This window comes from Paenibacillus sp. FSL E2-0177 (genome assembly GCF_037992975.1).
GTDB classification, from domain to species: Bacteria; Bacillota; Bacilli; order Paenibacillales; family Paenibacillaceae; genus Paenibacillus_AQ; species Paenibacillus_AQ odorifer.
This window is the reverse complement of the sequence record NZ_CP150307.1, coordinates 1614803-1672473: the sequence shown is the minus strand read 5'-3', so window position 1 is coordinate 1672473 and position 57671 is coordinate 1614803. Positions and strand designations below refer to the sequence as shown.

Here is a 57671-nt window from a genome sequence, read left to right as displayed (position 1 = left end):
CTTCAATAAGCTCAGGCGTATACGATGATCCCGCTCCGATGACAACCAGCTTCAATGTTTCCTCCATGATAGACCCTTCCTTCATCTTTTTCATTTTGGTCTTATAAAAACTAGCCTATTGTGTTCAGTACTTTCCCCTGTGATAGATTATCTAGAACCTTCTGATCTACACGCATACCGCTGCTTTCCATAGCCAGAACGACCGATCCTACAACCGGCTCCCGGGTCAAAATCCTTAAAGTGCCATTCGGAGCCGACAACTTCACTCTTCTCTCAATGGCCCGCCGGATGATGCCTGAGCGGTCTCCCTTTGTCAGCAGGCTGCCTGCAAGTACGATGTCGAAGAAGTCCTCCTCCATGCCCAAGCGCTGGATGGCCGATGCCGCGGCCAAACCCAGCTCATCCCCTTGCTTGACCAGCAGCTCGGTGGCAACCTGGTCCCCTTCCTCTGCCGCTTGAAACAATAGTTCAGCAATATGGGGAGGCAGGTCTCTGAAATGATCCAGGTAATCCTCTCTTAGCTCCGAAACATTGGAATAGCCCAACAATTCCGTTAAGCGTTCGGTTAGGACCGTCTCCTTCTCTCTTCCCTCATCCGCCCGAAGGACGCTACGGAATACCTCAATACTTAAATCATAGCCACCGCCATAATCCCCGAACCGGTAGCCGAATCCACCACATTGGTATGTAGCACCCAACGGATTTTTACCACTACAGTTCACGCCTGATCCGCAAATCAGCACGATCCCGTAGTTCTTCTCTGTACCTGACCGCAAGGCAATCCAGGTATCGCAGGAAATCTCAGTTTGGGGAAGATCAAAGCTGCTGATGATCGGTCGCAAAATCCGGAAATCAGCCTCTCTGTCCGCTCCCGCTAAGCCGAACCAGGAGTAATCCAGCTGATCCTTGGTCAGCCCTGACGCCATAATTGCTTCCGATATGGCCTGCTGCAAACTGTTCACCGCCTGCTCACGGTTTATTTGATGATTTCCGATCCCACCCTTGCCAACTCCGATGACCTTCCCTTGTTCATCTGCAATCATTGCGTGGGTTTTACTGCCTCCTGCATCAACTCCCAAAAAATACTTCACGGATGATTTCACTCCTAAAATTCAAGGTAATCTAACAGATGCGGTGGATTCACGAATGAGTAGCTGCGGAGCGAGCTTCGTTACAGCGGGCGGCATCACCTCCCCATTGATCATTTTTAGTAGTAAATCAACGCCTATATTGCCCATTTGTGCCTCAGGTTGTCTGACCGTCGTTAACCGCGGGTAAAATTCACCTACGAACTGCTGATCATCAAATCCAACAATTGAGATATCGTGGGGTACTCGAATTCCCTCTTCCCGGAGAGCCTGAACCATTCCAAGAGCAATAAAATCGTCCCCGGAAAAAAAAGCTGTCGGCAGCTTATCTTCGCGGATCCATCTCTTGGCCACCTCATAGCCGCCGCTTACTGTAAAACTGCAGTATTCCGTTCCGAATGGCGTTAACCCGGCATCCTCGAGCGCTTGGACATAACCGCGCTTACGCTCCGCTACACTTAGAAATACCGAAGGGCCGCCAATATAGGCGATTTGAGTGTGCCCAAGATCGAGCAAGTGCTTTGTAGCCTCATACCCGCCTTGATAGTTATCGACCACGACGCTAGGCACATCCTCATGCTGAAACTGGTTATCCAGCAATACAAACGGAATATTTTTTCTTTTCAGTTCCTCTACATATGCCTTTTCTTCAAGTGGGGACAACAGGATAATTCCATCAACGCGATCCTTCTGAAACAGGAAATTATCGCCTTCATCCTCATTCTCGGCGATCGATAGGGCTAAAAAATACCCTTGCGCCGCCAGCTTCCGGTTCACCACGCGAATAACCCGGTCATAGAAAGAGTCGTTAAAGTTGGTAATCGACATCCCGATGACTCCCGTTTTGCCTCTCACAAGACTCCGCGCTGCTGAATTGGGCTGATAATTTAATTCCTCCATAGCTTTCAGCACTTTCTGTCTATTAGCTTCCCGTACAGATGGTAAATTGTTAAGCACCCTGGATACGGTCACTACAGAGAGTCCCGACTTTTTGGCTACATCATGTATATTCATCTTAGCTTCCATACCTCCGTCACCCGAAAGTTTAAACGATTAAACTTTTTAGGTAAATAAAAAAACCTTACCTTTCGTGATATTTCTATGTCCTGATTGAAAATTGCACACTGAATGTCAGCTTTGCCTTTATCAAGAACACCAAAATTCTTTACAAAAGTTTTAAGGTTTTAACTAATTTACATTCTACTTACATTTCCAATATCCGTCAATACATAAAATGCAGCCAAAACAAAAAGCAACTCATCCGCAGACAAGTTGCTTTTTAGACACGCTATTCCCCCTTCCATTGCTTCTATCATCCTCAGGTTAATTGGTAATTACCCATTTTTGTCGATCAAGAGTAGGATCAAGCTCGCTAAGGGACAGTGTCGACCCATCCGCTGATACTTCCAACGCTTTCTTATGATGAGCAGAAATAATACTTACGGTACCATCATCATTTTTGTGAAAAATCCAACGCTGATTGTTATATCCGAGATAAGGGTATAACTGGATTTTATTTTGCCCTGTGTCTAGATCAAGCGCCTGACCGGCTGTTGTACGAATAGAATAGGAGCCTGCATCGTCCCCCGTCGGCACGAATACCCACTTCTGATCCGTAAAATCATTCGCAGCCTTCAGTGTAACAGCTTCACCATTTGCGAGATTTGCTGTATAAAGGGATTTCTGTAGTTCTGCATTTACTAGACTGGAAGTGTATAGATCGGCAGGTGTTTCTCCGCTCACGTTAACGTTTTGATATGAAGCATATCCGCCAAATACATGTAGTCCAAAGCGGCCTTCTGCAAATGTGCCGTCCTGCAGGTCGATCACTTTCTGCCCATCCACATAAACCACGATATGCGGGCCCTTCGCTTCGATTTTCACTTTGTAGGTTTGACCCGGCTGAATGAACGTCGGAACTTTTGCTAGAATCTGACGTTCTTCAAAACGGCCGTCGATTTTATAAAACAGACGGATGGACTTCATATTCGGATCCAGATTTAAGTAGTATCCGCTGCGTCCATCTTCGCTGGCACGGAACAACATAGAGCCTGCTCCTCCGGATTTCCCTAACATCATCTCTGCTTCATAAGTAAAATCTCCTGCCTGCTTCTCTGCGATATAATTCGCGTCACTCCAGTAATTTCCACGAATCCCATTTTCACCAATGACCCAGGAGGCTGCAGATAGATCTTTAGTCCACCCACTTAAGTTCGTATGAAATTCGCCCCCAGATACCTTAACTAATAAGCTAGCGGATGTCTTCCCATTTGGAGTAGAGACGGTAATGATAGACTCGCCTTCTTTTTTAGCTACAAGGGTTGCCTGGGATTTATCCACCACGTTTAGTTCAACAACATCCTTGTTACTGGAATTCCATTTAAGCGGCTGTGCCCCATTACCGGTACCATTCTCTACCATCGCCAAAAGTATGTCGCTTTGCCCCTTGCTCAGTTCGCGATCACTTGTATCCATCATTATCTTGGTAGCTGAGCCCGTCTCCTGATTCCATACAGAGCCTAACTGATTCACCTTCAGAGATACGACTTTTACGTTGCCTCCTTTGGTGTAAAAACTCAAAGCTCTGCTGGCTGGATCCGGAAAAATGACGTCAGAGAAAACAACTTTACCGTTGTTGCCAAAAACCTCAATAGAAGACTCATCTACAAGGATACGCATCTTAACTCGCTTGTTCTCCGTTTGCATTGCCGCTTCATGTCTTGTATTAAATAGACTCGAAAAATCCGTCAAACCAGATGCAGACCGATCCACGAAAATCCGACCCTCACCAGGTTTATATCCAACAACCGTTTTTTGACTTCCCCCTACACGAACGTTAAAGCCAAATTCACTAACCTGACTACCTGCTGGAATTTCTACTTCAGCTTCAATTTCGTATGCACCAGAGGTAACCCCTTTCAATAGATTCTGAGAAGAAGGACTCACCTCTTTGTTAGCAGTAGAATACAGCTGACTACGTAGCGTTTCCAACTCCTTGATCGGGCTTTGAGCGAGCTGAATCCCATCTTTTGTCGTTACTAATGAGACTTCTCTTGGGATTGACAGTACGCCTTTCCAATGGGTTGTTGGAAAAGCAAACGGATAGTCCCAGTTTGTCATCCACGCCATCATTACACTGCGATGATCTGGCATGTTCGAAAAAGACATTGAAGCGTAGAATTCTTTTCCAAAATCTGTTCGCAAAACTTTCCCTGCCGGATTATCATTAACGAATTTACCTTCCGCTGTTAAATGACCCACAAAATATTCAGCATCTGATCCGCGTGTTTTTGAATTCGCTCCTGTACTAATCATCAGAACCCATTTCTTCTGTGATGTTCCGTCTACCGAAAGCTGAAGCAAATCCGGACATTCCCATACACCGCCGCGAACATATTCCCCGTATCCCCAACTATCTGTTAGGGTCCAATCAAGTAGATTCATTGAAGTAAAGAAACGAATATGGTCTCCACCGGATACAACCATTACCCACCTGTTATTGTCATTATCACGAATCACTTTCGGATCACGGAAATCCCAGCCTCCCGGCTCCCCTCCATTATCGCCTGGATTTCCGATAACCATTGGACGCGTCTTGGAATATTCCCAAGTACGACCTTGGTCCTTGCTGTATGCAAGACCGATACGCTGATTCCCATTCGGGCCATCGGGATTATAGGAAGTGTAGTAGGCAATCAGCCCCTTACCTCCTGAATCCCCGAACAAACCTGATGCATTCGTCAGATCTGCCACAGCTGATCCAGACCAGACATGCCCATGATCATTCCACGGCAGCGCAATCGGAAGCCGCTTCCAGTTCAGCATATCCTTACTGACAGAATGTGCCCAAGTGCCTCCGTCCTGATGGAATAGATGATATTCACCTTCGAAGTAGACAAGTCCGTTCGGATCACTGGCAGAACCACGAATTGGCGTATAGTGGTATTGAGGACGATATTTTTCACTATAATAATTGCTGGCATCCGTCACATAGGTATCCTGGAAGTAAGCTGTTCCCTGTTTAACAACGATTCCTGCATATCCATCGGTATAGGTTTTATCTGTTAGATCGATTGCGGCCGGGGTGTATCCGTCTAGAAAGACCTGAATTCTGTTTCCCTTCGCCTTTATCTCTACATGATGTTTTGCTCCGGTCTGACTTGGATAGATATGCTGTGAACTTGCAATTGTTGTTCCGTTAGCTTTCGTCAGACTTACACGAACCTGATTTCCTTCCTTTGTCAGGGCTGCTTCATATCCCTTTGTTCCATCAGCCGATGAACGAAAGGCGAGCGCTGCAACAGAATCAGGACGAAGAGATAGATTTCCTTCATATACAAAATCAGTAGCTTGTTTGTTATAAATTTGCTGTGACTTACTCTGGTTTACTACCATTCCTTTCTTGCCGTTGATATTAGGCTGCCATTGTCCTTTATTTGTAACCACAGCACCCAAATTTCCTTTCAGGTCGCTTACGATAATATTTTGGAACAAAACAGAACCATTCCATACATTGAGTCCCAGCTTACCAGTACGATACGCATCATCCTGAACCTCAATCAAAGGTTTATATTCGTTGTCCCAATATACTTTCAGTGATGAACCCTCTGCTTTCACCTTGAGATGATAGATCTCTCCTGCCTTAATAGTAACCTTCCGCTCCTCTTTTAATTTCCCTTCACCATCACTTGCGTCTCGTAAGCGGATCATACCTGCATTCGGAACAATTTGGAGCATGTAGGAACTCCAGCCATCTTCATTAGAACGGAACAATAAGGTCGCGTCCGCTTGCATATCCTTGATCATGACATCAGCTTCATAGATAAAATCCTCTGACACCGTTTCGGAAATTGCCATTACATTTTCTTGTGGATCAGAAGTCAGTAAAATCCCTTCCACAGTATCCGCCAACTTACCTTTTCCTTTTATTTGCCAACCTGTCAAGTTTGTGTTTGTTTTGGTTACGCTTTCAAAAATAGAAAGCCCCTCCTTAGCTTGTTTACTTACCTCCTGATCAGCGGGCGCAGCCCAACCCGTACCGGGATTGGCTACATAAATGCCTGCTGAAGTCATAACAAATCCTGTTGCCATGAGAAAGCATAAAACTACTTTTCCCTTATTAACCATCCTCTTCACCCTCTTTTTCTATCATCAATCATTTCTTTTATTGTAAAATAAGAAGGAGGCCAATTCATTGCACTGACCTCCTCTCTATATTCTTTTACAATTGAGCAGAACTCTGACTTTCCAGTGCTGTGAGTCCAAGAGCGAGAGCACCACATAATCCCGCCTGTTGGCCTAGTCCTGGTGGAACGATATACTCATCTATGTGTTCCAAAATAGTACTTGAGCTGACATAACCGTTCAGGTTCTGTAGCACGGCCTGCCGAATAAGTGGAAACAATTGTGACTGCTGCATAACACCACCACCCAGAATGATTTTCTGAGGAGAGTTAAGCAATATAGCACCCGTAATCGACTGCGCAATATAAAATGCTTCCATTTCCCATGCAAGGTGATCTATAGGAAGTTCATGTCCCTTCTTCCCCCACCTTGCTTCAATAGCAGGACCTGCCGCCATCCCTTCTAGGCAGTCCCCATGATAGGGACATCCCCCTGGGAATTCATCTTCAGGATGGCGTCTTGTAAGAACATGACCCCCTTCAGGATGCACAAGACCATGAATAAGTTTGCCTTCTGAATACACTCCCACACCAACACCCGTGCCAACTGTATAGTACAAACAGCTGGATAACCCTTGGGCTGCGCCCCATTTGGCTTCACCAAATGCCGCTGCATTGACGTCCGTGTCCCAGCCAAAGGGAACCGAAAAGTTTCTTTTCAAAGTGCCCAGCATATCGTAATTTCCCCAACCTGGTTTTGGTGTTGTTGTAACGTAACCATACGTCGGACTATCTGGGCTTATATCGATTGGACCAAACGATCCAATTCCGATAGCTTCTACTGGTTTGTCTTGAAAATATTGAATAACTTTGGGCAACGTCAACTCAGGATGTTCTGTCGGGAAACTGATCTGATCTTCAATGATCCCATTTTCATTCCCGATGCCACATATAAACTTCGTTCCGCCAGCTTCAATCGCTCCTATACGCATATACAAGACTCCTCTCGGTGACTAATTCTTGTCTTGCTCAGCAGAGAGAGTAAGCTCATAGATATCCAGGGAAATCAGCAAGTCATTCTCATTTTCTGCAAACACAGCAATACCTTTAGATTCTAGTCCAGGGAATATAAGATCCGTAATCACTGCCTGGCCTCCATTACTAAACGCCTCAACGGAAGAGCGATCCACATAAATACGGAGATCATTTGACTCATCAAGCGCTGCGAGTTTGGCTGAATGATGTCCTACGAAATGTTCATGGAAATCATGCTGGCCCGAAGCCTTCCTGTCTACATAAAGTTCCTCTGTCTCACCGTTGATACCGATCACTGTTTGTTCATCCGCACCAACTCTTACCTTGAAACCTACAGATTTACCCCGAGCGAACTCAGCTATAATCTCATAAGATTCCAAGTGAATCTCTTTAAGAAGAGTATTGATTTCTTGCACCGTTGCATTTTTTATAGAAAGGACTTGTACACGAGCTGATTCCAACTCTTGGACCGGCTTCTGCACAAGAAAGGTTCCCCCTTGTCTTGATTCGAGCTGAAGTTCTCTTGCAATTGTCATCGCGCCACGGAATTCTTCTGCTGGCGTCTTGTTAGCATACATCCAGTTGCTCATCCAGCCGATAAATAGCCTTCTTCCATCTTCCGCCGGTATATCGGACCAACTTACACCTGCATAGTTATCTCTTCCATAATCAAGCCAGCGGACTTTTATCGAATCTTCATCTGGCGTGAACACTTCTCCATCAAAATCCCCTGTAAAATACTGTGTTCTTGATCCTTCCACAAAAGCGGGATCCGCACCGATGCTCACTAGCATCACCCATTTCGTGTTCGAAAGATCGCCATCAATGGCCAGCGGGAACAAGTCCGGGCATTCCCATACCCCGTCATGAGAACCGATTCCTTCTCCGAATTCACTGGCAAATGTCCAGTTCATCAGATCAGGAGAATGATATAGACACACCGTTTGACCACAAGCTACAATCATCACCCATTGATTAGTATCTTTATTCCAAAATACTTTCGGGTCACGGAAATCAATGAATGTATCATGTTCAAGCACCGGGTTTCCATCATATTTCGTCCAGGTTCTTCCGTTATCCTTACTATAAGCCAAGCTTTGACGCTGAATGGCTGGCTTGCCTTCCGGCATATCCAAATGGTGTGTAAAAATCGCTACTAGACCTGGTTTATCTTCAAAAAATCCAGTCGTATTATTCCAGTCAACTACGGCACTGCCGGAAAAAATCATACCTAACTCATCTGGAGCAAGAGCGATAGGCAGCTCCTCCCATGTAACCAGATCCTTGCTGACCGCATGGCCCCAGTGCATAGCGCCCATAGTCATTCCACCTGGATGGTGCTGGAAGAACAAATGATATTCACCCTCAAAATAAACCATTCCGTTTGGATCATTCATCCACTTTTCCTTAGGGGAAAAATGATACACTCCGCGGTAATTTTGTTTCGCAATCGTAGACATTATTGTTTTCTCCTTTACTCCCGAACACGGCATTTACCGCATATTATTTATAGTTTATTATTTGCTTGCTCTGTCATAGCCGCCTTGTTTAATTTCAAGCCATTCTTGCAGGCCCAGACGGTCCAATTCTTTCAAATATTCATCCCACTGCGCTTCGACTTTACCATTTTGGTACCATTCAGTACGCATTCTAAGCACGTAGGCAAACAGATCCGTCTCAATTGTCGTAAGGCGATCAAGCTCTTGAATAGAATGGAATACACTCGGCATTACGTTTTCTGCTTTCATTTTAGGCGCCATGATGTTCTTGATAATATCCATTCTGCCTTTGGCATCATCCGGCATGGTTGTGTATTTGCCATAATAGGAATCAAGGATAGCTAAGGGTCCACCGACACTTGTTTTCTCACGTAGTTCTACAGGAGCTGCACCCTCCAGCGGCAAATGCTTCAGCATTTCTTTTTCTTTATCAAATTCGAAAATATTTTGCTGTTTATCGTCTCCATACGTTCCCCAGTTGTTCTGTACAGATTGAATCGGATCGTAGAGTTGATCAACCCATTTCGCTGTCGTTTCTAAGTTCTTATTGGCGCTAGTAACAACCATCTTACCTCTGCCCAAACCAAGCGCGTTCGTTCTTGTTACGTTAACTTCACCATCTGGTCCAGCAAGTGGAGGCATAACCTCGTAAATGTCATTTGCTCCAGTGATGTTAGCTTTATCCCATGAGAAGTAAAGTCCGTATCTCTGATCCTTTCCTTTTGCAAGGTAAGTACTCCAGTCCTGAGTATAGGCTTCAATATCAATGAGTCCTTCTTTATACAGCTCGTTAATAAAAGAAACGGCTTCTTTGTAATCATCTTTTGCCGCCGTAAATATTACCTTCCCATCATTGCTTACAACCGCGTGGTCGGGGTTCTCCCCCAATCCGAATGAAGCAAATAGGAAAACCAGATCTTCTGCTCCAGGCTTGTTAATAAAGGACAAAGGAATTTCGTCAGCCTTACCATTGCCATTTGGATCTTTTGTCTTGAAGGCAATTAATACTTCTTTTAATTCTTCTGTTGTTGTAGGCATATCAAGGCCCAGCTTCTCAAGCCATTCCACATTGATCCAAGGCATACTGTCTACCGCCTGGATTCTTTCTTTGCCATTGCCCAGCTCTTCGATCCACGGAAAGGCATAAATATTACCGTCTGGTGCCGTAATCATACTCTTGTATTCCGGTGCTTCTTCCAGCACCTTTTTGAAGTTGGGCATATTGTTCTCGATAAGCTCATTCAGCGGAATAATGGCACCATCTTTAGCAAGCTTGAGCAGCTCATAGTCGCTATAGTCCGCATTAAAAATTGCATCAGGAAGATCGCCGCTTGCCACAGCCAAGTTTCTTTTTTCAACAAATACGTCTTTCGTGAAATTCTTCCAATTAATATGAACATTCGTCTTTTCTTCAAGACGCTTATTAATCAGTTTTTCATTTGGATCAACGGGTGCAAGTGGAGAGCTTTGCGTAATAAAGTTCAAAGTTACTTTACCGCTGGCGTCCTGTTCTTTACTAGCTGCACTTCCCCCTCCTCCTCCGCCACCGCATGCAGTAAGGAACATAAACGAAGCAAGTACAGATGCAGAAGCTACTTTCGTTGATACTCTTGATTTCTTAATTCTTTTCATAGGGTATGACCTCCAAATTAGATATGAATGAATTAATCTTTATCTATGTGCAGCCTGTTTCCTACTTAAGGGAACCGACCATAACACCTTTTTCAAAGTACTTCTGGAAGAACGGATACATAACAATAAGTGGCAAACTGGAAACAACAATGGCAGCGTACTTGATGATTTCAGACAATCGTTTCATTTCCGCCATGGCGAGTTGATCGCTGATCATGCCCGGATCTACCTGATTCTGGATCAAGATGGACCGCAACACGAGCTGCAGTGGATGAAGATTCGGATTATCTAAATAGATCATGGCGTCAAAGTAGGAGTTCCACTGGCCCACAAAAGCATAAAGAGCGAGCACGAAAACAATCGGTTTGGAGAGCGGTAATACGACACTGAAGAAAATCCGCATCTCCGAAGCTCCGTCGACATTAGCGGCTTCCTTCATTTCATTCGGTACTCCTTTGAAGAAAGTTCTAGAGAGAATGATGTTCCATACATTGATTGCTCCTGGAATGATCACCGCCCAGACTGTATCAAGCAGACCAAGATTCTTAACGAGCAGGTATGTAGGTATAAGCCCACCCCCAAAGAACATGGTGATAATAAACAAGGTCATGAAGAATCCTTTTCCTTTGAGCCTGTCATCAGACAGTGCGTACCCTGCACAGATTGAGACGAGAACGGTAAGCATAGCAAATGAAACAGAGTATAAAACAGAGTTTCCAAAACCTCGGATCATGGCCGGATTAGAAAGAATTTTTATATACCCTTCTAATGACCAGTCCGAAAGGTTGAATGATAATCCTTTACTGAGCAGAACTGATGGATCCATAAAAGATGCAATCACTACATAAATCAAAGGAAGTACAATGATAAGTACGGCCAGTGTCAGGAAGATCGCGTTCAGCACGACGATAAAGCGATCTAATCCGGAATGTTTAATGGGCATAGCTTGTTGCTCCTTTCTTAGTAAAGACCTTCGCCCTCATTCAGTTTCTTCACGGTGAAGTTAACGGTGACGAGCAAGACGATGTTGATGATAGAGTTAAACAACCCTACTGCGGCTGAATAGGCATAATCGCCCGACTGCAAACCAATTTTATAAACGTAAGTCGGAATGATTTCTGAGGTTGGCAAGTTCATCGCCGTTTGCATGAGATAGGCTTTTTCGAAACCAATGGACATAATCCCACCAGCTGCAAGGATAAATACGATAGCCATAATTGGACGAATGGTTGGCAAATCGATATGGCGTATTCTTTGTAGAAGATTAGCGCCGTCAAGATTGGCTGCATTATGTAACTCAGGATCGACATTAGCAAGTGCTGCTACATAAATAATGGATGCCCAACCGGCTCCAGTCCAAATATCAGAAAGAATGTAGATCGAACGGAAGTACTCCGGACGAGACATGAACATGATTGGTTCACCTGTAAGCCACGTAAAAAACTGGTTAATCGGTCCCGTTGGGGACAAGAAGATAAACAACATCCCGACCACAACGACAACAGAAATAAAGTTAGGTGCATACAAGAACAACTGAATGTTCTTTTTGACGCCTGCACGGCGAATTTGATTTAACATCAACGCAAGCAGGATTGGAATTGGAAAACTCAGAATTAATCCGAAAAAACTTAATTTAAGCGTATTCATAAAGATAACTTCGAAGTTGGGGGATGACAGGAATTTCTCGAAGTTGTACAAGCCTACCCATTCACTCCCCATAATCCCTTTGATTGGGCTGAAATCTTTAAAGGCGATAATCGCACCATACATAGGACCGTATTTAAAAATCAGGGTCAGGATCACAGCTGGTGCGAGCAAAATATAAAGAAAGTAGTATTTCTTTAGATAGTCTAGTAAGGAGCTCTTATGTTTGGTCACCATTGTTCTGTGTTCAGCTTCTATTAGGTTTTGCAATGCCTTTACCTCCGTTCTTATCAATGTTTATATCTTGATGCAGTAAGGGCTTTCAATTGGCTTATGTCCTGCTGCTTTTACAATTTACCAAACACTTAATCGTTCGTCAATACATTTTGTAAAAATATTTATGTGCATATGACAAAATATTTTGTTCATAAATGACGCTTTCTATTTTACAAAATTACAAATACAGCCAATTTAAATAGGATTGTATACTTTAAAGTCAACATATTCTCATTAAAACGAAAACAAAACTACTTTTTTTGCACACTTATCCGCCGATAAAATGTAAGCTAAATTGTGCATTTGTAAATATAATATTGCTATTTTGAGTAAACTAATATACATTAAAGAGAGTTGGAATCATGCCAAACAGTACACTATTTGTGGCGAAGGTTAAGAACAAGAATATAGAGGTGAAATACATAGATGGCCAGGGAAAAAGTAACCATACAAGACATCGCGGATGCTTTAGGAATCTCCAGAAATACAGCTTCCAAAGCCTTAAATGGAACGAATGGTATACCTGATGAAACTAGAAACAAGGTTATAAAGAAAGCGATAGAGTTAAAATATAAACAATTTGCTTTTATGGACACCGAGAGTGTTCAACCAAGAAATTCTGGAAACATCGCTTTATTAACAGAAAACTTACCTAACACTTCCCACTTTGGATCGAAACTGATCAGTGGCATGGAGAAACGAATCAGTGCAGAAGGATATAATTTATCCATGCACATTATAAGAGACATTGATCAGGAGTCCTTGTCTCTTCCAAATAATTTTGATGTCGCCAATGTAGACGGAATTATTTGTATTGAGTTGTTCAATTCCGAATATAGTAAGCTGATTACAAGTCTAGGCATTCCAACTATTTTCATCGACTGCTCTGCCGATATCTGCTACCCTGAATTCCAAGCAGATGTACTTCTCATGGAAAATGAACACAGCACATATCAACTTACAAAAAAGTTAATTGATGGCGGTTACACATCACTGGGATTCATCGGAGACTATAATCACTGTAGGAGTTTTAATGAAAGATGGGTGGGCTTTAATCGCGCATTGATAGAATCTGGGATTCAGCTTGATCTCTCACAATGTATTCTCGATGACGATCGACTATTTTTTTCGAGTCCGGAGTGGGCAGATGCTAAGCTAAGCCAAATCAATCAGCTTCCTTCTGCTTTCGTGTGTGCTAACGATTATATTGCGGTTACCTTTATGAAGTCACTCAAAAATATGCTTTCCATTCCTAATGACCTCGTCATTTGTGGTTTTGATAATGGTCCTGAATCAAGCATTGTAGAACCCCATCTCACCACTGTTCATATTTATAGTAATCAGATGGGTGTCAAAGCAGCTGAAATGCTACTTTCCCGAATTCATGATCCGAAGCAACCCTATCAGGTTTCTCATATTTATACCAAACTCATCCTAAGAGAATCTACACCTAATATCAGTTGATGAATTTAAAAAGAACCCAAGCGATTAAAAATTCCGTCGCTGGGGTTCTTTTTTTTCGTTGAATTGTTCCAATTACAATTTCCTGTATTTATAATCCCACAATTAGTTCAAGGAAGGATTGTATTCTTCATAGGATAGAACAATATGCTCACTTTTTAGCAGACAATGCTCTATGATCGCCTTACGTTTCGCTTTCAGGACAATTTGTTCAATATCAGCAAAACTGCAACCGGAAAGACGTTCGCATGTTTCCTCCAGCAGCCCAGCTTCACTTTCAAAGTCATTAATTAACAGTTCGACATATTGACGCCTACTTGATTCATCCGGGTTAGCATAAATCATTTTTGTATCAAACCTTCTCCAAATAGCTCTATCCAGTTCATTTTCTAGGTTCGTCGCTGCTACAAAAATGCTGTTGTCACCAAAATCATCGAGACATTGCAGCAGTGTATTCACCGCACGAGCCATTTCTTTAACCTCGTCATTACTCTCCCGTGTTCTTGCAATGGCATCAAACTCATCCAGGAAAAGAACACAAGGAGATGCTTTGGCATACTCAAATATTTTCCGGATATTACTTCCAGTCTCGCCCAAATGACTGTGAATAATTGCATCAAGTCGAACTAGGATAAGTGGAAGCTCCAGCATTTGAGCCATATAAAATGCCGTCAGTGTTTTCCCTGTGCCCGGTGGACCATACATAACCACTTTATTGGGAATTGGAACTCGATGCTCTTCAAATCTTTCCCTCATACCTAAGATTGTGATGAATTCTTCGACAATCTTTCGATTCATATCGGGTAGGATCAGATGTCTAACCTTTTTGGCACATTCTTTGGGTGTATAATAGGTACCCATATCAATCCCTTTTGCTCTGGGTAGACGTTGATTGGTGCTGCTTTTATTCATTATTTATTGAAGCTCCTTTAAAATGGTTATTTTCAAGAAATCCAAAAGATCCTTTCTGAATCCAGTTCAACCTGCTCTAATTGCCGCTCGAAGTTCTCGTGAGGAACGATAGAGTCCGCTTGTGACCATTCATTATCCACAAATCAATTCAAATACACATTGTTTTTATTCGTAATTATTACGATTTAAAATATCATACTTTCTTTTTGTTTATAATGTCAACCAGTAGCACAAAAAAGAGCCTTTATAATTCCAAGGCTCTTTTAGGGTATATCTATTAAATCGGCCATCCAGGCAAAGCAGAAGTTCCAGCATCTTGCCTTCACATATTGTAAGTCCTGGCTAGCTTGGACTTAGCTCTGAGCCGGGTGAATTCCTTAGTTACCAGGATTACCGTCCACACTACAACCACAGAATCAATTACAAGCGAACCCCAATATACTCCGGAGACGCCTAACCATCTTGGCAAAACAAGCATCACTGGCACATAAAAAACAAGTTGTCTGGTGATGCCGATAACGGCTGCCGGCTTCCCTTTATTAATCGCAGGGAAAAAGGTCATGGCCATAAAAATGAGCGACAATAACGGCAGAACCGCCATGTTCAACCGGAAATATAACATTTCGCTGGTCTTAAAGATTTGATCCGGCAGCATTAGCCCCAGAATGGAAGCCGGCGAGATCATGGAAATTATCCAGAAAGGCAAAGTCAGCAGCATGGAAACGAGGGTGAATATTTTATAGGCTTTGATGGCGCGCTCATACTGTTCTGCTCCAAAATTTATGCCGATGACTGGCTGCAAGGCGCGCATTAATCCGAATATCGGCGTCAACAGGAAGGTGAATACACGAAAAACCACTCCATAAAATGCAATATCTGCTGTAGTCCCGTATCTCGACAGTGCATTAAATACTACAACAGCCTGTACCAGATTCATAAAGTTCATAATGAAAGAGGACATTCCCAGACCAATTATGGATTTGATTGTGGCAGCATCCCGATAGATTGCGAAGACATTCGTTCGGAATGAGGCAAATCCTTTGCCAAAATAAATCCATCCCAGCAAGGTGTAGACCAGCATCCCGATATTTGTAGCCCAGGCAGCTCCCTCTACTCCAAAATCCAGCCAGGCTACCAGAATATAATTGGACAATACATCAACTGCCAGTCCAATGCCCATTACCACGGCTGCCGATTTCATTTTCCCTTCGGCACGTACAATCATGTTGGCAGCCAGTCCATAAATCCAGAAAAATGAACCAATCACCGTAATTCTAAAATAGCTGTCTCCAAGAGCCAGAGTTTCCCCTTCTCCTCCCATGATTCGCACCAGCTGTGTAGAGAAAAGCAAACCCAATACCATATAGATAAGCGTTACAAGGATGGACAGATAATTAACATTCCCCATCAAACGCTTCTGCATTTCTTTGTCCTGCCTGCCGAGGGCTAAACTTAAAGCAGAACCGGCACCCACCCCAATCAAGGAGCCCAGTCCCAAGCTGATCTGGGTTAAAGGATAAGCTACCGAAACCCCAGCCAGTGCTTCCTCTCCGACAAACCTTCCCACAAATACAGCGGCGATAACCGCATTTAAGCCATAGAGGACCATTGCGATGATAGCGGGCCATGATAACTGGACCATAATATTCCATAGATTACCGTTGAGAATAAAATGCGCCTGCTTGTCTTTGCTGTTGTTTATCTGTGTTACTGTGTTCATAATATGAATTTTCTCTCCTTCTTTTGACTGAATATGCAAAGTCCTCGTTCAAAAATTATACGGGACTCCTTGCATTAACTAGTCTATAAGACATGTTGGCTAGCAACTACCGCAAAAAGGATTGTTTCTATCTCATATAGGATTTTATCTTTGAATTTATATAAATCTCCCCGGAATAGCCCCCTCTCATTTCCATTCTATTAAAAAACTGCAGCAGGAGTGGTCGCGGCTCCGCAAGTTTCCGGTACATGGTCAATTTTGAATGCTAGGCAATCATTTAGTCCCCCCTACTTAACTCAACAAAAAAAGCAACTTCCCAGTTGGCAAGTTGCTTTTAAAAAAACTCTTTTGTGATAAAGTAACGATGAAAAAAAACGATTGAAGTCAAGTCAAAAACCGACCTAATAAGCAGCGAACGGATCCGCATTATTCGAAAGGAACTGAGCCCATGTGAATTTGAATTCAGGACTGCCTACAACACTTTCTGCTATATCACCTGGAACAAAAAACACAGTGAATCCTGCATTAGTCAAGTAGAAGTTATCCAGGTATGCATTAGAATCTTTAGTTAACTTATTGAACAGGTCAATAGAGTAGATAGAAGACTCAGTACCTTTTTGGACTTGTTCTTGAAGTGATTTCTTAATAACCTGACTGTAATTGCTGTTGGATTTCAGCAAATCTCCCAGCTTCATTGTCCTACCATCCTGCAGAGAGTAAGTAAGACCTGTTTGTGAGCCGCCTCCATGAGCTCCGCCGAGGTATTGATAATTGGTAAGCAGGAAGCTAATCACTCCATTTTGATTGTAAGTCACCTTGTAGGCCAGTTCGAAATCGTATGTCGCTCCTTCCGCTGGAGCACCAGACTTAGCCAGTTGTTTTTCCGAGGCATCTAGAAACTTCTGTGCCTGAGCTTTCACCGCTTTATTAATTGCCACTTCGGCATTTTGATTCGCAAGCTGCGATACAACTGGATATACGATATTGATGGTTACATCCTTATGGGAATTAGAAGACTGGAGTTTACCGGCAGTTATAGTCAGTTCATTCATTCCTGCATTCGTGATATTGACAGTACGGGTTTGTCCGTTCCATTGGGCCAAATATCCGAAAGGTTCAACCAAGGCTTGCACTGCAACAAAAGAAGTTCCTCCGATTACCTGAGCTTCGTATCTTTGTCCCAGACCGCTTCCATTTAACTTTACAAGTGTACTGTCGATATCCAATGAATAATTTACAGTATTCTCTCCCAGGGTAAGCTCTACACTATGATTTTTGTTATCGTATTTAACAGCTGCGCCTAATGCTTGCGCTGCGTCTTTAAGCGGAATGAGTGTATTACCTAATGGGCTTAGGAAAGCCTGAGTCCCGATTGCTTTACCTTTAACCTGGACGTTCACCCTGGAGGTTATTGTTGCAGTAGTGGATGCAGCATGAACTGATCCGACAGACACGGGTAAAGCCGCCGCTGTGCCAACTGCAGCCAGTGCTGCTGACAATAAAAGTACGGACATCCGCTTTTTAGTTGTGAATTTTTTAACTTGAGTTTCCATTTTGAAGATCTCCTTTTAGTCATTTTCTTACTATCACACTATAATCCCGTCATTTCCCGGATGGTTTACAGTATTTTCAGAAAAAGATTACAATTTTTACATGGAATTCGCTAATCAATGATGCATTGAAACCATAAAGGCAAATCCAAAAAGTGTCCAGTCATTTAGCACATGCACTATAAACGATGTCCAAATGTTTTTAGTCTTAATGTATGGATAGAGCAGAACAATCCGTACAATGCCGATACCGAGAATGGCTTGTGCAATATTCCAATTATAAGTTGGTAAATGGTATGCGCCAAAAATAATGGATACTACAATCCACGCTAAGATAATCGCAGACTTTCTGTTCAGTTTAAGTTTTTTTACTCCTAAGTACAAAATGACTAAGAATGGAAGGATCGTTATTAATTCTTCTCCAAAAAGCATCGGGAGCATTGTCAGGAACGTCGTAATTGTATCGGAAAAATTACCATTGAATCCTTCACTCACTGGATTTGCACTAAAATTAAATAATTTCGTAATAATAAAACCAACACCATAGGTCACAATAAGATTTACAATGTACGTCCCAAGAATTAATATAATATCTTTAGCAACTAATTTTCTGAAAAGTAATGTCCACTGACTCCGTGCAACAAAGATAACTGCTGCTAATGGGAAAATCACATTTATAAAAGGATGTCCATAAGTACCTCCAAACCCAATAAGAAACAATGCAAAACCTGCAGCAACAGCTATCAGAAATATTAGGCTGGTTTTCAAATTTAGAGTAGGGGATTGCAGTTCACTGTAGAACGGAAAATCATCATTTTTACGCTCAAATCTAAAAAAATTACTTTTACTCATCATTAATCAAATCCTTCCTGAAAATAATGAAAAGCTATACTCTCTGAATACTAAAACCAATGATGCGGAGAATAGAAATACAGTCAGCTGTTTTTTGTACTATCACACTATACTCCCATTTTTTTCTGAAACATTTACAAAATTTTCAGAAAAAAATTACAATATTTACACAAGTTTTAAATAAACTGAAATTAATTCATCGCTTAATTTTGCAAATTCATGAAAATGTTTTTAAAAAAATGAATCTATTTCAGAAATAATTATGTTGTTTTGATAAAATAGACAGGTAATAATAGAATAAACAGTTCCCTTGTTAAAAAACTAAAAAGCGAGGTTTACCAATGTTATGGACCTGAAGCTGTTAAAAAAAATTAAAACGATAAATTTCTTCACATTCTTCTTTTTTTGGACTGTCATCTTTTTTGCTCTTGCGGATAAGCCACCACCTGCTGCTTTCTATGGGCTTATTGCCCTATTATTAGTTTATGGTATTTTACTTATTATCTATTTAAATGATTTTATTGAAAGCTTGATTAAAAAGCGAAGAGGAGTTTTTCTACTCAATTTGTTATATTTCTCCTTGGGAGGTTTTGCTTTCAGTCTCATTCTTTCAATTATTGTCATTAACCTTGTTTCAAATGTAGAAAATGAAGGATATCTAATCTCGGCATTCAGTTCAACCGTAATAGGATTCCTTAACGGGTTATGTTTTTATTTTTTCAACAAGCTGCTTGTAAAGAGGTACAACCTAATGATTGAGCAGAACCGCTCTGAATAATAAAAGAGCCGAACTAGCTAAAGAATGACGTATCGCCAAAAAGCAACTTATCCGCAGATAAGTTGCTTCTTTATCATGTTCGCCTTATAGAACTCATGATACAGCTTCGGAGCCAAGGATATCGATAAGTGCATCAGGATTTCGTTTTCAATACAATGACCAGTGTTATCTTGAAGTGGCATACAAGAAAATGATGAGGCTCTGTAATTTAACGGATGGGTGTACATTGAAACTAATTTTTCAGTCCCGTCAACGTGATTCCTTCTACGAAATATTTTTGACCAATCAGATAAAAAATGACGCCCGGCGCAAAGGACATACACGTAGCCGCCATCGTCAGCGACCAGTCCTGCTTTAGTTGGCCTCTAAAGGCGGTTAGTCCCAAGGCTATCGTATACTTATCGCTTGAGTTTATGTAAATCATCTGTTGAAGTAGATCATTCCATAAACCGATAAAGATAAATAATGCGACGACGATCATCGCAGATTTAATGGCCGGCATAATAATGCTGAACAAAATGCGGTAATATCCAGCGCCATCGATCGTTGCTGCTTGATCAAGCTCTCTCGGAATAGACATGATAAACTGCCTAATCAAAAAGATATTAAAAGCCCCGCCACCACAGAAATAAGGCAAAATCAACGGCAGATAGCTGTCATGAATTCCTAAACCTCTCGTCCACCCAATATATAGCGGAATAAGTGTAACCATGGCAGGTAGAAGCATCGAACCGACACAAAGAGCCCAAATCAATTTTTTGCCCCGAAAACGCAGTCTTGCAAAGGCATAACCGCATAAGGTCGCTGTAAAGGTTCCTGCCAAACAGGCGGGTACAATAATAATCATCGTGTTCCATAAATATTTCCAAAACTTAAAGATCTCTAGCGTTTCTGTATAGTTTGAAAACAACCAATTTCCTGGCAGCAGTGAAGGCGGATATTGGTATATCTCAGCATTCGACATGAGCGACGTGCGAAATATCCACCAGATTGGAAAGAGCACGAGTATAGTAAAAAAAATAACAACGACAAACGAGATCAGGTTCATCCATTGATTATTACGTTTTTTGCTCTTTAATCTTCCGTATGAGGCTACACTCATTTGTCATCGCCTCCTTCATTAAAGATCCATAGGTTGGAGGTTTTGAATAATACACCAGTAAAGCCTGCAAGAATAACAAAAATAACGGCTGTTGTCGCACAAGCATACCCTAATTTATAATTTACAAAAGCTTGATCATACATCAGATAAGTTAAAAAGCGTGAAGAATTACCCGGGCCGCCATTCGTTAATGAAAGAGCCGGCGTAACAATTTGGAGATTGGCAATCAAGCTCATTAGCAAATTGTAAAAGATAATGGGCGACATGCACGGTAAAGTGATATGCAAGAATCGTTTCCATCCATTCGCACCATCCATTTCAGCCGCTTCATGGTAGACGACCGGAACATTTTGCAGCCCAGCTAAGAAAATAACAATTAAGTTACCTGACAGCCAAACCGAAATCAAGGATAGGGATGGAATGACATAGCTGGAATCCGCGATAAAAGAAACTTTGTTCAAACCCATCTCAGAGAGAATAAAGTTAAAAAATCCAAAATTAGCTTCGTATAACCAGGACCATCCTACATATATTGCGGCTGCCGGCAAAACGTACGGTACATAGAACACAGCTCGGAAAAACCCTCTTGCCGGAATTTTACGATTCAGTAGCATCGCAATAAAAAGTGAATAAATCATGCCTCCAACTACCGATAAGACGGCAAAGTAGACCGTAGCTATAATAGAATCTTTAATATAAGGATCAGTGGTAAATAGATTAATATAATTCTCGAAGCCAACAAATTTGGGGTCTGAAAGTCCCGTCCAATTCGTTAAGCTGATCCCGAGCACCCCAATAAGAGGTAGATACGTTAGAAAGATCAACCCAATGAAGGCAGGGATCAATAATATATACGCGGCTCGTGCCTCACCTGCATGAATACGTGAACGACGTTTCGGAGATTTATTAATCATTTCCATCTCTATCTCCCCACCTGAAGATCATAATATGGCCGCCGCGTGTGTGAGCTTGGCAGCGGCCAGTCTTTTACGAACTTTACTAATTGCCTGAATGGGCTGCTTTCAACGCATCGAGATTTTTAGAAATAGCATCCTTAGCGGTCGTCTTTCCAGTCCATACATCCCCTAGAACCGACCCGAGCAAGGTGTTAAACTCTGTCGTATGATTCGTATAGAACCACGCTGCGGGCTTTACAGCAGGTGATTGCGCATAGTCGACTACTGCAGATTTATATTCGTCATAAACAGGGAAGTTAGGATTTTCGACCCATTTACGGGTAAGGGTCTCATCCGTGTACCACTTCTCCAGCGTCGGCATCCAGATCCCCGAGCTAATGAGGCCCCAGTTATTTTCTTCTGAGTTGTACCATTTCAGCCATTCCATCGCTTCTTTTGGATGCTTAGTCTGGGAGAAGACGACATTGGCGCCACCCGTGTTGAGGGTAACCTTTTCCTTCATGTAAGGCAATACTGCAACGCCATAGTTCAAGCCTTCATTCTTGGCCGTATTCAGACTAGTTCCCACGTTCCACGCACCGTTAGTAGCCATGGCAACAGTTCCCGCGATGATGGTTCGTTGAATGCCATCATCAGTCTGTCCGACAGACAACGGAGCAACATGATCCTTCAAGTAAAGATCTGCAACCTTCTGAATTCCCTCTATACTGGCGTCTTCTCCAATTCTCACCTCAGTCCCATCACCCGAATAGAACCCTCCACCATTACCAAGCGCCCAGGTCTCAAGCTGCCATGGTAAGTTTTCAACGGATGCGCCAAACTGTACGATACTCTGCTCATTAAAGCCACTCTCATCAGGATGTTTACCATTTTTATCAAGGGTCAGCTTCTTTGCTGTTGTTACAAATTCGTCCCATGTCCACGCTTTGTCTAAAGCGGCTGGGGGATAGGGTACATTGGCCTTGTCAAACATATCTTTGTTGTAATAGAGGAGTAAAATTTCATTGGCAGCCGCGTAGGCTACGGTTTTCCCTTGATATTTGTAGGCTAAGCTATCCAGTGGTTTGCTGTCGCTTCCTTCGTACATTGTATTTACATCATTCAGCATGCCTTGGGTAGACCACTGAACGACCCCATCTTCTCTGAGCATCCCTGTATCAGGCAATTGCTCTGCCGTAGCCATTGTATTCAGCTTAGTCATGTAGTTTTCCCAAGGAATTGCTTGTACTTCTACTTCAATTCTGTCTTGAGAAGCATTAAACTTATCCGCCACTCCCTGGGTTACATTTCCCTCTTCCGCACTTCCCCACATCGAATAGATAATCTTGACCTTCTCCTCAGGCTTGGAGGTTGTGTTCTCAGATGCTTTTGGTGCATCAGATGCCTTGGTTGCTGTGTTTGTCTCGTCTTTCGCGCAGCCAATGACACTTAACGCTAGTGCAGTTGAAAGAATACCTACCCCGAATGCTTTACCTACTTTCATTCCCTCTCCCCCTTCATAATTACATAGATATGTCTAACCGTTTGACCCCTTAAGTTATTGAGTTAAACGTTTAGTACCAACTTTTTTAATAATTTCAACCTTTGCTTGGAATCCGTAATTTCGGCCAGCAGATACGACTTTTAATATCGTAAATATTTTCAAAAAGTGGTATAGAGTCTTCATGAACTTGGGATGTTTTAATGAAGTAAGCGCTTTATTATTATTGTGTCATGATTTTCTTTTAGGGAAAATAGCATTTTTCAACCTGATTTTTAAAAATTCCAACCTTTAAAGAATCATCTTTTTCATAAAAACGGCAGAATCAGCTGAACCAAAATATTCAATTGCAGTAACGACAATAAGCAGAGCCGTCCTCCTACCCCAATGGTAGAAGCACTGCTCTGCCTATTTAGCATTTATACACATATGCTGCTGTATGCAACAACGCCTTTTTTCTCTTCTCGAAACATAACTGCGTGAGATTTCCAGCTCCTTAGCAAATTCCCGCTATGTTATCGAATTTCTTGAGGTTGTGGCCACGAACCGAGGTCAAGAATGAAGGCGTCTCTTATTCGTTCCCCATCGTGCTGATGTCGATGACAAACCGGTAACGGACATCTGAAGCAAGCACACGCTCCCAGGCTTCATCAATCCGGTCAGCAGAAATGACCTCGATTTCAGAAGCAATATTATGTTCAGCGCAGAAATTAAGCATTTCCTGCGTTTCACGGATTCCGCCAATCATCGACCCGGCAAACGAACGGCGGTGGCCGATCAGCGAGAATACGTTAACTGCCAATGGATCAGCGGGCGCACCGACATTGACTAATGTACCATCCAATGCCAGAAGTGAAAGATAGGCATCAATATTAATTTGTGCGCTTACTGTATTCACAATAAGATCGAATGAACCGGCAAGCTGCTTAAATGTCTCCGGATCGCTGGTCGCATAATAATGATCCGCTCCTAATTGCAATCCGTCTTCCTTCTTCTTCAGTGACTGTGATAACACAGTAACCTCAGCTCCCATGGCATGAGCAATCTTCACAGCCATGTGCCCAAGCCCGCCAAGACCCACTACAGCTACTTTTTTGCCGGGAGCGGCTCCCCAATGGCGCAGCGGTGAATAGGTGGTGATTCCTGCGCATAAAAGCGGTGCAGCTGCGTCAAGCGGAATAGCGTCAGGAATCCGGACTACGAAGTCTTCTGTTACAACGATGTGCGTGGAATACCCGCCCTGTGTATAGTGACCGTGCCGGTCGATAGCCCCATAGGTGCCCGTATTTCCACTCAGGCAATACTGCTCCTCACCTTTCTGGCAATTACTGCACTCTCCACAGGAGTCAACCATACAACCAACCCCTACACGATCGCCGACTACGTACTTTGTAACTTCGGAACCGACCTGGCTGACAATACCGGCGATCTCATGCCCTGGAACAAGTGGATACTTAACCGGTCCCCACTCCCCGCGGGCTGTATGAATATCCGAGTGGCAAATGCCAGCGTATTTAATCTCAATAAGAACATCGTGCGGCTGCAGATTCCGGCGTTCAATTGTAGTTAGCTTGAACGGACCTTCCTGACTGAATGTAGCACGTGCATTTACTTTTATCATAGTGAAACCTCTCTTCTAGTTAATATAAAAAGCTGTAACGTCGACTTTACAAAACCTATGTTATTACTTAAAGTTAACTCTAAGTCAAGCATAAAATATAATTAAGACTGGAGATAGATGATGAAGACATACTCCATAAGTGAAGTTGCAGAATACTTTAATATGACACCACATACCCTGCGTTACTATGACAAGGAGGGACTTTTGCCTTTTATAGAAAGAACCCCCAGCGGGAAACGCGTTTTCAAAGAAACGGATATGGATGCTTTAAAAGTAATTGAATGTTTGAAGTCATCCGGGATGCCGATTAAGGAAATAAAACATTTCATTGAGTGGTGCTCTGAAGGGGACTCCACCTTGCAGCAGAGATATGACATGTTCTTGGAACGGAAAGCTTCTGTAGAAGCACAGATGGAAGAATTGAAAAAAACGATGGAAGTCATAGACCATAAATGCTTCTACTACAAGACCGCCTTGGATAGCGGCACGGAAGATGTTCATAAAAAAAATAACATTAAGAGTGCATTTACTCATTAAAAATGGACCTTCAAATTACAGTAAAGGCGGGGCAGATTGATCTGCCCCGCCTTTCTTAATTTGGACGCTTTTTTGCCAGCAGCTTCTCCGTAAAATTCACATCAAAAAAATGAATAATGGGTCCCAAACCAAGTGCGGACACTAGAGTACCTAAGCCTATAACGCCTCCTGCCAGGAAGCAAATCAAAGCACAAAGAGCATCCGTAAACATCCGGTGCCAAAAATAAGATATTTTCGGGACGTTATCCCTCATAATCAGGGACAGGCTGTCGTAAGGAGCGACTCCCACAGCCGATGTCTGATACAGGGATACCCCAAAACTGCATACCACCACGCCAATCGCTACGACGACCACCCGCTGCCATAACAGCTGAGGTTCGCCTAACAGAGATAGCCAAGTACTATGAAAGAACGTAGCGATATACCCCAAAAAGATTGCGTTTACAAAAGTCCCTGCTCCAATATACCTTCGTCCGGTGATGAATTCGATTACAAACAATACCAGGTTCAGCAAGATCAGAAAATTTGCATATGTTATACCCACGCACTCTGCAAGAGCCATCACCATGCCGCTAAAGGGATCATTCCCCATGCCGGACAGCTTAAAAATACTAATTCCCATGCCCAGAAATACATTGCCGATAACCATAATAATCAATCTTTTTTTATCCACGTTATAAAGATAACCCTTCATATTGCCCATCCTATTTTTCATAATAAAATTGCACCTTACAACAACCACGTCATTATATCATATATTCTATTGGTTGACGGTTATCTTTATTGATAGTATTCAATGATTTGGATAAGCAGATCGGTCAGGACTATATTGTTTTGATGGGAACTGAAAAAAACAAAAGCAACCCGTCCGCAGATAAGTCGCCTTTGTAAAACTTTAGTGTTAACGGATCTAACTTATGACTTTAAGCTCAGCGCTTAGCCTTTTAAAAATCATGATAAAGCTTCATAAGAGTATATTTCATTCCACCGGGTTCTATAAGTTAATTTCAGACTTCTCTACTTCATGCCATTGAAAAAGCATTAACACAGGAGGAATATAAATTGGCTGGCCCCAGCAATAAATCAAATCAGGTGTCAAATTCGCAAGCCATAGCTCCCCATTCTCATCTAGTTGCATTCTCCACTTTCCGCTGGCAACAACTTTTTCCTGCTCCATAAGGAAACGAGCCTCATCATATGAAACTTCAATTCCTTTATTGCGCTCTATGAAATCAAGGGCAGCTTGGTAATTACGTTCTTGCTCTTCTTCTTTTTCTGCAGTAAAAGCTGAATCGTATACCTCTGAGAAATCTAAGCCCTTAAGGTCATGGAGTTCCACTAGTTGTTTAAATGCGTCCGTTACAAAAAATTGAACGATAGCTGTTTTCTCTATTTTGAACAGTCTATAATCAACACTATCAATTACATTTGTGGTGTTAAGCAAAAACAACATCAAATCAGGATGAGCCAAGGGAAGTGTTTCGTCTTCTTCCGCAATAATTGGCTATCCGTAAATATCTCGAAAAATCATTGTACTTCCCCTTATTCTTGGTGTGCATGATTCTGGGTTCTCCTCCTTTTTTTCTCTGTATGATTGTACTGACAATAAGGTACCAAAAAATCTCCATTCAAAGAGAAAATCACGCCATTGATTCCATCGGCTGGTTCGCCAATTATTGATATTATCCCAACACTACCCAAGCAATCTGTCACTTCTCATTATTTTATTTGTGTTCAAAACTCCCCGTTCTTTGCCAATGATAAGAGTAGAAGAGTCTCCATTGCCAGCCAGCTAGAGGCCGACTCTATCCACCCCTTCAGTAAATGGTTCAAACAAATGTCTGGCTATCCGCCAGGCAAGTTTCGCAGCCGCAGCAGGATGATTTAATATAGAAAACGGCGCTGCATCAGTGCAGCGCCGCTGTACCATTTTCAAGTTTGATCACAGCATCCAACCAACCTCCCTGTAGGCCCTCCAAAGCGCCTGAAAAGATTGCGACTGTGCCAGGTGTCATTTCGTACAACGTGTCTAGCAGCAGGAAACGAATCTCGATATCCATGCCATAGAGAGGCTCATCCAGCAGCAGAAACCATGGATCAGCAAGCATCGCCTGAGCAATCATAAGCCGTTGCTTGTTGCCGCCTGACAACCGCTGAATGGGCGTTTTCCACTCGGCAGTAAGCCCGAGCCGTTCACATAGCTCACGAGATCGTTCCTCAATGGTTGCCCGTGGCATCAGCTTCATCTCACCCACATAACGCATGTATGCCTCGACGTTCATATTGTCATAGTACGCTGTCTGCTGTGGCTTGTAGCCCAGATAAGACTTGAAAGCATTCCCTGACAACGTCACGCCATGAAGCTGATAGGTAATCAGGCCGCGTACAGGCTGGTATAGACCAGCTATCGCTTTGAGCAATGCTGTTTTCCCACTGCCATTGGCGCCCTCCAGACCATACCAGCCTGGCGGCAAAGCTAGATTCACATCCCCTAGCAGCAGGTGACCATTATCTGCAAGAAGTTCAACCGCGGTAAGTTTTAGCTCAGCTCCTCGCACCACTCTCCCTCCTATCCATATTGCTTGTAATAATGCCGATGGCGCAGCAAAATACTTGTTATAACACCAAGCGCTATTGCCAGACTAACAGCAACAAGCTTGCTTGCAAGCCAGTGTTCGGACCCGTATTCGCTGAACAATTGAAATACGCCAAGCCTCTCGCCAGCGGAAAACTGGATGACGCCCACTGCGAGGACAACCGCGGTACCAGGCCATGTCCCGAAACGAAGCATTGCAGCCAGCGCTGCAAAAGCGCTCAGGCAGATCGGCAGTAATAGATCTGTGATCAGTAAAGTAGTGTTAGATCCGAATTCACCGCTGGTACCCGTCATAACGAGTATTCCATAAAACAACAGCGCTAGAAGGAGGTCATATAGCAGTATGGTTCCTATTCTGGCTACCATAAGCTGTACGGGTGTAACAGGAAAGGTCGCCTCAAGCTCACTCATTGGCGTATGCATGGATCGAAGTGAATAGGCCACACTGGCTACAGGAAGCAACAGAATCGTAAATAAAAATACATCCGGCTTGGCAGAGCTACTGAACCATTCACTTGCTACCAGCCCCTCAACGACTGCTCCTATGCCAATCATAAGCGCTGATGTAAGCCAAAACAGCCAATGCATCGTCCTTACCTGAGCTGCCATGCGTTGCATAAGCCTTACTGGTAAAGATATAGCGACAGTTGCTTGCCGCCCAGGCCTGTCATGTCTTGCCACTCGCTTGGAAGAGGGTACAGCAACCGCCCACTCAGGCTGTGTGGCATATGTGGCGGCAAGCGCCAGCAGAGATTCCGTCTGCTGGCCGCTGGGACCATCGACGGTATAGCGATCCAGTTGGCTAAATACGGCTCCGATCTGGTCATGCTCCCATCGATCCGCTGCTGCTTCACCCTTTTCCTCTAGTTGCCGCTGCTCTTGCAATTCCCTGTGCAGTTGACTGTCGCGACTAGCCTTATCGGCGCTACCGGCTCCGGATATGTAACTCATCCTGATCCTCTCCTTTCTGCAATGTATGGGCCAGTCGCCTGAACGCCCGATACAGCTTGGACTTGACCGTTCCAAGCGGCAGTTCCAGCAACTCGGCTATTTCATCCAGCTTGAGCTCCTCATAAAAACGCAAAATAACAATTTGCCGCTCCTCCTCAGGCAAAGCGCCAAGGGCAGCAATGACTGCTTCACGCTCATATTGCTTGTCTAAAAAAGACGCTACCGTATCCTTACCGCCATCTGCCGCATCATACACTCCGGTATCCTTAGCCGCTACTTCATAACGATAAGCTCCGGACTTCCATACATCACGGCACAGGTTCGTCGCAATTCGATAAATCCATGGTCGAAACCGTTCAGGCAACCGACCAGCTTGCAAAGCCGTGAATACTCTGACAAAACACTCTTGCACCAAATCTTCTGCGAGCTGACGCTTGCTGGTCAGTCGGTATAAATACGCATAGATGGTCTGATGATACCGATAGACGAACAACTCCAGCACGGCTGTATTTCCTTGCTTGTATTGCTCGAGCAGTTGCTCATCCGTAACAACAGCCCTGCTGTTCACTTGACTCTCTCCTTTCTCGCTCAGCACTATTGCCTGCACACGAGCCAACCTCTGCCTTTCCCCAATAGAAGCATACAGCAGAAAAGCAGTATTCCAGCTGCTGCAAATAATGCGATAGCGTTATGCGATTTATCTGTGAACCGGCTCACCGGCCAGACGGCTTGAAATAAATAGTACCGATTGAGCGGCATACTGGACATAAAATACTCCAGCAGCCACACCGTTGCCCCCACTCCTAGCCCGACAGCCATATTGCGCCCTAGCAGACTGCCCAATGCCGCCAGACCGCCAAGGAACATATTCACACTGAGGCTATGTTTAATTATGTAAGCTAGTTGTGCCGTACTTAAAACGATCGCCCAGCGGTCAATTGCCCAGAGCAACGCTGCTTCATAGATAACTAGCAATAGCGCAGCGACCGCTCCTCGCTCGGCGAACACGAGTAATTGTGAATATGGATAGCTGAAATGATGGGCAAAAGTACCCTCACTGAAATCATCGGCGAACAAGGCAGCACTCAAGGCAATCGCAAGTAAAGGCAGCACAAATATAAAAGCCACTTTGACATGATAAAAACCAGGAGAGGGCATCATCATTGGCAGCATGAGGCAACCAGCTGCTATCAGCGCCGCAATAATAGCTATAGCTAGCAAGTAGCCGCCCCATAGGATGCGCCAAGCATATTTTGCACGGGACAAAAGAATGAGGGCAACCTTCATTGTCCTCCCTCCATTTTCCTTTGCAAATAGCCTCGCAGAAGCGCTTCCATTTGTTCATCACTGTCCTCGATTAGCTGCTCTGTGCCAATACTGTCAAAGACAAGCTTGATGACATCGTAGACACTTTCAATACCGTACTGGCTGTATATGGTATTCATAAGGTCATAAACCTGATTCGGTGTACCGTTCAAAAAATAGCTGCTAACAGGTTCGAACAGTCGATCTGGCAGTTTCCCTCCGACCAGCTTGAGCTCGTTATAAGCCTGAAAAAAGTTATTCAGTGTATATTGGGCGTTTAAATTTAACATTCTCGCATTTCTAATCTCTCTACGTTTGGCACTGTAATCAAGCCAGTACTGCCCCGTTCTCAGTTGGATATTCCCATTTTTCCCTCGATCAATTTCCGCCCCAAAATAACTTGACACAGACACCTTAGACAAAAAGTGGACATCGCGAGCTTCCGGACCTCCAACTGATGCATCTACCATGCCAAGGGTGCTCATACTCACCATATTCAAACTATAATACGGATAATCGGCAAGTGCCATAGTAACCGTCTGGGGAAAACTCGTTGCAGCTTCTCCATCCAACTTTTTCAAAGTACGCGCCGCTTGGGCGTAATGCCTGGCTGCGAACTGTGCTGCTTCTTCGACAGAACGGGCAGGCAATTGACCAGATGCCAACAGACGCAACGTCTTGCCGTCTGCCGTCGCTTCTGCAAGTTGCAGATCGCCCCCAAATAATGTAAGTCCGCTTGCTTCATCCAGCTCCAGGCGCGTGATGGTCGCTCCCTTCTCTCCAGCCATCTTACTAGTAATGACAGAGGCGTTGGAGAACAGTTTCAAGCCACTTGGCCCTGTGATAGCAACTTCAAAGCCCGCCATAGGGCGCGGCAGTTGTGTGTCCAGAATATCTGTAGCGTGACGCCCCCATTCGTAGTGATCGGTAAGCAATTCCGATAGCCGGCTATTGCCGATAACAGGGTACCAGCCATAGAAAGCTGGCAGGAAAATCCTGTTATCGTCGACAACAGCGATCTGCTCCCATCTATCCCTGCTAGGAGCGACGGAATAATAATGCCGCCAATCATTTAGGGTACCTCTATATGTCATCTCGATCTCCAGATGCTCCCCTGGCATAACATCCGTTGCAGGCTTGATCCAAAGTACATCTGTAGCCTCTTCCCACTCATAGGCAGCAGCAGCACCGTTCACCTTCAGTTCCTGTACATCAAAGATATGTCGCAGCATGATTGGGAATCGCTCTAGTGTTGCCGCTTGTCCATTGCTTGCTTGCATCGTCGCCTGTATTTCTAACCCATGCCGCGGCAGTAATTCCAACTTCAGCTTGTAGCTGTTAATGTGTAGATCCTGGAACTTCATTCCGACAAGCAGATCTTTAATATGCGATACCGAGAGCGGATTGCTGGTATTCCCGTTTGTGTTAAGGGTGATCCGAGACATTTCCTCAATATCCGCCTCCGAATATTTACCCGCTGCAATTCCAGCAACGAGCAGTTGCTCCAATTCACGCTGTTGCGTGATATCATTGGCTGAAGTAAGACGTTCGCGATAGAAACGTTCATTGGCATCCGCAATATCTGCCCGTTCCTGCAGGTATCCGTACATCGCACTACCTGCCCATAACAATGCTGCACCTAGAATCAGCATCGTGGGATAGACCAGCCATGCCTTGACCCGTTCCCGCCTGCGTCTACATACTACAAGTAGAACAGTCATGACCATTCCTGCTGCTAAAGCTGCAACGATGCCGCGATGCAGCCAAAATGCCGGATCATATATAAATCCCCACATACGTGAGTAAGACTTACCAATATATTTAACTAGTGAATAATCGAACCAAATCTGCGTATGAGGGGGTAATGAAAAAGAAGGGCGATCGGTCTTAAAAAATTCCGGTAAAATAATTGCCAAGCTAAGCAACAGGACGAAGCTGATCAAGTAACTGTATCGCTTGCGGATAAGGATACCTACTAAGTAGGCAATTACAGTTGCAAATAACATCGGGATGGCAAAGGAAGCCAATACAGCAGAGGTATACCATTCACGCATTCCCCATGAGATGCCATCATTTACGACCAACCATACATAAGCCCCCATCGGCACGAGCGCAGCTGCTAACGGAAGGGTTACAGCACAGAGCAAGCGTGCAGCCTCCATTTCCCATGTTCGATACGGAAAGGTAGCCATCATGGTTGCTGTCTTCCATTCTTCATCCCGCCGTGCTATCGCTGTTGCCAGCAAAGGCAAAATAATGAGGGCTACAAGGCAATACACCTCAGAAATATCCATCACGTATACCGCACGATCCAATTTGGCATCGGCGGTCTGAAACATCAAATACAGGATGCCGACCACAGTTGCCAGCATTAGATACAAGCCTGGGCCACGCAGCAGTAGCTTGCACTCTGTTTTGTAATAGCGAATCAGGCTCATTGGCTATTCCCCGCTCTCATGACCGCGATATATCCGTCCTCAAGTCCTGCCTTTGCCTGGACTGCTCCAGGTAATGGGGCAGAACTGGCAAGAACACGCGCCTCATAGCCGGCTCCTGAACGCTTTGCAGTCACGATGGCTGCAGTTTCTTTGAGCTCTGCAAGCTTCTCATCACCCACTTGGACCGTCCACACTTGTCCCTGCACACGCTGGAGCAATTGTTCTTGCGTACCGTGAAATACGATGCGCCCTCCGCTCATAATCGCCATACTCTTACAGTTATTATCAATATCGGCGACGACATGTGTAGACAGTAGCACAGTACGATCTTTACCCAGCTCAGTCAGCATATCACGAAATCGCATGCGTTCTTCGGGATCAAGCCCTGCCGTAGGCTCGTCCACAATAATGAACTGCGGATCACCTAGCAACGCCTGGGCAATACCGATGCGCTGCCGCATCCCGCCAGAATATTTGCCTATACGCACATGGCGCTTCTCCTCCAGATTGACTCGGCGCAACATTTCGGCTACTGCTTTCCTCCGGGCTTTTCCATTTGTAATGCCCTTCATGGACGCGACATAATCGAGATATTCTGCGCCTGTCAACTTGCGATATACGCCAAACTCTTGTGGCAGGTAGCCAAGCAAGCCACGAATTTCACGTTCATCCCGCCCTTGCAATGTCCAATTTGTACATCCCCTGATGTTTTCGGTATTACTGTTGCCAATATTTGCATCAATGTTGATTTTCCCGCCCCATTGGGACCGAGTAAGCCGAACATACCCGTACCCAATGTCAGGTTAATTCCGTTCAGTACTTGTTTACTGCCATATTTTTTGCACAATTGCTGGATAACTACATGCATCATTACCTGCCTCCATTCGTACTTGGCCAACTACCGTGCGCACGAGTAGATTGTCGAACAGTATAACGACACTCCCTTCTAAAAGTTTAAAAAACAGGTGATTTTTAAAAATAATAGTATCCTTGCGCTGCCAATATGACATTTGTTCGATGTGTCTACTACGACAAAAAAACCTCCAACCCCGTATATGCGGCTTCGGAAGTTATTCATTAACCTGCATTTCGCAGTTACTCTAAGTACAGAATCCCAAAATCACAGCTTCTATGAAATTCTGGTTTGTTCGAATGAACTTTGCTCCATGTTCCAAAGTGCGGATAAACCGTTTCATCGCCGCACTTGTAAAAGTTTCCTCTTATCCTTTTTCCCGGCACTGCCCGAAAATCCGAAAAATAAGATTGTACCCATGCCCATGAGATCGAAAAGCTTAATTCCCAATACGCTTCCCCTTTATCATTAATCTGATCCGTGGTGGATAGGACTTGGAAAAGTGCTGGATTGATAGTGATTGGGAAGCGATCATACCGATCCGCTCCTATCTGCAAGAGAATTGCGCCATTCGCATTAAATTCGAAATTCATATAGCGCTGGTCCGAATCCGGAGTAGGCTGAAAAAAGAACTCGATGCAGCTATCCTTATACACAGGATCATTCATGTTTCTATATGTTCGTATTGGATTCTGTTCGTAAACCTTAAACTGAAGCTTCAGATCCTCCTGACTGTAATTTAATCTTGCTGTAACGACCGGGTTATATCCTTTAAGCCATTGATACTGTTTAATGATCTGGAAATCTTCTGTAACTGAAACATCCGTCTGATTTATCAGGCGGGAAATCACTAAGGTTTCTAATTTTCTTTCCATGGTTCATTCCCTTCGGTTGGAAATCCCACTAGGCTAACACAGCAAAACAACCCTATTAATTAACTTGATTATTTAGACCCGCGACTTACCGGTTTTCCAATACGCAGTCTCGATCCCCGAAATTTCGCACGGCCGTCTGCCGTTACCTGTATTGGCGGATGATGGAACTGCACACTCTATATCCCCTCGGGCGCATCCCCCACTTCCCGATCGATGGTCAGATCCCCCCGTATCCGTTCTCCTGCAATGCGGCGAAATAGGCGTCGAAATCTACCTTCACCTCGCCGAATGGAACCTCCCGGAATATGGCTCCGGAGCTTACTAGCCCTGCAATCCGTTGATGATCCAGCGGGTGGTACCCGACGGCACCGTATACATCCCTCAGTTCGACTGACTGATGTCGGCTGCCGTACTTTGCATGGGTGTGGACAATTTATTCCTCAGCAGGTGTACACCATGCACCGGTTCATCCCCTGTTACCATCACCATGTTGGTCAACCCTTATTTCGCGCAAGGTAACGTAATTCCTTCATGGATCGCCCGGTCGGCTAAGAGAGCGATCTCCATCGCCCGGCAGGCTTCCTCCATTGCCGGTATAGGGGGCAAGTTGTTCTCCAGCATGGACAGGAAATAGTCCAGCTGGGCACCCGTAGGCTTTACGGAGAAGTCCATATTGATCTGCCGGACCGCTCCTTTCTGGTAGTCTTCGACCTCGATCAGATTCCCCAGATGCTGATCCTCTCGCGGTCGTTCGTTCTTGTATATGATGCGAATCCGGCCTGCCGGTCCGATAAATTCCTTCCGGTTATCAGTCGGAAGCCCCTTGCCCCACCCTGTCTCAAAGTAGCCGATGGAGCCGTCCGACAGACGGAGGGTCATGAGTCCGTAATTGTAAGTATACGGCGGGACTTCTTCGTAGAGACGCTGCCCGATCCCATTGACGCTTACTACGTCCGCCCCTGTAGCCCAACGCATCACATCGATATAATGGACGCCGCAATCCACGATCGGCGAGACGTCCCGGAGCAGGGATAAGTGGGAAGCCCAATTTTTGGAGGGCTTCAATTGGGATAGCCGGATGACCAAAGGGAAGCCGATGGCGCCCTCCCGGATCATCTTCATAACCGCCTGGTACGTAGTGTTATGGCGAAGGATGTGACCGATCAGCACCTTGGTTTTAGCTCCACGGGCCAGCTTCATGAATTCCTGTGTTTCCCGTGCATTGCCCGCCATCGGCTTCTCGCATAGGATATGCTTCCCTGCAGCGAGACAATCTTTTGCGATCCCCAGATGGGAGGACGGGTACGTGGCGATAATGACCAGATCCACATCATCACGCTCTATCAAGACCCGGTAATCCGTGCTCCAACACTCAGCTCCGTATTGGCTTGCCACTAAGGAGGCCCTGTCCCGGTTCCAATCCGCCACGCCGATCAACCGGACCCGCACCTGTCGTGATATCGCGTCCAAGTGGAGAGAGCCCATATAACCGCAGCCTATCACGACCGCCCCGTACCTTTTCATGATGCATCCATCCTATCCTTCTCACTCGCGGAGGTTATTTTATGTTGATCCAAGCTCCTTGTTGGGAGAAACCGAAGTCTCCTTACAACGTCTAGTCTTCTTGGGCATTGATGATTTACCATTCTTCATGCATATACTTCTCTTACATTTGTACAATACCGGACTACTACAGAATAACCTGCATCTTGTTATGATACCTTGTCACCTTTATTATATAAGAATGATGGATATTTTTATTTAGCAAAGAAAGCTACTTTTTGCACGATTCCGTTATTCCTTCTAATTCTATGTAGGGGAGGGGCTCGGTTCATAGGTTCTTTCTTCTATCGCTTGCCGCAAGGTCTGCCATTTTTGTACGATGTATGCGGAACTTCAACCCTATAGATCGCCAATGCTGGGCGCACATAAAAAAGCAACTCCCTTTTTGCAAGTCGCTTTTAAAACACTCTATAGTGAATCTTAAGTTATTATCTACTATCCTCACCGCTTCGCCTTATAAAACTCATGATACAGCTTCAGAGCCAAGGATATCGATAAGTGTAATTTCATTACCTTCCTTGTCCGTCCCAATTGGATCATGCAGAGATACATCTTTACGAGTTTTCTTGAGCGAACGCAGGTGCAACAGGATTTCGTTTTCAATACAACGAGCAGCAAATGTGGCTAGTTTGGTTCCTTTGTTCGGACGATAGCTCTCAATAGCTTTTATCAGGCCGATGGTGCCGATGGAGATCAGATCCTCCATGTCTTCCCCAGTGTTATCGAATTTCTTGAGGTTGTGGACACGATACGATGTCAAAATCCACTTTCTTGATAGAAAAGCGTTGATAGAAGTATGAAGGTTTTACCGGATGGATGGCTCTTTTTTTTGTTATTCATTGTCCTTTTTTTAATAGTCACTTCGTTTTCTTAAATTTTCACTTGATATCAACAACTTAACAGTTGAAAGACATGATATTTAACATAGTTTGAGCATGTTTACAGTCACATCCGGGAAAGAATTAGCTGTGTTACGATATATCTTATTACTCTAGAGGAGTATTAATAATGTCAACAACTTGCAAAAGAGGTGTGTAATTGAAACTTCCAACAATCCAATTCGGACATATTAAATCGAGAGTTCCTGTTATTCAAGGTGGAATGGGTGTAGGCATATCCTTAAGTGGACTAGCCGCTGCTGTAGCCAATGCAGGCGGGATCGGCACCATCTCTGGTACAGGGATCACTCCTGATGAGCTGAGAATGCATATTCGCAAAACAAGAGAACTCTCTAAAGGAAATGGCTACATCGGTGTGAATGTACTATTCGCAGTGAAGGACTTTGCCGAAAAAATGAAGATTGCTTTGGAGGAGAGGGTTGACTTTATTATTTCCGGAGCCGGAATTTCTAGAGATATTTATGCTTGGGGTAAAGAATATGGTACTCCTGTCGTAACTATTGTTTCATCCGCCAAATTAGCCCGAATTTCCGAAAGACTTGGTGCCTCCGCAGTCGTTGTGGAAGGGTTCGAAGCTGGAGGCCATTTAGGTACAGACAGATCCATGTTTGATATCCTTCCTGAAGTCTTAGAGGCCGTTTCGATTCCTGTTATTGCTGCGGGTGGAATTCTAACAGGGGATGATATCGTAAAAGCCCTTCGGATCGGCGCATCTGGTGTTCAAATGGGTACCCGTTTTGTGGCTAGCCTTGAGTGTGATGCTCCCTTAGCCTTCAAGCAAAAGTATGTAGATGCTCAGCAAGGAGATACTGTCCTAATCAAGTCTACTGTGGGTCTAGAAGGTAGAGCGATTCGGAATGAATTTACGGACCGGATCAGTGATGATGCCAAATTAAAGATAGTCAAATGCTATAATTGTCTAAAGGTTTGTTCACATCGCTTCTGTACAATGGAATCCCTGCTCACTTCCCTTAGAGGAGATGTTAAGAACGGATTGGTTTTTGCTGGGTCCAGAGTTCATGAGATTAAAGAGATTTTGTCCGTACAGCAGATTATCGACAATTTAATGGATGAGTATCAATGGGCATTGAACCCGACAACTTAAGGTTGTTATAAGATTCAAAAGCACGATTAACCACTTAAGCAAGCTTGGGATTTCCGAGCATAAGTGGTTTTTTTATTTCGCTTGATACTCAAATTTAGTTATATTTAATAAGCTTTTATGTTGTATTTAACTAAAGATTTCCGTACCTTTCTTTTTAATTGCAACAACAGCTAAATATCTTCACAGCCAAAATGCAATATGCCCAATCCCCAGGATAATCGCAAAAGATGACTGGATATATGTACTCTTCAGAGCACCACTTAACAATTTGCCCTCTCCCTTTCTCATGTATTTTTATGAGTTGGTTTAATACAAAAATTCGCTGAACTATATCTTCTCTAAAAAATTCTAATATGGTCCTTGAAGCTTTCTATGTATGCCGGTTAACGGATACTACCTTGTGATTATGAGTTTACCGCTTAGCCTTATAAAACTCATGATAAAGCTTCATGAGCGCCCTCTTCTCTATCCTCGAAAAATAACTCCGCGAGATCCCCAGCTCTTTGGCAATCTCCCGCTGTGTCCGCTCTTCTCCACCTGTATCCAATCCAAACCGCCCAACCACAACTTCTTTTTCCCGGTCATCCAGAATATCTAGGTTACGATATATCTTACTCTTTTCGATCTTCAGATCGACTTCTTTAATGACATCATCAGCTTCGGAGCCAAGGATATCGATAAGTGTAATTTCATTACCTTCTTTGTCCGTCCCAATTGGATCATGCAGGGATACGTCTTTACGTGTTTTCTTGAGCGAACGCAGGTGCATCAGGATGTCGTTTTCAATACAACGTGCTGCAAATGTGGCCAGTTTGATCCCTTTGTTTGGACGATAGCTCTCAATAGCTTTAATCAGGCCGATGGTGCCAATGGAGATCAGATCCTCCATGTCCTCCCCAGTGTTATCGAATTTCTTGAGGTTATGGACACGATACGATGTCAAAAAATAAACCAATTACGATCGATTCTGATTCGAATTGGTTTCCTTTTGCATATTATATTTAATTTGTAGTTTCCGATTGATTTCTTGTGTACATCCTGGTAATCCATTTAAATAACACTTTACTTGATCAATCAACTCTAAGTGAGATGTCAGAGTATTCACACTTGTTAAATTGAGTCTAATAATATCCTCGGTTTCAATATGATAGCCACCGTTTTTCACACGTAGAGCAATACATTCAATATTTAGCCGAACATCTGCTAGTTCCACATAAAACACAATAATTTCAAAGCCTTGTTCCTTTGCATCCTCATCTACCTTATGACGTTACCACCTGCTAAAGTGGTTTCCACAATGAAATCCCACTTATTCCAGATACACTACCTGGCTATTCTTATGGCTTCTTTCCCAGCAGAAACTTTACTCTTTTCAGGATGCCCATTAGTGATCTTGCGGCTATGCATCTGGAATCATCAGTGATTCTGCTTTATGCCATGCTCCGATATAGAATCTTCCACTTTCATGAAATGAAAAACATAATATTCTCCGTTAATTTTAGCTGTTCCTTTTCTTTTTGATTTCGTCAAATTCACATAGAGATAAGTGAAATTCAAGGTTTTTGGTGATGCAGCCGGATGATGATACTCAATATCCTATTAGATTCTCCAAAACCTATCATAAATTGTAATTTATTTAACGAAACAGTTTACATATACGTTACACAGAATAATTAAAAGTGCCGTTTTTCCCTTTTTTCAAACTCAAAATATATTAAATTCATAATATTCATTGACTGAAACAAATACTAGTGTTATATTTCCTAACATTAAATAATAAAATACATACAGGAAAAGGAGATTACGCACATGAATAAGTTCAAACGTCTACGTGAAACTAAAAGAGAGCATTCTGGTTCCACCCGATCTGAATATTCACCAGCAAAAAAAAATTGGAGTAAAAAGCAATTTATAGCTACTTCAATTGTGTTATCTGTTATTGCTACGAGTGTAATTCCGTTCCAAACAGCTGACGCTTTAACTAGAATTACTTCAGAAAGTGGCACAGTATGGGAGATTCACGATGTTTTTGCTCCTAGCTTAGACACAGGAAGTTTACGTACAGTTGGTGCTACACAAGTACAAGGTTTCGGCAATATCTTTGTTAAAGTGTCCTCGCCTTCAGCTCCGCTGATGAATGGTCAAATGATGCGTGGGTTTGACTTGAAATATGACGGCGTTAATAAGTTTACTTCGGCTCAATCTGTAAATCTAGGAAATGTAACTGTAACACGTGAGGTGTATGTGGATACTATTCATAATCGAACGAGATTCTTTGATACTTTCACTAATAAAAATGATGTGGCAATAAAAGTTGATGTATCATTCGGTGGCTCTTTAGGATATGGTACAACAACAAATGCTTCAGTAGTTAAGGCAACCTATTCAGGCGATCTAAAGGTAACTACAGATGATTCATGGATTGTTGTAGATAGTAGCGCCAAAAACAATAAGCCGCTAGGCGTTGCAGTGGGATCTCCAAAGCCGTTTGATAATGGATTAACCGGTCTAGGTAATCAGCAACAGGATCCATTCACAATACCCTTAGCTGAGTATGGAAATGAAGCGAATTTCTATGGGTTCATTAATTCACTAAATATTGGGCCGGGCGAATCGAAATCCCTAGTAAATTATGTACAAGTTGGAGAAGCTGGTGAAGAAGGGTTGAAAAATCTGGTTGCTATGCTAGATGGACTTAATAGTCTTCTGGATGTAACAGGATTAACAAACGCACAAATTCGGTCAATTAGCAACTGGGATATATCTGCTATAGAGGGACTTGATACTGGAGATCATCTGGTTATACCAAATGCTCCTGCGCCTAAAGAATTAGTAACTTCATCGCCGTATGATGTTAAGAATAAATCAATTGCAGAAATGCAACAGGATATGATTACTGGCAAAACTACCTCTGTACAAATTACTCAAGCCTATTTAGATAGAATCAAGGTATACGATGAGGGACAATTGGGATTCCATGCATTCCTGCATGTATCTGAAACTGCGCTTAACCAAGCAAGAGCTGCTGACGATGCCCGTGCCCAAGGTGTAAAAGGTGATTTATTGGGTATTCCAATTGCGATAAAAGATATTTATGATACAAAGGATATGCCTACTACCGGTGGCAGTAAAGCTCTTGAAGGCTGGCAGCCTGATTCTGATGCATTCCAAGTGAAAAAACTGCGGGAAGCTGGAGCTGTAATTATTGGTAAAGTAAATACTTCTGAGTTTGCTAACAGCGGAAGCTTTAGTGAAAGCGGCTGGCAGCAAACATGGAATGCACTCTATCCATCGAAAACATCTTTTGGCTCAAGCGGCGGGTCTGCAGTATCTGTTGCAGCTGATTTTGCAGCAGCAGCAATGGGATCGCAAACAGGGGTATCTCTATATGCACCAACTACAGGCGCTAGCTTAAAAAGCTTCCGGGGTACAGACGGTATGGCAAGTACTACAGGTGTACTGCCACTCACTTGGGGACAAGATTATGCAGGTCCCATTGCTAAAACAGTAACTGACCTAGCCATTATATTGAATGCTACAACGGGTACGGACCCACAGGATATTTTCACAGTCACTGCTGATGCAGATCATAAGCGTCCAGTGGATTGGAAGGAATCTCTGGATGTTAATGCATTGAAAGGAAAGAAAATTGGATACATTCCTGCATCCTTTGTATCTGCATATGCTGATGATGATACTGGACAGGCAGTGATGGATAAGTTCTCAGAGCTTCAAGCAGCGGGTGCGACTATGGTTGAAATGTCAGCTGTACCATCAGGCCCTAGTCGTCCTTCTGGTATTAATGGATCTACTGAAGGTTGGGCACGTTATATTGAGTTGCATAAGGACTTCCCTTATATTGATGGAGCAAGTGTACTAGCTTCAGATAAGGTGCTTATCTATAATCAAAGAGGATATAGTACTCCAACTCGTATGACTGAACAAGCTGTACAAGATTACATTAAGTATAGAACCGACTATAAGGAAGTTATTAAAAGCTGGATGGACGCGAATGGTGTTGATGCTGTTGTTTATGCAGGTTTTATTAGCGACGTATATAACAATGACGCAGCAGCTTCTCAATTAAGTTCAGACCGTAACACAGGCGTATTAACCTCTACTATGGGTCTACCTACGGTAGTTGTTCCTGTAGGAACGAATGACAGCGGATATTCTATCTCTATGCAACTGGTTGGTAGAGCATGGGACGATGCAAAAGTTTTAGGCATGAGCTACGCTCTTGAGCAACAAAGTCAAGCTAGACTACTTACAACATTTGCTCCAGCACTTCAATACGTTTCAAACTCTACTAATCCTGATCCAAACACAGATAATGGACCAACCCATCCAAATACTGGAGGAGGTACGGTGACACCTCCAGCAATAACAACGCCTATAGAAACACCGTCACCTGCAGAAACAATAATACCAGCAGATAAACCGAAAGTTGTTAGTTTTGTAGATACAATGAATCATTGGGCAAAAACAAGCATTGACGCACTAATTGCTAAGGGATTATTGACGGGGTATTCCGATGGAACATTCCGCCCAAATTCAGGTTTGACTCGTGCCGAAGCAATTAAAGTAATTGCAACTTATATGGGACTTGAAGGACAAGAAAGTAACTTTATAGATGTATCTCCAACTCATTGGGCGAATAAGTTTATTGGTGCAGCTGCTAGATCAGGCTTGATGAACGGATATAGCGACGGAAGCTTCCGTCCAAATGAGAAGATTAGCCGTAGTGAATTAGCGGCACTAATCACTCGAGCTTTTAAGCTAACTGGTACTGGAAACACATCATTCAAAGATGTTACAAGAAATGCATGGTATTATGATTCCGTCGATGCACTCGCATCCAATAATATTATTACAGGATACGCAGACAGTACATTTAAGCCTGAAAAAGATATTACTAGAGCAGAGTTTGCAGCAATTGTTTCCAGATTACTAGAAACTACTAATTAAAAGAAATTCAATTAAAAATGACAGAGTACTCGAGTAACCACGTTTACAGGAAAGGCCATCCCGAAAGGGATGGCCTTATAACTTGCCGTTACAGATAGTGCGATGAACCGTATCATAAGTAGGGCGAACCCTATCCACACAAAAAACGACTCATCCGTAGACAAGTCGCTTTTCAAGTTTTATTATTAATGGATTATTACTGTGTAATTGTCATCAGTCTCACCGCTTAGCCTTATAAAACTCATGATACAGCTTCATGAGCGCCCTTTTTTCTATCCTCGAAACATAACTCCGCGAAATGCCAAGCTCCTTAGCAATCTCCCGCTGCGTCCGCTCTTCCCCGCCTGTATCCAATCCAAACCGCCCAACCACAACTTCTTTTTCCCGGTCATCCAGAATATCAAGATTACGATAAATCTTACTCTTCTCGATCTTCAAATCCACTTCTTTAATAACATCATCCGCTTCCGAACCAAGGATATCGATGAGAGTAATTTCATTACCTTCTTTGTCCGTTCCAATTGGATCATGCAGGGATACGTCTTTACGTGTTTTCTTGAGCGAACGCAGGTGCAACAGGATTTCGTTTTCAATACAACGAGCAGCAAATGTGGCTAGTTTGGTTCCTTTGTTCGGACGATAGCTCTCAATAGCTTTTATCAGGCCGATGGTGCCGATGGAGATCAGATCCTCCATGTCTTCCCCAGTGTTATCGAATTTCTTGAGGTTGTGGACACGATACGATGTCAAATTATTACGCGATTCTGTGCTTAAGATTTATTTAGATATCCGCCAAGTTAGTCTCCATCTTTTCATTGCAACCTAACCAGATAAAGATGGCATCATTAATTACCATTCTTCTGTAAGGCTAAAAGTAGCAGTAACAGAATTAGTAGCGCCGCTTAAATTTGCTACAGCCAGTGAGACAAATTCATTATCAGGCAATTGGAAATCCAATAATGAAGCAGATGCTGAAATTCGAGCCATACCTCCAGCTCCAGCTGCTAACCCTTGTAATAGGACCTGACCGCCTGATATTGTCGTTAGAGTATTATTAACTAGAAGAGCGGTCTCTGAAGAGGGGATATTAGTAGTCACAGTTGGGAAGTTTGTAAAAGCTCCATCAATCGTTCCACCGAGTATGAGTTGATAGTAAATATCTTCGGAAGTTACAAGATCAATCGCTTCGAGTTTTACACTGACTGAATTTGCTCTACTTGAACCTGGCGGGAAAATCTCCTTTCTTTGAAAGGACAAAACAGGTGTAAGGGTTCCTGACGCAGTTACTGTTCTTCTTTCGGAAGTTACCCTGAAGACTGGATTATATTTGCCTAAAATACTATATTGTCTTCCTCCAACAAATAAATTGAGTTCAGCTGCTGTGCCATTATTAAATATTTCTGCACGCAGGGGAAGATTAGGATCAGCAAGACTTGTCTGCCCGCTAGGTGAGAACCGGTGAACTGTAATTACTTCTTGTGCTAAAGTCGTAGCATTGGGAAGCACTACTCTAAATTCAATGACTCCATACCCATACCAAGTAAATACCATTTGAAAAATGTTACCTTCCGATAAATTAAGCGTTATCCCGCTTGGCCCCGTTCCATCTAATTTATCTGCGTTCCAGGATGTTTGAGGAATTACAGTGTCAACACTTGCTCTTCGAATTGCTACAAATATTCCATTCGCTACACTCTGACCAAAGAATAAGCCATTTTGATCGTCAAAAGCACCCCATCTCACCACTTGGCTTCCTGTCGGCGCAACCGGTAAACGGATGCCTATACCTGCTTCGGCAGCTAGACCTGATTCATACCTTCCTCTCTCCGAACTTTGGAGGATGGCAATATCTCCGCCCGATGCTGTCGTAGTTAACTGAAACTCCGTGTTGGTATTTCCAACTGTAGCACTGCCCAGTGTGGCAACAACATCTCTTAGATTAGATAATCCATATACCGAGGTCAGTTCAATAATCGGGGTTTTTTCACTTGTTCTTAATTCGCTAAATTGAGAGCTAACATTTGGCCCTACTCCCACTATGGTTGCATTAGGATCGATAGTACTTGTTGCTTCTAGCAATTCTGAAGATACGATACGGTGAGGTGTTACAAGTTGCCCTGAAGCATTTTTCCCCCAAACGGACATTTCAATTTGATCTTCTGCTACACCGCTGGTTGTAAAGATAAACTCAAAGGCACTAAAGTTCGCATAATAATTCTTCGTTACTACCTCATTTGGGCTTATAATAATTGTTTCGAGTATATATAACGTTCTGGTCCCGTTTAGGTAGTATCCCTGGATCATGATGCTCGCATTATTGACTGAATCACGATTTTCGATTTTAACGGTCAATTGTTGTGTTGGGCTTTCACCACTGACCTGATTATTTTCAATCGGTCCGGTTGATAGGATAGCCATATCTTCGATTCTCCTTTGCCTCAAAATTTTGGATACAGTAAATCAAAATTCCAATCCATTTCACTATTTTACTGAACCTGAATTATTGAAACAGAACCATCCGTAAATGTAGTTGTTGCTGACCCATTATATAGAAAATCTAACGTAATAGCAGTTGAGGTAGTGTCCACTAAGAACGTACCAGATACGCTCACATTAGCATCTACAGTTCCAGTAACTGATCTGCCTGAAAAACGACTTTGAAATACTAGATTTAATCTTGGTGTAACAGTAACATTTCCATTTACTGAACTAGTTGCCCTGAAAGTAAAAGAAATTAAATAAATGTGTCCTATGGCCAGTACAAAGGTCGTATTTGACGGATGCAAAATATTAGCGCCATTAATGAATGAGGTCGCATACGAAATTGCCGTCCCATTTACTACAGATGCTACATTAACAGTAAATAGTCCGTTTTGTAATGTGCCACCTGTACCGGTTGCACCGGTGACACCTGTCGCTCCGGTGAAGCCGGTAGCTCCTGTGGCTCCTGTTGCACCCGTCGCTCCGGTGATCCCGGTAGCTCCCGTTGCCCCGGTTATACCTGTTGCTCCGGTGACGCCGGTAGCCCCCGTTGCCCCCGTTTCACCTGTCGCTCCGGTGACGCCAGTGGCTCCCGTTGCCCCTGTTTCACCTGTCGCTCCGGTGACGCCGGTAGCCCCCGTTGCCCCCGTTTCACCCGTCACTCCGGTGACGCCAGTAGCTCCCGTTGCCCCTGTTTCACCCGTCGCTCCGGTGATCCCGGTAGCCCCCGTGGCTCCCGTTTCACCTGTTGCTCCGGTGACGCCGGTAGCTCCCGTTGCCCCTGTTTCACCCGTCGCTCCGGTGATCCCGGTAGCCCCCGTGGCTCCCGTTTCACCTGTTGCTCCGGTGACACCGGTAGCTCCCGTTGCCCCTGTTTCACCTGTCGCTCCGGTGACGCCAGTAGCTCCCGTTGCCCCTGTTTCACCCGTCGCTCCGGTGATCCCGGTAGCCCCCGTGGCTCCCGTCTCACCTGTTGCTCCGGTGACGCCGGTAGCTCCCGTTGCCCCTGTTTCACCCGTCGCTCCGGTGACGCCAGTAGCTCCCGTTGCCCCTGTTTCACCCGTCGCTCCGGTGATCCCGGTAGCCCCCGTTGCCCCTGTTTCACCTGTCGCTCCGGTGACGCCGGTGGTCCCTGTTTCACCCGTGGCTCCCGTTTCACCTGTTGCTCCGGTGACACCGGTAGCTCCCGTTGCCCCTGTTTCACCTGTCGCTCCGGTGACGCCGGTGGTCCCTGTTTCACCCGTGGCTCCGGTTACTCCCGTGGCTCCGGTTACTCCTGTGCTTGCTCCTAACAATTCAGAAGATACGATTCGATGAGGAGTTACAAGTTGTCCCGCGGCATTTTTTCCCCAAACTGAAATTTCAATTTGTTGTTCTGCTAAACCGGTCGTTGTGAAGACAAACTCAAAAGCATCTAGGTCTGCAAAATAATCCATTGTTATTGCTTCATTTGGATTTAAACTAATTAATTCAAGTACATATAAAGCTCTCATTCCGCTTAGATAGAAACCCTGAATCAAAATACTTGCAACATTAACAGAGTCAGTATTATCAGCTTTAATGGTCAGCTGTTGTGTTGGCCTTACACCACTGACCAAATTATTTTCTATCGGTCCAGTTGATAGAATAGCCATTTACTTGGTCCCTCCTTCTCAAAGGTATGTAGAGTTCATGTTCTACATAGAGTATTCAAATTTTATCTCAAGGTGTGGACACTAGGTTCGAGTACAATTTTCTATTCCCACAAAAATATTACTACCCTGATTAAACTATATAGACTGAACTCATATAATTGAGAACCGACCAATCGGGTAAAAGACGAGAAACTTCTGAATCATGGACACAAAATGATAGTGCAAACAGGGTGACATGATCGTTATCCTTTCTAAATGCATGTTTATTAAAAGAAAAAGCAACTTATCCGCAGACAAGTCGCTTTATAAAAGCTCTATTGTTAACAAATAACGCATTGTGACTTTAAATTTATCTTTTCGCCTTATAAAACTCATGATACAGCTTCATCAGTGCCCTTTTCTCTATCCGCGATACATAGCTGCGACTGATTCCAAGCTCCTTAGCAATCTCCCGCTGTGTCCGCTCTTCTCCACCTGTATCCAATCCAAACCGCCCCACGACAACTTCTTTTTCCCGATCATCCAGAATATCAAGGTTACGATAAATCTTACTCTTTTCGATCTTCAGATCTACTTCTTTAATGACATCATCCGCTTCCGAACCAAGGATATCGATGAGAGTAATTTCATTACCTTCCTTGTCTGTCCCAATTGGATCGTGCAGAGATACATCTTTACGAGTCTTCTTCAAGGATCTTAGGTGCATCAGAATTTCGTTTTCAATACAACGTGCTGCAAATGTGGCTAGTTTGGTTCCTTTGTTTGGACGATAACTCTCAATAGCTTTGATCAGGCCGATGGTGCCGATGGAGATCAGATCCTCCATGTCTTCTCCGGTGTTATCGAATTTTTTCACTATATGGGCAACGAGCCGCAAATTATGCTCAATCAACAAATTGCGGGCCTTGGCATCTCCCTCAGCCATCATCCCTAAGTATCGGCTTTCCTCCTGCTCCGAGAGCGGTTGTGGAAATGCATTATTCCTTACGTATGATACCAGCAGCGTCAGTTCTTTGATCAGCAACGCAATCGTGCTTAAGAATCCAGGCAACTTGGCGACACCTCCCGCACTTGTACAATGAAACCGATCTGTTTGCCTTACGGGTTCATGGTCATCCTTATTGTATGTGGGCGTGCGCCTAGAAGTGCCTGTACGGGGGAAATTGTACAACCACAGAAATTTATTTTTCATACGAGAAATCAGTCATACTCTACTCAATTACTTGTCTTTTTAACACAATGTTGTTAGCGGTAATTCTCACTCTCTTTTGATAATAAATTCCGCTTCACTAGACGTAAGAACCTTTATGATGTCCTTATCAAAAGTAACCTTCAAAATAGACTCAGGTAATTGTTCTATAATACCGCCGCAAGAATCTCCCGACGGATCACCGTATACAGCCGAAGCCAGCCAATGGATTCCAGGCTCAAGGAAAGTCGTCAGTGTAGGCAAAACAGTCCGGGGATGAAGCAGGTTTGTGTTGGCATTAGGCCAAATTAGCTCAGCCTTTTCGTAGCCGATCAAACCCTTGACTCCGCTTGTTCCCCATGCTGTAGATACTGCCGCGGTTGTAAGGCCGATCTGCTGTTCCACCCCCGCTTCCTGACCAAGCGCGAAGCCGCCCTCTGCGGCGTCCAACGGTCGTCCGGTCTCGATCCGGTGTATCCGAATATGCCAGGGCAGCCCAGCAACGATCCAGGTCCGAACCTCCACATTAGTCCATGGCTTCCAGACGGAGTGCAGCACATTGTCCACAATTCTTGACTCCATATTCCGCCGTCTGACCCGATACAAGTTGTCCCCGCTCTCACTTAGAGCGAACATGGAATCAAATGCCCCTTGAGACAATCCCCATTCGGAGCGGGGTACGCTGAACCCGAAGCCTGTTGAGTATACGAATTTCTCATACTTGGCAGACGTGTGGGTATGTTCATTCGTATATAGATGACCACTGTTGAAGGCAGCGACATGGCCGGAAGCAGGTTCGCGGACAATGACAAGATGCGCAGGTTTCTGGACTATAACTGCAGGAATATCCGGCAGCGGCAGTTCCTCTTCTTTCCAGAATGGATGCTCCGCGCTGAGAGCCAATGGCAGGAATGTCTTTAACGCCCAGTAGGGCGAACCGGGAGCGTTATAATTCTCCGCCATGACCAAGTTGGGGTAGGTATAACCAATCGTCAGAACGCCTCCGGCATCAAAGATCGGTTGGCTGAACCACCATCGCAAATTGCGCAGTACTAATCCTTTGACCACACCTACAGGGAATACTTCAACGCCTGCATAGACGAGTGCGCTCCAGAAAGCAGACTGGGCAAAGCGGTAGGTTAAGCTCCTTCCATAAGGAAGGGCAGATCCGTCCGGAGCGAACCAGCCCAACAATTCGGTGGCAAAAAGCCGGGCCCGTTCTTTGAACACCTGTGAACGTTCCGGGTCCTCCTGTTCCATCAACTTCGCGTACAGTAGCGCATAATAATGGATGGCAAAAGGAACATAATAATCGCTATGCCCGTTAATTCCATCACTGTACCAGCCATCACCCAGATAGAAATCATCCATTCGCTTCAGATTGTTCTCTAGCTGCTCCGCGTCGTAGGGTCGGCCGATTCTGCGGAATCCGACATTAACTAGCACGTTGAAGAACAGCCAGTTGCAGTCATAGCAAGGATGGGAATTAATCTGATTCAGCCAGCTGTACAATTGCTCCTGTTCCTTCTGGGTAAGTGGTGACCAGATCTGTTCAGGAATGGCGGCTAAGGCGAAACCGAAGACCGCCATCTCTACCAGACGCTGGTCATAATCTTGAACTTCACCCCAGTATTCTTCATGGGCAGGATCCGTGCCGTGGCGTATGCCATCCAGCACAGTATCCCAAAGCCCGTTTTCTCCGCCTCCCATGAGCAGGGGCACTAAGCCCCACAATACCCGGGAGAAACCTTCCATTTCTGCAGTTGCTGCTGGATAGCTCGCTCCTGTTCCGCCGATTGCCAGCCGTGCGCCGCCTCTGCTGTAGAGCGGCCGAAGCGGATCTGTAAGCTGTTCAAGAGCAGAGACCAGATCCTCCCGGGTCTTCAGCGGATTCATAGCTATAGTAGTAGAAGCCTTCATGGTCTGCATCATATCCCCCCTATTCCCAGTAGAACGGTCCGGCATCTTTTAGCCGGGCTAGCGCTTCTATATAGAAGAAATCGCCATAGATAAGCGGAACATCTATATTCCGATTCTCAGGATAGTTACTCGTACCATGAAGCAGCAATCCTTCTTCTTCTGCATTGTCCCAAGTTCCATAATTCCTATAAAGGGATTCTGTAATTCTTATAGCCCCGTTCCGATACACATGAGCCTCCGAGTCGTCAACCTGGCTAGCTAACAACAGCAAGCCACTCGCTGCACAGGAACCAGCAGAGCTATCACGAATCTCGCCAACTTCACCGGGAGCACGGAAATCCCAATGTGGAACGTGATCTTCGGGCAGACGGGTCAAGAAGAAATGCGCGACCTGCTTGGCTGCATTAAGATAACTCTGCTTGCCCGTATGATGATAGGCCAATGACAGTCCGTAGAGCGCCCAGGCTGCCCCGCGCGACCAAGCCGACTCGGGCGCATAACCTTGCCCGCCAAGCTTTTCAACCACTTCGCCCGATTCCGGGTTGAATTTGACGATGTGATAAACCGAACCATCCGGCCGGATGAAATGCTCCAGCACCGTATCCATATGCGCCTCAGCGATATGCCGATAACGTGGATCCCCTGTTACTTCGGAAGCCCAAAAAAGCAGGCTGGTATTCATGCAGCAATCGATAATGGCTACCCCGCTGTTATCCTCGCCTTCACTCCATGGATTCCAGGCCCGGATGTAGCGTCCTTTCAGATTGAAGCGGGCCGCCAGATAGTTGGCTGCCTTCAACGCCCGGACTCGTGATGCTTCTCTGCCCGTGAGCTTATAGTTCGCAACACTGGTCAACAGCCACATAAAGCCTAGATCATGGTCCAGCTTCACATAACCATCCAGCACCTCGTCAAGACGTTCCTCACACTGCTCAGCAACCGCTTTCAAATCCTCATCACCACTCTCAGCATAGAGCTGCCAGAGCATTCCCGGCCAAAAGCCGGCTGTCCACCAGTTTGGTGCTTCAAGCACGTATTTGCCGCCTTGACTGGCATGGGGGAATTCTGCACCGATTCTCCGACTGTTCGTTCTAGTCTTCTCCAAGGCTTTGCCCCAAGCCTCGTCTACCCAAGCTTGCTTTACTAATCTACTCATCTAAATCCCGCCTTTATTCGAATTAGCCTCTACCCTCTGATAGAGGACTTTTTATAAGCTCAGGCCCATCTTTTATAGAAATTGAAAAGTGAATACCAGTTTGCCCACCGCGCCAAGCTGAAGCACATGAAAGTCCAGACTATACCAGAGCTTCTCCATACCAAAATGATCCCGGTACACATGCACAGTAATCTCCGGCTCAACTTTCAGTGAATCGTAAGTCACTTCAACGCCGCGAGCCGTAGTCCCCGGCAGCAGCAAGGTACCCGGATGAAGGAGCTTAGGCTCACGCCAGGTGACAAACCGCTCCGTCCAGCACGCCGGAATTCCCGCATACCGGTAAGTGTCTGTAAGCTCCAGCCGTGGACATTCCTCTTTATGCCAGACGAACGAACGGATTAAGGACTGTAGTCCTGTTACCTGATACGCCTGTGTCAGATCCAATGTCAGCTCATCATTCTCCTCCGCCGATGCATGCAGCACTGTGGAGCTGAACGCCCGACCGGCCAGCTGATACTGGCCATCAATGATCGGCAGCGAATGACCCTGCGATCCATTGCAGTCATACTGGTAACGGCCAGCCCCAAAATAATCAGCAGTATACTCTCCGCTTCCAAGATCGGATGCGTAGATCTCTCCCCGGCCGCTCAGAATGAAATGTCCCAGATCATTATGGTTATGCGGTTCAGCATTGTGCCCGCCCTTGGCGGCGAATCCGAATGAACCCGCCTCCGACACATGACGCGAGACAAGCCAAACGGCATCAGGGAGATAATAGCTGGCGGCTCGCCAAGCTTCGTCCTCCTTGCCAGCCCTGGTCCAGATCAGATTGCGGAAAGCCGGTGCAAAGCGGCCGCAATGATCTTCAGTGTAAGGAGCACGCAAAGCGGATGGGGGGCGTTCGACATCCGTACAGACTTCCGCCAGATAATGGGACAATCCCATATGTACTAGCACCTGAGGCACTGAATCAGAGAAATTGGCTACATGACTTCCGTCAATGAAACATTTTTGTTGGAAGCGCGCGATTTGCGCTACCTTCTCTTGCTTGAACCAGTCCAGTCTGCCTGCGCTTCTGGAACAGAGCAAATCGCTATAATAAGTGAAATAACCAAACCCATAATTCCAGTACCCAAGGCCTTCCAGACAGGCACCGTCCTCACCGAACCCTTCCAGGTAATACAACATGGCGCGCTCTGTCCTCAGCAGAATATCCGCAAGCATGGCTGGGTCCTCCACAGACAGCAAGGCAGCAGCCCCGATTGATCCCGCACAGACCGCTGCCCAATTATGCCGCGCTGTCTCCCAATCATAAGGACCATTTTCAAGAAATGGACGAAACAGTCTCCGCTCTACTTCATGGTGGATTCGGGATCTCAGAAGCTGCGAAAGTCGTTCCCCGAGCAAAAGTAAAACTTCACTTAAAGTAAATCCGGTCTCGGAAGAAAACAGATCAATATACCGGTTGATATCAGCTGCATTATGATCCGCTGGGAGGTGGGCCGGAAGACACCAGGTGTACTCATCGCATATAGCCCAGAGGATGTCCTCCAGCTTCTCCAGTACTTCCGGATGTTCCGGCTCCAGCAAAGCCAGAAATACATAAGTATTCAGCCTTCTTCTCCGTTCAAAATAGACCCGTTCATATTCCAGCCTCGAACCCGTACGCGAATAAATGGAAAATAACGTATACGACAGTTCAGGTATAGACTGCCCGTCCAGCCTTACCGCCTCCGCGCGGATCTCGCTGATATCTGCCTGTAGTACTCCCGATGATAACGCCCGTTTCCAAAAAGCAGCCGCATCCCCCTTTGGATAATACAAGCTCAGATCGACTGGCTTCATTTCATGCACTATTTCCAAAAGCATCTGTTTATTCATGCCTTTTTTCCTCCTTAAAGGTCAGTCAGATCCGCGAAGCATCTTATTCTTCACTAATATGGCTGAATACTTTTTATTCCAAGGCATGATCTCTCATAACATCCTCACCGGCTGCAATTTTTAGTGAAGTCCATTTCATCTCTTCCCCTGACCAGAATGGATCAGAAGGGAGCAGCCCCAGCGGGAGGAATACGGAGGCGCATAAATAAAGACTGCCTGTATTGATATAGCTCTCCGCAAGCTCCGGCTGATAACCGTATACCCCCGGACGTAGCCATCCGGACTCATCCAGCGTACCCGGATATTCCATAATTCGCGTAATCACAGCTGTCAAAGCGCAGCGTACCTGTGCAGGGGGCAATGCTTCCTCCAAAAAATGCTGCAGCGCCGCCTGCGACAGCAGTTGAAACGCCCCAAAACGGTAAACGATCGAACGCCCGATAAAGGGATAGGTTCCATCCGGTGCAATGATCCGTTCGAGAACAGTAGCGTATCGCTGTGCCCGTTCCAGAATCAGCGGTTTCAATGCGGAATATTGCTCCGACTCCTGTTCAAAAAGTGCTACCACATCCACCAGCATCGGCTGAATAACAAAGCTGTTGTAATAATCCCAGTGAAAGTCCTTGCCATCCCCGTAAACTCCGTCGCCCTTATACCAATCCATGAACATATGGACCGCATAACCAACGCGCATCCGGTCATATTCAGGATCGCCAAGTATATACAAAGCGGCTTCCACCATTGCGCTGAACAGCAGCCAGTTGCTGCCGCTTGGCGCTGTCCGGCGTGTCTGCTTCAGCGCTGTTATTACATTGCCTTTGACCCGCGCACTCAGCTTGCCGGCAAGCTGCTTTGGTGCACGCACCAGCGCATGTGCCAGGAATGCCGCATCTACCAGCGGTTGGCCTTCAGCCTTGAATTCCATATAGTCAGGTGAATTCGGATCAACAGCGGCATCAATGGCTTCCAGCATTAGCCCGGCATAACGCGCTCTAAGCTGTTCTTCCTCACCCTCAAGTCCCTCTAGCTCAAGCCAAGGGGCCATTCCACATGCCAATCTAGCAAAAGCCTCCAAATGGGCAAACTGGCTCCGGTCACTATGAAACTTTGTAGGCAACTGTTCCTTTAATTTCCGCTCAGCCAAAGCATTCAGCACAGGCCCCCCGATCAGCAGCATTGTATCCAGCCAGTATTTACGCTGTTCCTTCCCATTCATGCACAATTCCACCCTTTCAATTGCATCTAATCAGCTACAGCTACTTCTCTTGCCTAACGCCTGAATCTTGTTATATTGCGTAATCTTCTACTATAGTTTAGTGTTGTATTATTGCAATGTCTTTGCGAATAATGATGTTTTATTGCGTATATTGTGATCAATCTGAAAGGGGCAGTTCCAATGAAGCATGCCCAGTATTATGAGCCGTTCGATGGAGATATTTTGGCAGGTATCGGAAATTCGCCGATCTCACCTACCAGGGATTTCCACATCCATGACCACTATGAAATTTTCCTGTTCTTGGGCGGCAAGGTGAACGGTTTTGTAGATCAGTTCAGCTATCCCCTGCAGCGGGGCAATGTCCTGTTGTTCAACAATCACGAGATTCATAAAATCATCAATTTATCTCCGGAGCCCTATGAACGGTTGACAATCCATTTCAAAGCTCCACTTGTCTATCCCTTCTGTACCGCAACTACAAATCTGCTCGCTTGTTTCCAGAACCGCCAGCCCGGAGAGCATAATCTCGCGCAAATGGATGAACCGCTGATTGAAGAGTATACAGTCCTTGCTTCCCGCCTGATTGAGACATTAGAGAATCAGCAGTACGGGAGTGAAGTTCTGGCTCTGACCTACCTGGTTCAGATCCTCGTCCTCATCAATGAGCTGTACAGCCGCACCCGATCTACCGTGCCCAGCATCATTTCCTCACATATTCAATCAGCCATGAGCTATATCGACAACCACTTGCATCTAAATCTGTCACTGGAGCAAATCGCTGGAGAACTGAACGTCGATAAATATTATCTCAGCCATCTGTTCAAACAGCAGACAGGCGGAACCATCTACCGTTACGTCTTGCTCAAAAAAATTGCGTTATCCAAGCAGCTCTTGTCCGCCGGGAACTCCGTATCCGATACCTGCTATCTGTCCGGCTTTAACGATTATGCCAATTTCATCCGTACCTTCAAGAACATCACGGGCATTCCACCCGGAAAATATAGTAAAAGAAGCTGAGCTTTAAAACTCAAATTCAAGGATTCTTCAAAAAAGATGCAATCGCTACTGCGGTGAATAGTTGGACTTCCGGCCGCTGTTTTCCTAAGCACTCCCCCGCCTCTCCAAATCTATAAAGAACCTAGCAGCCCACTTAATGCAGCCTGCCAGGTTCTTTGAAATGCTACTTACAAATATCCCAGCAGATTGGAGATAACTTGCGCACCTTCGGCACGGGTCATCGTCTCTTGTGGCGCGAATTGCTTATTGCCGCGTCCCTTGATCAGTCCCGCCTGTTCGGCGATGTTTGCTGCGTTCTTCGCCCAGTCATGAATCCGGGAATAATCACTGAACGATCCTACAGCAGGTTCATTGGTCTCGCTTCCCTGCAAATATTCATAAGCACGAACGATCATCACAGCCATTTCCTCGCGGGTAATGCTCTGATCCGGGGCGAACGAATCCGCACTGCGTCCGAGCACGATACCCGTTCCGCTAACAGCTGCAACGGCTTCGGCATACCAGGCTTTGTAATCCACATCACCAAATGTTGAATGGCTTCCTGCCTTAAGCCCAAGCGCGCGTGCAATCATAGCAGCGAATTGTGCCCTAGTTACATCCCCTTGCGGATTAAACTCCGTACTGGAAATGCCTTCAATAATATGCTTCGCAGCCATGGTCTTAATCACATTGCTGGCCCAGCTGTCACTGCTGACATCTGTGAACAGCTTATCGTATTCCAGGACTGCATACTGGCTGAAATGCCGTATTTCAGCAGTCCATTTACCATTAGTCAACGTTCCGCCCATGAATTCAAGCGCACCATTTGCAGAAATATAGTAGCTGCCGAGCAAGCTTATATTGGCATCCGGATCTACGTTGAACGTAAGTGTCAACGGTTTATCAAAAGCAGTTACCGTTACAGCAGTGCCGTTGGCAGCAACAACCTCCAAGCTGAAGTTAATCACATCACTTGCCGCAGATAAATGTACGGAACCATTAACAGCCCGATTATTGATTAACTGTTCCACAGCATCTCTGGATACCTTCACTGCTGAGAGCTTAATTCGCGCCCCCTCCGTTTGACCTCCAGTAGCTTTTTCTTGAATGCTCTTCAGCACTTCTGGGGTCAGATCGATAGCAACCTTACTCCAAGCCAGACGTAGAGTGTTCTCTCCGATGATTCCTGATAGTCCTGCTGGAAGGAGCACGGATTCTGTAGCTTCAGTAAGCTGAACCGTTATTACTCCTCCAACCGGTGCCGTGAAATCCTTTGGATCAAGAACCTTTTCGGTCTGCGGCAGCGGTGTTGGCGTTGGGGACGGGGTGACTGCTGGTGTCGGTGCTACCGTCCACACTGGTGCTTCCGTTGGCGCCGGCGTAGATGTTGGTGCTGTTGTTGGCTCCGGTTCCGGCGTCGATGTCGGTGTTGGTGTTGGTGTTGGTGTTGGTGTTGGTGTCACTACCGGAGGTTGCTCTGCTTCGCCCACTGTCACGGTTCTAGTCACTTCGATAGCCGCGTTGCCCGCCGCATCACTCACATTATAATGATAGGTGTAGATGCCTGCCGCCTTAGTGTCCAGTGCCAGCACATTCTCCTCATTCTTCGTAATTGTTGCTACAATGTGCTCCGTAATGTCGCCGTCACGGTCATCTACCGCTGTCGCTCCGGCATCCATATAGCTTGCGCCATTTTCCAGTTGAATGGACGGTTCACCAAGCAGTGTAATCACCGGCTTCATTACATCCGGATCAAGTGCAACGACTACTTTTCTTGTCACTTCTTCAGCCTCATTGCCCGCAGTATCGCTGACATTATAATGGAAGGTATAAATATCAGCTTTCGCTGTATCGAGAGCAGTCAACCCGTATACTTCACTGCTAACTGTTGTAGTTATACGGTCTGTAATATCACCATCCTTGTCATCATAAGCAGTCGCTCCTGCATCTGTATATTCAGAACCGATGTGCAAATTCACTATTGCATCACCTAACAGAGTAATCAAAGGCTGAACAGTATCCGGTTCCGGCAGCTTGATTGTTCCGCTCACCGAACTATCCGCTGTAGCCTCTCCCTTACTAAGTGATACCGTGAAGCTGAAGCTGCCGTTAGTCTCATCGGTTGCTTCTTGGAAGGAAGACAAGGTAATCTCACCGATCGTAACTCCGGTATCATTGAAACCGGGCAGAGCGCCTATCGTCTGCAGCAGCCAAGTCTGGACAGCTTCTTCGCTGTTTGCCGCTTCCTTCTGCACGCTGTATACCGCACCTTCTATGATACTCTTAGCCTCATTTACAGCCTGCTCATTAACAACACTGGCTTTATCTCTAGCTACAGCCACATAGCTGATCAATGCAGCCTGATTGCCTGAATACGTATTGTTTATTGAGTATTTCACAGTACCGCTCACCGGAAGC

At 44.8% G+C, this 57671-nt stretch carries 45 protein-coding genes and 1 pseudogene (2 of these 46 running past the window's edge); 6 read left to right on the top strand and 40 right to left on the bottom strand.

What is annotated here, in order from left to right; all coding sequences use genetic code 11:
* The 9 genes from MHI25_RS07450 to MHI25_RS07410 all read right to left on the bottom strand — a co-directional run.
* On the bottom strand, positions 1–67 hold the start of the coding sequence (locus MHI25_RS07450; RefSeq protein WP_340395191.1) for a 6-phospho-beta-glucosidase. The gene continues 1232 nt to the left of window position 1, outside the view; the window shows 67 of its 1299 coding nt (coding positions 1–67); its start codon is at positions 65–67; its stop codon lies off the left edge, out of view.
* Positions 68–110: 43 nt separating this feature from the next.
* Positions 111–1091, bottom strand: a complete 981-nt coding sequence (locus MHI25_RS07445) for a BadF/BadG/BcrA/BcrD ATPase family protein (RefSeq protein ID WP_076185345.1) — start codon at positions 1089–1091, stop codon at positions 111–113.
* A 21-nt stretch (positions 1092–1112) separates the two neighbouring features.
* Positions 1113–2102: a LacI family DNA-binding transcriptional regulator gene (locus MHI25_RS07440; protein WP_248547745.1), complete on the bottom strand. Its 990-nt coding sequence runs from the start codon at positions 2100–2102 to the stop codon at positions 1113–1115.
* Between the two features lie 309 nt (positions 2103–2411).
* Positions 2412–6179: a GH32 C-terminal domain-containing protein gene (locus MHI25_RS07435; protein ID WP_340395190.1), complete on the bottom strand. Its 3768-nt coding sequence runs from the start codon at positions 6177–6179 to the stop codon at positions 2412–2414.
* 130 nt (positions 6180–6309) lie between these two features.
* Positions 6310–7203 carry an ROK family protein gene (locus tag MHI25_RS07430; RefSeq protein WP_076309640.1) on the bottom strand — a complete coding sequence of 298 codons (894 nt, stop codon included), beginning with the start codon at positions 7201–7203 and terminating at the stop codon, positions 6310–6312.
* A 21-nt stretch (positions 7204–7224) separates the two neighbouring features.
* Positions 7225–8706: a glycoside hydrolase family 32 protein gene (locus MHI25_RS07425; protein WP_340395189.1), complete on the bottom strand. Its 1482-nt coding sequence runs from the start codon at positions 8704–8706 to the stop codon at positions 7225–7227.
* Between the two features lie 57 nt (positions 8707–8763).
* Complete coding sequence (locus MHI25_RS07420; protein ID WP_340395188.1) at positions 8764–10377, bottom strand: ABC transporter substrate-binding protein; 1614 nt, start codon at positions 10375–10377, stop codon at positions 8764–8766.
* A gap of 61 nt (positions 10378–10438) precedes the next feature.
* Positions 10439–11320, bottom strand: coding sequence for a carbohydrate ABC transporter permease (locus MHI25_RS07415; RefSeq protein ID WP_340395187.1), 882 nt, complete (start codon positions 11318–11320; stop codon positions 10439–10441).
* Positions 11321–11337: 17 nt separating this feature from the next.
* Entirely contained in the window at positions 11338–12258 is a 921-nt protein-coding gene (locus MHI25_RS07410) for an ABC transporter permease subunit (RefSeq protein ID WP_076185370.1), read from the bottom strand.
* Between the two features lie 465 nt (positions 12259–12723).
* On the opposite strand from MHI25_RS07410, the gene MHI25_RS07405 reads away from it, so the two are divergent.
* Positions 12724–13761 carry a LacI family DNA-binding transcriptional regulator gene (locus tag MHI25_RS07405; protein WP_076185350.1) on the top strand — a complete coding sequence of 346 codons (1038 nt, stop codon included), beginning with the start codon at positions 12724–12726 and terminating at the stop codon, positions 13759–13761.
* Positions 13762–13863: 102 nt separating this feature from the next.
* On the opposite strand, the gene MHI25_RS07400 is transcribed toward MHI25_RS07405, so the two are convergent.
* The 4 genes from MHI25_RS07400 to MHI25_RS07385 all read right to left on the bottom strand — a co-directional run bounded on the left by MHI25_RS07400 (position 13864) and on the right by MHI25_RS07385 (position 18792).
* Positions 13864–14670, bottom strand: a complete 807-nt coding sequence (locus MHI25_RS07400) for an ATP-binding protein (protein WP_179086319.1) — start codon at positions 14668–14670, stop codon at positions 13864–13866.
* A gap of 322 nt (positions 14671–14992) precedes the next feature.
* Entirely contained in the window at positions 14993–16390 is a 1398-nt protein-coding gene (locus tag MHI25_RS07395; RefSeq protein WP_340395186.1) for an MATE family efflux transporter, read from the bottom strand.
* Positions 16391–16791: 401 nt separating this feature from the next.
* Positions 16792–17943 (bottom strand): DUF4163 domain-containing protein, encoded by a 1152-nt coding sequence (locus MHI25_RS07390; protein WP_340395185.1) that lies wholly within the window; start codon positions 17941–17943, stop codon positions 16792–16794.
* Positions 17944–18057: 114 nt separating this feature from the next.
* Positions 18058–18792 (bottom strand): CPBP family intramembrane glutamic endopeptidase, encoded by a 735-nt coding sequence (locus MHI25_RS07385; protein WP_248547751.1) that lies wholly within the window; start codon positions 18790–18792, stop codon positions 18058–18060.
* A gap of 346 nt (positions 18793–19138) precedes the next feature.
* Between MHI25_RS07385 and MHI25_RS07380 the strand changes: the two genes are divergently transcribed.
* On the top strand, positions 19139–19570 hold the full coding sequence (locus MHI25_RS07380) for a hypothetical protein (protein ID WP_340395184.1): 432 nt from the start codon (positions 19139–19141) through the stop codon (positions 19568–19570).
* A gap of 232 nt (positions 19571–19802) precedes the next feature.
* Here MHI25_RS07380 and MHI25_RS07375 read toward each other — a convergent pair whose 3' ends face one another.
* From MHI25_RS07375 to MHI25_RS07360, 4 genes are all read right to left on the bottom strand, one after another.
* Positions 19803–20672, bottom strand: coding sequence for a carbohydrate ABC transporter permease (locus tag MHI25_RS07375; RefSeq protein ID WP_076305652.1), 870 nt, complete (start codon positions 20670–20672; stop codon positions 19803–19805).
* Positions 20669–21592: a sugar ABC transporter permease gene (locus tag MHI25_RS07370; protein WP_076125342.1), complete on the bottom strand. Its 924-nt coding sequence runs from the start codon at positions 21590–21592 to the stop codon at positions 20669–20671. Before MHI25_RS07370 ends, MHI25_RS07375 begins: the two co-directional genes overlap by 4 nt.
* 79 nt (positions 21593–21671) lie before the next feature.
* Positions 21672–23072 (bottom strand): sugar ABC transporter substrate-binding protein, encoded by a 1401-nt coding sequence (locus MHI25_RS07365; RefSeq protein WP_340395183.1) that lies wholly within the window; start codon positions 23070–23072, stop codon positions 21672–21674.
* Positions 23073–23640: 568 nt separating this feature from the next.
* Positions 23641–24690, bottom strand: coding sequence for an NAD(P)-dependent alcohol dehydrogenase (locus MHI25_RS07360; protein ID WP_339172243.1), 1050 nt, complete (start codon positions 24688–24690; stop codon positions 23641–23643).
* A gap of 120 nt (positions 24691–24810) precedes the next feature.
* On the opposite strand from MHI25_RS07360, the gene MHI25_RS07355 reads away from it, so the two are divergent.
* Positions 24811–25227, top strand: coding sequence for a MerR family transcriptional regulator (locus MHI25_RS07355; protein WP_340395182.1), 417 nt, complete (start codon positions 24811–24813; stop codon positions 25225–25227).
* Between the two features lie 55 nt (positions 25228–25282).
* On the opposite strand, the gene MHI25_RS07350 is transcribed toward MHI25_RS07355, so the two are convergent.
* The 13 genes and pseudogenes from MHI25_RS07350 to MHI25_RS07290 form a co-directional block, all read right to left on the bottom strand.
* Entirely contained in the window at positions 25283–25942 is a 660-nt protein-coding gene (locus MHI25_RS07350) for a hypothetical protein (protein WP_248547753.1), read from the bottom strand.
* A gap of 279 nt (positions 25943–26221) precedes the next feature.
* A complete protein-coding gene (locus tag MHI25_RS07345; RefSeq protein WP_340395181.1) occupies positions 26222–26680 on the bottom strand; it encodes a hypothetical protein in 459 nt (152 codons plus the stop codon).
* Positions 26681–27134: 454 nt separating this feature from the next.
* A complete protein-coding gene (locus tag MHI25_RS07340) occupies positions 27135–27785 on the bottom strand; it encodes an ATP-binding cassette domain-containing protein (RefSeq protein WP_076302147.1) in 651 nt (216 codons plus the stop codon).
* An 11-nt stretch (positions 27786–27796) separates the two neighbouring features.
* On the bottom strand, positions 27797–28774 hold the full coding sequence (locus MHI25_RS07335) for a hypothetical protein (RefSeq protein ID WP_076137953.1): 978 nt from the start codon (positions 28772–28774) through the stop codon (positions 27797–27799).
* Positions 28749–29342, bottom strand: coding sequence for an RNA polymerase sigma factor (locus tag MHI25_RS07330; protein ID WP_076125358.1), 594 nt, complete (start codon positions 29340–29342; stop codon positions 28749–28751). The genes MHI25_RS07335 and MHI25_RS07330 overlap by 26 nt, the downstream gene beginning before the upstream one ends.
* A 26-nt stretch (positions 29343–29368) precedes the next feature.
* A complete protein-coding gene (locus MHI25_RS07325) occupies positions 29369–30061 on the bottom strand; it encodes a hypothetical protein (RefSeq protein ID WP_076302149.1) in 693 nt (230 codons plus the stop codon).
* Positions 30058–32517 (bottom strand): hypothetical protein, encoded by a 2460-nt coding sequence (locus MHI25_RS07320; RefSeq protein ID WP_339172229.1) that lies wholly within the window; start codon positions 32515–32517, stop codon positions 30058–30060. The genes MHI25_RS07325 and MHI25_RS07320 overlap by 4 nt, the downstream gene beginning before the upstream one ends.
* Entirely contained in the window at positions 32514–33167 is a 654-nt protein-coding gene (locus tag MHI25_RS07315; protein ID WP_340395659.1) for an ATP-binding cassette domain-containing protein, read from the bottom strand. The genes MHI25_RS07320 and MHI25_RS07315 overlap by 4 nt, the downstream gene beginning before the upstream one ends.
* Positions 33122–33388 carry an ATP-binding cassette domain-containing protein gene (locus tag MHI25_RS07310; RefSeq protein WP_340395180.1) on the bottom strand — a complete coding sequence of 89 codons (267 nt, stop codon included), beginning with the start codon at positions 33386–33388 and terminating at the stop codon, positions 33122–33124. Before MHI25_RS07310 ends, MHI25_RS07315 begins: the two co-directional genes overlap by 46 nt.
* A 224-nt stretch (positions 33389–33612) precedes the next feature.
* Positions 33613–34245, bottom strand: a complete 633-nt coding sequence (locus MHI25_RS07305; RefSeq protein ID WP_076098916.1) for a carbohydrate-binding family 9-like protein — start codon at positions 34243–34245, stop codon at positions 33613–33615.
* 501 nt (positions 34246–34746) lie between these two features.
* Positions 34747–35361: a Gfo/Idh/MocA family oxidoreductase gene (locus MHI25_RS07300; protein ID WP_249267684.1), complete on the bottom strand. Its 615-nt coding sequence runs from the start codon at positions 35359–35361 to the stop codon at positions 34747–34749.
* Between the two features lie 256 nt (positions 35362–35617).
* A complete protein-coding gene (locus tag MHI25_RS07295) occupies positions 35618–35776 on the bottom strand; it encodes a hypothetical protein (protein WP_248547758.1) in 159 nt (52 codons plus the stop codon).
* Between the two features lie 498 nt (positions 35777–36274).
* Positions 36275–36598 (bottom strand): annotated as a pseudogene (locus tag MHI25_RS07290) (sigma factor); the annotation flags it as partial.
* Positions 36599–36846: 248 nt separating this feature from the next.
* Here MHI25_RS07290 and MHI25_RS07285 point away from each other — a divergent pair.
* Entirely contained in the window at positions 36847–37812 is a 966-nt protein-coding gene (locus tag MHI25_RS07285) for a nitronate monooxygenase (protein WP_280752622.1), read from the top strand.
* Between the two features lie 412 nt (positions 37813–38224).
* On the opposite strand, the gene sigK (MHI25_RS07280) is transcribed toward MHI25_RS07285, so the two are convergent.
* Positions 38225–38767: an RNA polymerase sporulation sigma factor SigK gene (gene sigK / locus MHI25_RS07280; RefSeq protein WP_340395179.1), complete on the bottom strand. Its 543-nt coding sequence runs from the start codon at positions 38765–38767 to the stop codon at positions 38225–38227.
* Positions 38768–39621: 854 nt separating this feature from the next.
* Between sigK (MHI25_RS07280) and MHI25_RS07275 the strand changes: the two genes are divergently transcribed.
* Entirely contained in the window at positions 39622–42780 is a 3159-nt protein-coding gene (locus MHI25_RS07275) for an amidase family protein (RefSeq protein WP_340395178.1), read from the top strand.
* 219 nt (positions 42781–42999) lie between these two features.
* Here the strand turns inward: MHI25_RS07275 and sigK (MHI25_RS07270) are convergent, their stop codons facing one another.
* From sigK (MHI25_RS07270) to MHI25_RS07235, 8 genes are all read right to left on the bottom strand, one after another.
* Positions 43000–43557, bottom strand: a complete 558-nt coding sequence (gene sigK, locus MHI25_RS07270; RefSeq protein ID WP_248547963.1) for an RNA polymerase sporulation sigma factor SigK — start codon at positions 43555–43557, stop codon at positions 43000–43002.
* A 72-nt stretch (positions 43558–43629) separates the two neighbouring features.
* Positions 43630–45198: a hypothetical protein gene (locus MHI25_RS07265; RefSeq protein ID WP_175617412.1), complete on the bottom strand. Its 1569-nt coding sequence runs from the start codon at positions 45196–45198 to the stop codon at positions 43630–43632.
* Positions 45199–45266: 68 nt separating this feature from the next.
* Complete coding sequence (locus MHI25_RS07260; RefSeq protein WP_340395177.1) at positions 45267–46895, bottom strand: collagen-like protein; 1629 nt, start codon at positions 46893–46895, stop codon at positions 45267–45269.
* A gap of 349 nt (positions 46896–47244) precedes the next feature.
* The gene (gene sigK / locus MHI25_RS07255; protein ID WP_036675850.1) at positions 47245–47946 is read right to left on the bottom strand and encodes an RNA polymerase sporulation sigma factor SigK; all 702 of its coding nucleotides are present in this window, start codon (positions 47944–47946) and stop codon (positions 47245–47247) included.
* A 207-nt stretch (positions 47947–48153) separates the two neighbouring features.
* On the bottom strand, positions 48154–50004 hold the full coding sequence (locus MHI25_RS07250; protein ID WP_340395658.1) for a DUF2264 domain-containing protein: 1851 nt from the start codon (positions 50002–50004) through the stop codon (positions 48154–48156).
* Between the two features lie 19 nt (positions 50005–50023).
* Positions 50024–51160, bottom strand: coding sequence for a glycoside hydrolase family 88 protein (locus MHI25_RS07245; RefSeq protein ID WP_340395176.1), 1137 nt, complete (start codon positions 51158–51160; stop codon positions 50024–50026).
* A gap of 72 nt (positions 51161–51232) precedes the next feature.
* A complete protein-coding gene (locus MHI25_RS07240) occupies positions 51233–53041 on the bottom strand; it encodes a hypothetical protein (protein ID WP_340395175.1) in 1809 nt (602 codons plus the stop codon).
* 73 nt (positions 53042–53114) lie between these two features.
* Positions 53115–54257 (bottom strand): DUF2264 domain-containing protein, encoded by a 1143-nt coding sequence (locus tag MHI25_RS07235; protein ID WP_340393554.1) that lies wholly within the window; start codon positions 54255–54257, stop codon positions 53115–53117.
* 153 nt (positions 54258–54410) lie between these two features.
* Between MHI25_RS07235 and MHI25_RS07230 the strand changes: the two genes are divergently transcribed.
* The gene (locus MHI25_RS07230; RefSeq protein ID WP_143764990.1) at positions 54411–55274 is read left to right on the top strand and encodes an AraC family transcriptional regulator; all 864 of its coding nucleotides are present in this window, start codon (positions 54411–54413) and stop codon (positions 55272–55274) included.
* Between the two features lie 167 nt (positions 55275–55441).
* Here the strand turns inward: MHI25_RS07230 and MHI25_RS07225 are convergent, their stop codons facing one another.
* Positions 55442–57671, bottom strand: the final stretch of a protein-coding gene (locus MHI25_RS07225) for an S-layer homology domain-containing protein (RefSeq protein WP_340395174.1). Its footprint extends 4463 nt past the window's final position; only the last 2230 of its 6693 coding nucleotides appear in the window; its start codon lies beyond the right edge, outside the window; the stop codon is at positions 55442–55444.

Excerpts from the sequence above, each read along its gene's own strand:
- MHI25_RS07275 (WP_340395178.1), top strand. The coding sequence starts at position 39,622 with ATGAATAAGTTCAAACGTCTACGTGAAACTAAAAGAGAGCATTCTGGT.
- MHI25_RS07395 (WP_340395186.1), bottom strand. The coding sequence starts at position 16,390 with ATGAACACAGTAACACAGATAAACAACAGCAAAGACAAGCAGGCGCAT.
- MHI25_RS07245 (WP_340395176.1), bottom strand. The coding sequence starts at position 51,160 with ATGAGTAGATTAGTAAAGCAAGCTTGGGTAGACGAGGCTTGGGGCAAA.
- MHI25_RS07235 (WP_340393554.1), bottom strand. The coding sequence starts at position 54,257 with ATGAATGGGAAGGAACAGCGTAAATACTGGCTGGATACAATGCTGCTG.
- MHI25_RS07375 (WP_076305652.1), bottom strand. The coding sequence starts at position 20,672 with ATGAGTGTAGCCTCATACGGAAGATTAAAGAGCAAAAAACGTAATAAT.
- MHI25_RS07405 (WP_076185350.1), top strand. The coding sequence starts at position 12,724 with ATGGCCAGGGAAAAAGTAACCATACAAGACATCGCGGATGCTTTAGGA.
- MHI25_RS07415 (WP_340395187.1), bottom strand. The coding sequence starts at position 11,320 with ATGCCCATTAAACATTCCGGATTAGATCGCTTTATCGTCGTGCTGAAC.
- MHI25_RS07335 (WP_076137953.1), bottom strand. The coding sequence starts at position 28,774 with ATGAGTTACATATCCGGAGCCGGTAGCGCCGATAAGGCTAGTCGCGAC.
- MHI25_RS07300 (WP_249267684.1), bottom strand. The coding sequence starts at position 35,361 with ATGATCCGGGAGGGCGCCATCGGCTTCCCTTTGGTCATCCGGCTATCC.
- MHI25_RS07425 (WP_340395189.1), bottom strand. The coding sequence starts at position 8,706 with ATGTCTACGATTGCGAAACAAAATTACCGCGGAGTGTATCATTTTTCC.
- MHI25_RS07250 (WP_340395658.1), bottom strand. The coding sequence starts at position 50,004 with ATGAAGGCTTCTACTACTATAGCTATGAATCCGCTGAAGACCCGGGAG.
- MHI25_RS07380 (WP_340395184.1), top strand. The coding sequence starts at position 19,139 with ATGGACCTGAAGCTGTTAAAAAAAATTAAAACGATAAATTTCTTCACA.
- MHI25_RS07370 (WP_076125342.1), bottom strand. The coding sequence starts at position 21,592 with ATGGAAATGATTAATAAATCTCCGAAACGTCGTTCACGTATTCATGCA.
- MHI25_RS07310 (WP_340395180.1), bottom strand. The coding sequence starts at position 33,388 with ATGATGCATGTAGTTATCCAGCAATTGTGCAAAAAATATGGCAGTAAA.
- MHI25_RS07320 (WP_339172229.1), bottom strand. The coding sequence starts at position 32,517 with ATGAGCCTGATTCGCTATTACAAAACAGAGTGCAAGCTACTGCTGCGT.
- MHI25_RS07260 (WP_340395177.1), bottom strand. The coding sequence starts at position 46,895 with ATGGCTATTCTATCAACTGGACCGATAGAAAATAATTTGGTCAGTGGT.
- MHI25_RS07440 (WP_248547745.1), bottom strand. The coding sequence starts at position 2,102 with ATGAATATACATGATGTAGCCAAAAAGTCGGGACTCTCTGTAGTGACC.
- MHI25_RS07305 (WP_076098916.1), bottom strand. The coding sequence starts at position 34,245 with ATGGAAAGAAAATTAGAAACCTTAGTGATTTCCCGCCTGATAAATCAG.
- MHI25_RS07385 (WP_248547751.1), bottom strand. The coding sequence starts at position 18,792 with ATGAGTAAAAGTAATTTTTTTAGATTTGAGCGTAAAAATGATGATTTT.
- MHI25_RS07400 (WP_179086319.1), bottom strand. The coding sequence starts at position 14,670 with ATGAATAAAAGCAGCACCAATCAACGTCTACCCAGAGCAAAAGGGATT.
- MHI25_RS07325 (WP_076302149.1), bottom strand. The coding sequence starts at position 30,061 with ATGAAGGTTGCCCTCATTCTTTTGTCCCGTGCAAAATATGCTTGGCGC.
- MHI25_RS07240 (WP_340395175.1), bottom strand. The coding sequence starts at position 53,041 with ATGAATAAACAGATGCTTTTGGAAATAGTGCATGAAATGAAGCCAGTC.
- MHI25_RS07430 (WP_076309640.1), bottom strand. The coding sequence starts at position 7,203 with ATGCGTATAGGAGCGATTGAAGCTGGCGGAACGAAGTTTATATGTGGC.
- MHI25_RS07350 (WP_248547753.1), bottom strand. The coding sequence starts at position 25,942 with ATGAAAAATAGGATGGGCAATATGAAGGGTTATCTTTATAACGTGGAT.
- MHI25_RS07345 (WP_340395181.1), bottom strand. The coding sequence starts at position 26,680 with ATGTTGTTTTTGCTTAACACCACAAATGTAATTGATAGTGTTGATTAT.
- MHI25_RS07295 (WP_248547758.1), bottom strand. The coding sequence starts at position 35,776 with ATGCATCATGAAAAGGTACGGGGCGGTCGTGATAGGCTGCGGTTATAT.
- MHI25_RS07390 (WP_340395185.1), bottom strand. The coding sequence starts at position 17,943 with ATGGAAACTCAAGTTAAAAAATTCACAACTAAAAAGCGGATGTCCGTA.
- MHI25_RS07435 (WP_340395190.1), bottom strand. The coding sequence starts at position 6,179 with ATGGCAACAGGATTTGTTATGACTTCAGCAGGCATTTATGTAGCCAAT.
- MHI25_RS07420 (WP_340395188.1), bottom strand. The coding sequence starts at position 10,377 with ATGAAAAGAATTAAGAAATCAAGAGTATCAACGAAAGTAGCTTCTGCA.
- MHI25_RS07410 (WP_076185370.1), bottom strand. The coding sequence starts at position 12,258 with ATGGTGACCAAACATAAGAGCTCCTTACTAGACTATCTAAAGAAATAC.
- MHI25_RS07265 (WP_175617412.1), bottom strand. The coding sequence starts at position 45,198 with ATGGCTATCCTATCAACCGGACCGATTGAAAATAATCAGGTCAGTGGT.
- MHI25_RS07365 (WP_340395183.1), bottom strand. The coding sequence starts at position 23,072 with ATGAAAGTAGGTAAAGCATTCGGGGTAGGTATTCTTTCAACTGCACTA.
- MHI25_RS07360 (WP_339172243.1), bottom strand. The coding sequence starts at position 24,690 with ATGATAAAAGTAAATGCACGTGCTACATTCAGTCAGGAAGGTCCGTTC.
- MHI25_RS07355 (WP_340395182.1), top strand. The coding sequence starts at position 24,811 with ATGAAGACATACTCCATAAGTGAAGTTGCAGAATACTTTAATATGACA.